Annotated in this window: 52 protein-coding genes and 1 pseudogene; 31 read left to right on the forward strand and 22 right to left on the reverse strand. The window is 67.7% G+C overall.

All coding sequences use genetic code 11. From position 1 onward, the window contains the following. Window positions 1-1735 precede the first annotated feature (1735 nt). The 13 genes from HCC78_RS34905 to HCC78_RS19715 all read left to right on the forward strand — a co-directional run bounded on the left by HCC78_RS34905 (window position 1736) and on the right by HCC78_RS19715 (window position 11850). A complete protein-coding gene (locus HCC78_RS34905; RefSeq protein ID WP_172330496.1) occupies window positions 1736-2050 on the forward strand; it encodes an integrase core domain-containing protein in 315 nt (104 codons plus the stop codon). Further along, window positions 2047-2742 carry a hypothetical protein gene (locus HCC78_RS19660; RefSeq protein WP_172330497.1) on the forward strand — a complete coding sequence of 232 codons (696 nt, stop codon included), beginning with the start codon at window positions 2047-2049 and terminating at the stop codon, window positions 2740-2742. Before HCC78_RS34905 ends, HCC78_RS19660 begins: the two co-directional genes overlap by 4 nt. Before the next feature lie 67 nt (window positions 2743-2809). Further along, window positions 2810-3265: a universal stress protein gene (locus tag HCC78_RS19665; RefSeq protein ID WP_172330498.1), complete on the forward strand. Its 456-nt coding sequence runs from the start codon at window positions 2810-2812 to the stop codon at window positions 3263-3265. 136 nt (window positions 3266-3401) lie between these two features. Next, complete coding sequence (locus HCC78_RS19670; protein WP_172330499.1) at window positions 3402-3965, forward strand: NifU family protein; 564 nt, start codon at window positions 3402-3404, stop codon at window positions 3963-3965. A gap of 2 nt (window positions 3966-3967) precedes the next feature. After that, window positions 3968-4576, forward strand: coding sequence for a tRNA (adenosine(37)-N6)-threonylcarbamoyltransferase complex dimerization subunit type 1 TsaB (gene tsaB / locus HCC78_RS19675; RefSeq protein WP_172330500.1), 609 nt, complete (start codon window positions 3968-3970; stop codon window positions 4574-4576). Continuing rightward, entirely contained in the window at window positions 4573-5001 is a 429-nt protein-coding gene (gene rimI / locus HCC78_RS19680) for a ribosomal protein S18-alanine N-acetyltransferase (protein WP_172330501.1), read from the forward strand. The genes tsaB and rimI overlap by 4 nt, the downstream gene beginning before the upstream one ends. A 159-nt stretch (window positions 5002-5160) precedes the next feature. Further along, window positions 5161-6156: a BMP family protein gene (locus tag HCC78_RS19685; protein WP_172330502.1), complete on the forward strand. Its 996-nt coding sequence runs from the start codon at window positions 5161-5163 to the stop codon at window positions 6154-6156. Between the two features lie 57 nt (window positions 6157-6213). Continuing rightward, entirely contained in the window at window positions 6214-6561 is a 348-nt protein-coding gene (locus HCC78_RS19690; protein WP_172330503.1) for a hypothetical protein, read from the forward strand. Beyond that, complete coding sequence (locus HCC78_RS19695) at window positions 6558-8090, forward strand: ABC transporter ATP-binding protein (protein ID WP_172330504.1); 1533 nt, start codon at window positions 6558-6560, stop codon at window positions 8088-8090. The genes HCC78_RS19690 and HCC78_RS19695 overlap by 4 nt, the downstream gene beginning before the upstream one ends. After that, window positions 8090-9187 (forward strand): ABC transporter permease, encoded by a 1098-nt coding sequence (locus HCC78_RS19700; protein WP_172330505.1) that lies wholly within the window; start codon window positions 8090-8092, stop codon window positions 9185-9187. The genes HCC78_RS19695 and HCC78_RS19700 overlap by 1 nt, the downstream gene beginning before the upstream one ends. Beyond that, window positions 9187-10152 carry an ABC transporter permease gene (locus tag HCC78_RS19705; protein WP_172330506.1) on the forward strand — a complete coding sequence of 322 codons (966 nt, stop codon included), beginning with the start codon at window positions 9187-9189 and terminating at the stop codon, window positions 10150-10152. Before HCC78_RS19700 ends, HCC78_RS19705 begins: the two co-directional genes overlap by 1 nt. 22 nt (window positions 10153-10174) lie before the next feature. Beyond that, entirely contained in the window at window positions 10175-11095 is a 921-nt protein-coding gene (locus HCC78_RS19710) for a sulfite exporter TauE/SafE family protein (protein ID WP_172330507.1), read from the forward strand. Further along, window positions 11092-11850 (forward strand): TIGR02186 family protein, encoded by a 759-nt coding sequence (locus tag HCC78_RS19715; protein WP_172330508.1) that lies wholly within the window; start codon window positions 11092-11094, stop codon window positions 11848-11850. The genes HCC78_RS19710 and HCC78_RS19715 overlap by 4 nt, the downstream gene beginning before the upstream one ends. Window positions 11851-12365: 515 nt before the next feature. Here HCC78_RS19715 and HCC78_RS19720 read toward each other — a convergent pair. Beyond that, window positions 12366-12827 carry a cupin domain-containing protein gene (locus HCC78_RS19720; protein ID WP_172330509.1) on the reverse strand — a complete coding sequence of 154 codons (462 nt, stop codon included), beginning with the start codon at window positions 12825-12827 and terminating at the stop codon, window positions 12366-12368. A 106-nt stretch (window positions 12828-12933) separates the two neighbouring features. Between HCC78_RS19720 and HCC78_RS19725 the strand changes: the two genes are divergently transcribed. Then, a complete protein-coding gene (locus HCC78_RS19725; RefSeq protein ID WP_172330510.1) occupies window positions 12934-13848 on the forward strand; it encodes a LysR family transcriptional regulator in 915 nt (304 codons plus the stop codon). 2 nt (window positions 13849-13850) lie between these two features. Here HCC78_RS19725 and HCC78_RS19730 read toward each other — a convergent pair whose 3' ends face one another. The 4 genes from HCC78_RS19730 to ccrA all read right to left on the reverse strand — a co-directional run bounded on the left by HCC78_RS19730 (window position 13851) and on the right by ccrA (window position 18622). Beyond that, window positions 13851-15404: an AAA family ATPase gene (locus tag HCC78_RS19730; protein ID WP_172330511.1), complete on the reverse strand. Its 1554-nt coding sequence runs from the start codon at window positions 15402-15404 to the stop codon at window positions 13851-13853. A gap of 41 nt (window positions 15405-15445) precedes the next feature. Continuing rightward, window positions 15446-16087 carry an acyl-homoserine-lactone synthase gene (locus HCC78_RS19735; RefSeq protein WP_172330512.1) on the reverse strand — a complete coding sequence of 214 codons (642 nt, stop codon included), beginning with the start codon at window positions 16085-16087 and terminating at the stop codon, window positions 15446-15448. Window positions 16088-16180: 93 nt separating this feature from the next. After that, a complete protein-coding gene (locus HCC78_RS19740; RefSeq protein WP_172330513.1) occupies window positions 16181-16894 on the reverse strand; it encodes a LuxR family transcriptional regulator in 714 nt (237 codons plus the stop codon). A 435-nt stretch (window positions 16895-17329) separates the two neighbouring features. Beyond that, the gene (gene ccrA / locus HCC78_RS19745; RefSeq protein WP_172330514.1) at window positions 17330-18622 is read right to left on the reverse strand and encodes a crotonyl-CoA carboxylase/reductase; all 1293 of its coding nucleotides are present in this window, start codon (window positions 18620-18622) and stop codon (window positions 17330-17332) included. A 426-nt stretch (window positions 18623-19048) separates the two neighbouring features. Between ccrA and HCC78_RS19750 the strand changes: the two genes are divergently transcribed. After that, entirely contained in the window at window positions 19049-21016 is a 1968-nt protein-coding gene (locus HCC78_RS19750; RefSeq protein WP_172330515.1) for a protein meaA, read from the forward strand. A 48-nt stretch (window positions 21017-21064) separates the two neighbouring features. Here HCC78_RS19750 and HCC78_RS19755 read toward each other — a convergent pair whose 3' ends face one another. Beyond that, window positions 21065-21574: a hypothetical protein gene (locus tag HCC78_RS19755; RefSeq protein ID WP_172330516.1), complete on the reverse strand. Its 510-nt coding sequence runs from the start codon at window positions 21572-21574 to the stop codon at window positions 21065-21067. 259 nt (window positions 21575-21833) lie between these two features. On the opposite strand from HCC78_RS19755, the gene deoD reads away from it, so the two are divergent. Together deoD and HCC78_RS19765 are read left to right on the forward strand one after the other, a co-directional pair. After that, window positions 21834-22538 (forward strand): purine-nucleoside phosphorylase, encoded by a 705-nt coding sequence (gene deoD / locus HCC78_RS19760; RefSeq protein WP_172330517.1) that lies wholly within the window; start codon window positions 21834-21836, stop codon window positions 22536-22538. 13 nt (window positions 22539-22551) lie between these two features. Continuing rightward, window positions 22552-23535: an aldo/keto reductase gene (locus HCC78_RS19765; protein WP_172330518.1), complete on the forward strand. Its 984-nt coding sequence runs from the start codon at window positions 22552-22554 to the stop codon at window positions 23533-23535. 57 nt (window positions 23536-23592) lie between these two features. Here HCC78_RS19765 and HCC78_RS19770 read toward each other — a convergent pair whose 3' ends face one another. From HCC78_RS19770 to HCC78_RS19785, 4 genes are all read right to left on the reverse strand, one after another. Then, the gene (locus HCC78_RS19770) at window positions 23593-24423 is read right to left on the reverse strand and encodes a DUF1989 domain-containing protein (protein ID WP_172330519.1); all 831 of its coding nucleotides are present in this window, start codon (window positions 24421-24423) and stop codon (window positions 23593-23595) included. Between the two features lie 84 nt (window positions 24424-24507). Next, window positions 24508-24657: a hypothetical protein gene (locus HCC78_RS19775; protein ID WP_172330520.1), complete on the reverse strand. Its 150-nt coding sequence runs from the start codon at window positions 24655-24657 to the stop codon at window positions 24508-24510. A gap of 155 nt (window positions 24658-24812) precedes the next feature. Further along, window positions 24813-25715: a 3'-5' exonuclease gene (locus HCC78_RS19780; RefSeq protein WP_253949268.1), complete on the reverse strand. Its 903-nt coding sequence runs from the start codon at window positions 25713-25715 to the stop codon at window positions 24813-24815. A 70-nt stretch (window positions 25716-25785) separates the two neighbouring features. Further along, window positions 25786-26001, reverse strand: coding sequence for a hypothetical protein (locus tag HCC78_RS19785; protein WP_172330521.1), 216 nt, complete (start codon window positions 25999-26001; stop codon window positions 25786-25788). A gap of 78 nt (window positions 26002-26079) precedes the next feature. Between HCC78_RS19785 and HCC78_RS19790 the strand changes: the two genes are divergently transcribed. Then, on the forward strand, window positions 26080-26790 hold the full coding sequence (locus HCC78_RS19790) for a hypothetical protein (RefSeq protein WP_172330522.1): 711 nt from the start codon (window positions 26080-26082) through the stop codon (window positions 26788-26790). A gap of 58 nt (window positions 26791-26848) precedes the next feature. Here HCC78_RS19790 and HCC78_RS19795 read toward each other — a convergent pair whose 3' ends face one another. The 10 genes from HCC78_RS19795 to HCC78_RS19840 form a co-directional block, all read right to left on the reverse strand. Beyond that, window positions 26849-27628, reverse strand: a complete 780-nt coding sequence (locus tag HCC78_RS19795) for a succinate dehydrogenase iron-sulfur subunit (RefSeq protein WP_172330523.1) — start codon at window positions 27626-27628, stop codon at window positions 26849-26851. A gap of 121 nt (window positions 27629-27749) precedes the next feature. Next, window positions 27750-29048: a glycosyltransferase 61 family protein gene (locus HCC78_RS19800; protein WP_216671233.1), complete on the reverse strand. Its 1299-nt coding sequence runs from the start codon at window positions 29046-29048 to the stop codon at window positions 27750-27752. Further along, window positions 29045-29371 (reverse strand): hypothetical protein, encoded by a 327-nt coding sequence (locus HCC78_RS19805; RefSeq protein ID WP_172330525.1) that lies wholly within the window; start codon window positions 29369-29371, stop codon window positions 29045-29047. Before HCC78_RS19805 ends, HCC78_RS19800 begins: the two co-directional genes overlap by 4 nt. Further along, complete coding sequence (sdhA, locus tag HCC78_RS19810) at window positions 29371-31173, reverse strand: succinate dehydrogenase flavoprotein subunit (RefSeq protein ID WP_172330526.1); 1803 nt, start codon at window positions 31171-31173, stop codon at window positions 29371-29373. Before sdhA ends, HCC78_RS19805 begins: the two co-directional genes overlap by 1 nt. Before the next feature lie 23 nt (window positions 31174-31196). Further along, complete coding sequence (sdhD, locus tag HCC78_RS19815) at window positions 31197-31568, reverse strand: succinate dehydrogenase, hydrophobic membrane anchor protein (RefSeq protein WP_172330527.1); 372 nt, start codon at window positions 31566-31568, stop codon at window positions 31197-31199. 13 nt (window positions 31569-31581) lie between these two features. Further along, window positions 31582-31971 (reverse strand): succinate dehydrogenase, cytochrome b556 subunit, encoded by a 390-nt coding sequence (gene sdhC, locus HCC78_RS19820; protein ID WP_172330528.1) that lies wholly within the window; start codon window positions 31969-31971, stop codon window positions 31582-31584. A 622-nt stretch (window positions 31972-32593) separates the two neighbouring features. After that, window positions 32594-33631 (reverse strand): MaoC family dehydratase, encoded by a 1038-nt coding sequence (locus HCC78_RS19825; protein ID WP_172330529.1) that lies wholly within the window; start codon window positions 33629-33631, stop codon window positions 32594-32596. A 22-nt stretch (window positions 33632-33653) separates the two neighbouring features. Continuing rightward, on the reverse strand, window positions 33654-33857 hold the full coding sequence (locus HCC78_RS19830) for a DUF1737 domain-containing protein (protein WP_172330530.1): 204 nt from the start codon (window positions 33855-33857) through the stop codon (window positions 33654-33656). Window positions 33858-33865: 8 nt separating this feature from the next. After that, entirely contained in the window at window positions 33866-34414 is a 549-nt protein-coding gene (locus tag HCC78_RS19835) for an NnrU family protein (RefSeq protein WP_172330531.1), read from the reverse strand. After that, entirely contained in the window at window positions 34414-35295 is an 882-nt protein-coding gene (locus tag HCC78_RS19840) for a CoA ester lyase (RefSeq protein ID WP_172330532.1), read from the reverse strand. The genes HCC78_RS19835 and HCC78_RS19840 overlap by 1 nt, the downstream gene beginning before the upstream one ends. 317 nt (window positions 35296-35612) lie before the next feature. Here HCC78_RS19840 and HCC78_RS19845 point away from each other — a divergent pair, with 317 nt between their 5' ends. The 3 genes from HCC78_RS19845 (at window position 35613) to HCC78_RS19855 (ending at window position 38297) form a co-directional block, all read left to right on the forward strand. Further along, complete coding sequence (locus HCC78_RS19845) at window positions 35613-35924, forward strand: hypothetical protein (protein WP_172330533.1); 312 nt, start codon at window positions 35613-35615, stop codon at window positions 35922-35924. A gap of 470 nt (window positions 35925-36394) precedes the next feature. Then, the gene (gene mdh / locus HCC78_RS19850) at window positions 36395-37357 is read left to right on the forward strand and encodes a malate dehydrogenase (RefSeq protein ID WP_172330534.1); all 963 of its coding nucleotides are present in this window, start codon (window positions 36395-36397) and stop codon (window positions 37355-37357) included. Between the two features lie 79 nt (window positions 37358-37436). Beyond that, complete coding sequence (locus tag HCC78_RS19855; protein WP_172330535.1) at window positions 37437-38297, forward strand: putative nucleotide-diphospho-sugar transferase; 861 nt, start codon at window positions 37437-37439, stop codon at window positions 38295-38297. A gap of 3 nt (window positions 38298-38300) precedes the next feature. Here HCC78_RS19855 and HCC78_RS19860 read toward each other — a convergent pair whose 3' ends face one another. Next, entirely contained in the window at window positions 38301-39389 is a 1089-nt protein-coding gene (locus tag HCC78_RS19860; RefSeq protein WP_172330536.1) for a hypothetical protein, read from the reverse strand. Window positions 39390-39669: 280 nt separating this feature from the next. Here HCC78_RS19860 and sucC point away from each other — a divergent pair, with 280 nt between their 5' ends. From sucC to lpdA, 9 genes are all read left to right on the forward strand, one after another. After that, window positions 39670-40863: an ADP-forming succinate--CoA ligase subunit beta gene (sucC, locus tag HCC78_RS19865; protein WP_172330537.1), complete on the forward strand. Its 1194-nt coding sequence runs from the start codon at window positions 39670-39672 to the stop codon at window positions 40861-40863. A gap of 35 nt (window positions 40864-40898) precedes the next feature. Next, window positions 40899-41783, forward strand: a complete 885-nt coding sequence (gene sucD / locus HCC78_RS19870) for a succinate--CoA ligase subunit alpha (protein WP_172330538.1) — start codon at window positions 40899-40901, stop codon at window positions 41781-41783. Between the two features lie 302 nt (window positions 41784-42085). Further along, window positions 42086-45049: a 2-oxoglutarate dehydrogenase E1 component gene (locus tag HCC78_RS19875; RefSeq protein ID WP_172330539.1), complete on the forward strand. Its 2964-nt coding sequence runs from the start codon at window positions 42086-42088 to the stop codon at window positions 45047-45049. Window positions 45050-45053: 4 nt separating this feature from the next. Then, window positions 45054-46544 (forward strand): 2-oxoglutarate dehydrogenase complex dihydrolipoyllysine-residue succinyltransferase, encoded by a 1491-nt coding sequence (odhB, locus tag HCC78_RS19880; protein ID WP_172330540.1) that lies wholly within the window; start codon window positions 45054-45056, stop codon window positions 46542-46544. 152 nt (window positions 46545-46696) lie between these two features. Then, window positions 46697-47047 carry an STAS/SEC14 domain-containing protein gene (locus tag HCC78_RS19885; RefSeq protein WP_172330541.1) on the forward strand — a complete coding sequence of 117 codons (351 nt, stop codon included), beginning with the start codon at window positions 46697-46699 and terminating at the stop codon, window positions 47045-47047. 439 nt (window positions 47048-47486) lie between these two features. After that, window positions 47487-48080 carry an outer membrane protein gene (locus HCC78_RS19890; RefSeq protein WP_172330542.1) on the forward strand — a complete coding sequence of 198 codons (594 nt, stop codon included), beginning with the start codon at window positions 47487-47489 and terminating at the stop codon, window positions 48078-48080. Between the two features lie 210 nt (window positions 48081-48290). Continuing rightward, window positions 48291-48563: a hypothetical protein gene (locus tag HCC78_RS19895; RefSeq protein ID WP_172330543.1), complete on the forward strand. Its 273-nt coding sequence runs from the start codon at window positions 48291-48293 to the stop codon at window positions 48561-48563. A 79-nt stretch (window positions 48564-48642) separates the two neighbouring features. Beyond that, window positions 48643-49041, forward strand: coding sequence for an MAPEG family protein (locus HCC78_RS19900; protein ID WP_172330544.1), 399 nt, complete (start codon window positions 48643-48645; stop codon window positions 49039-49041). Window positions 49042-49125: 84 nt separating this feature from the next. Then, window positions 49126-50514 carry a dihydrolipoyl dehydrogenase gene (lpdA, locus tag HCC78_RS19905; protein ID WP_172330545.1) on the forward strand — a complete coding sequence of 463 codons (1389 nt, stop codon included), beginning with the start codon at window positions 49126-49128 and terminating at the stop codon, window positions 50512-50514. 122 nt (window positions 50515-50636) lie between these two features. On the opposite strand, the gene HCC78_RS19910 is transcribed toward lpdA, so the two are convergent. Then, window positions 50637-51839 carry an MFS transporter gene (locus tag HCC78_RS19910; RefSeq protein ID WP_172330546.1) on the reverse strand — a complete coding sequence of 401 codons (1203 nt, stop codon included), beginning with the start codon at window positions 51837-51839 and terminating at the stop codon, window positions 50637-50639. A 396-nt stretch (window positions 51840-52235) separates the two neighbouring features. Between HCC78_RS19910 and HCC78_RS19915 the strand changes: the two are divergent. After that, window positions 52236-52455 (forward strand): annotated as a pseudogene (locus HCC78_RS19915) (IS110 family transposase); the annotation flags it as partial. Window positions 52456-52540 lie beyond the last annotated feature (85 nt).

Here is a 52540-nt window from a genome sequence, read left to right on the forward strand (position 1 = left end):
GCTTCTCACGCTTTCCGGCCATTCCGCAGTCTTCCTGTCCACCGAAATCCAACCGGACTTCACGCATCGTGGGTGGACCACTTCAAAGGGGCTGGCTCAGATGCAGGCCGGCCTGCGACCGGCCACGGACCCGGCGGCGCCCGGAGCTGCCCATCGCGGCGCCACCGGCGCGTTCCTCGGACCTGCGACGGAACACGCCTCATGTCCATCAGCGCCTGCCCGAGGAAGCCCGGCATCGCGCCGGTGCCGGGCGGCTTCCGGCAGAGCCGCGCCTGCGGACCGGGGGCCGAGGCATGCGTCGCGTTGGGACGCTTCCCGCCCCTGAAACCGGTTTCGGCATTGCGGCTGTGGCTGGCGGGGCGGGGCATCGGGCGGGGTTCCGGACCGGTCCAGCGGGGCGGCGCCGCGTGCCGGAGGATCGCCGCCCTCCTTCGGCCGCATGCTCTTCATCGTCGCCCGGGCCTCCGCCAGCGTTCCGCCGGCCGGGAAATGGCCGTCCGGCAGCAGCGGGGCTGCGCCCGTCCAGGGCCGGAATCCGTCCGCCGGACAGATTGCCGGGCGCCCTCCGCCCCGGACGGGATCGCCGATGCCCAGGCCGGCAGACCAGCGGAACGGCAGGTCGCCGTCCAGCTGCGCCACCGGCTGCCGTCCGGAGCGGACGGAACGGAGGATCTGCAGCAGGCTCGCACGGATCGGGCGCAGCGGGTGCCAGGTCGGGACGCGTCTCGAGACCGGCAGAGCCGGACAACGATCCGCCCGTCCCGTCCGTCCCGCGCATGGCTGTCTCCGCCGAGGATCCGCCGAGACGAAACTCGTTCCGCAAACAGCGTCGGAGACTGACGATTTCAGAACGCTGCCGGGGCAGCTGCGGCAGCCCCGCGGTTCCGGTGACGCGGCGCCAGCGTTCCCCGCCCTCCTGCGCCAGCCCCCAGACGATCTCCCTGGCGCCGCCGCCGGGTCTTCCGCTGCAAGCCACGGATAGCCGATCCGGGCCAGCCCTTCCGCCTCCCGGGCCGGCACCGTGCCGCAGCTGCCGCTTCCGGCGAAGACGGCGAAGACGGCGAAGACGGCGAAGACGGCGAAGACGGCGAAGACGGCGAAGACGCAGAGTTCCGGCCCGCCGCCGCCGGTCAAGCTGCCTTCGATCCGCTGTTCAAGCCGCCGCGAGGGCCGCAGGACAGACTCCGGATTGCCGTGCCTTCCGCCATGCCTCCCTTCCGCTTGGTCAGCGCCCGGACAGGCTGGCAGCGAACGCGAAGCGCGGCAAGCCATCAGTCCGCCATCGGTCCGAGGAGCCGCCAGCGGATGCGCCACCGGTCAGAGCGCCGCCGGCGACGGCGAGCGGCCGCGGGACCGGGGAGGATCGGGAAGCGATCCGCGGATCATTTCCGCGACGGAGCCCAAGGTCCCCTTGGGACAACCTAGGAAAGGCCATCTCCGGCTGAAGGTCAAGGACCGTGGCGTCGGCGGCGCCCCGGGATGGCTGCTGTGTCCGTCTCGGGCCGGAGCGGCCGCACCACGTCCGGTCCTGCGATTCCGTGGAGAGCCGGACCGCCGCCATCGGCTTCCGGACCGATTGCGCGACGATGGCAACCGGCAGGACATTCCGCATGCTTGACCTGCCCGGCGCATTCGCCGGGATGTGCCTGGCGATCCGCGTCAGCTGGCGGTTGAACCCGGCCGATGTCACCGACGTGCCGGCCGGCCAATCCAGATCTCCGCGGTGTCCCGGGACATGTCCGGTCCGAGTGGTCCATCGCCGCGCCGTCGTCGGAGCCCGGGCCGCCATATCGAGCCGGGCAGCCCTTGGGAGAACGGGCATTGCGAGAGCTTAATCGCCCGGCCCCGCGGCGAACGCCTAGATGGCGAGGTCTTCTGCAGCCTCGCGGAGGCGGAGGTCGCCATCGAGTGGTGGCGGCGACACTATGAGCAACACCAAGCGCCCGAATTCCTCTTTGGGCTGCCGGCCGCCTGCGCCCAAGGTCGCGCAATGGCCGGCTCCGCCGGCCGTCCAGGCCGTGGCACCGAAGCCGTCATGCACCGAGATTGAACCCGGACCACCCGATCGCGGCAGGCCATGCCAATCTTGGCTGTCATGCGTTTTCACTATTGGTTCTGACCGGGCTGGGTCGCTTCGGCATGAGCGAAATGTGCCCTGCATTTGGAACACTGCCAATCTTCGCAGCCCTACCGCCGCTGTCGAACGGTCTGCTCGACGCCCTGTCCTATTCGGTGACGCCCAGCCTGCTTACCTGGGGCTTCGGCCGCGGGATCCACGCCGCGTGGCTGGGCAGCATCGATCTATTCACCGCCATTGCCCTGTTCCCTGCGCTCGGCCATGCCATCACCGCGCTGCTGGGTCTGATGGCCTGGGACTGGCGGGCCGGTCTTCGATCTCGGCGCCACGCTGACCCGGCTGCACAACTATCCCGGATCCGAGGCCTTGCTGATTATCGCCATGGCCTGCTCCACCCTGCTGCCCACCGGGCTGCATGCGCTGATCGGGCTGGTCAACTTGCAAGCTTGGGCGCCGGAGGGCTGGCAGCAGCCATAGGACAGACCGCAAGCCGCCCCGGCCCCGCACTCGGCCTCGTCGCCCTCTGGACCGTTCCGGTTCTGCTGGCCGCGCTTTCCTGCTGCGGACTATACGAAGCGGCGACCCTCGTCTTCGATACCGAGATGCTGACCGCCTACCCAGGCCTGCTCTACAGCTTCGGCCTGCAGGTCGGTGCCATCCCCTGACGGCCGGCCTTGCCAAATCCGCCCCCGCTGCCCAAGGTGCCGCGGAGCCCGGACCGGAGGGAGCCCGATGCGCAAGTTTCTCGTCGTCCTCGACGACAGCCGCGAATGCCTCAACGCCATGCGTTTCGCCGCGATGCGCGCCGCCCATTCCGGCGGCGCGGTGGTGATCCTCTCTGTGATCCCGCCCGAGGAATTCAACCACTGGATCGGCGTCGGCGACATCATGCGCGCCGAGGCCCGCGAACGCATCACCGCGCATTTCGAGGTCTTCGCCAAATGGATGCGCGACCGCCAGGGAGTCGATCCCGAACTCGTGATCCGCGAGGGCGAACCCTATCACGAGGTGCTGGAGCAGATCGCCGAGGACACCGAGATCGGCGTCGTCGTGCTCGGCGCCTCCACCGAATCGAACGGCCCCGGCCCGCTGGTGACCCAGCTGATCAAGTCGATGCCCGCCCTGCGCGTCCCGGTCACCGTGGTGCCGGGCAACCTGTCGAAGGAGCAGCTCGAGGACATCACCTGAGCGCCGCGCCCTCCCTCTCCCCGCCGGGGAGAGGGCCGGGGTGAGGGGGACGCGCCGCCGCCGGAGCAGTTTAGAACGGTTCCAAACCTTGACTCCGCGCCCCGCCCCGCGCATATCGGTCGAAACGGAGGCGCGCATGTTTATCCAGACCGAGTCCACGCCGAACCCGGCGACCATGAAATTCCTGCCCGGCCAGTCCGTGCTGCAGGCGGGCACGGCCGATTTCCCCTCTGCCGAATCTGCCTCGAAATCGCCGCTGGCATCCCGCATCTTCGAGGTCGACGGCGTCAACGCCGTCTTCTTCGGCCATGACTTCGTCACCGTCACCAAGGACGAGGCAACCGAGTGGGACCACATCAAGCCCGCCATCCTCGGCGCGGTGATGGAACATTTCCAGTCCGGCGCCCCGGTGATGGAAGGCGAGACCTCCGCAGCTGCGGGCCATGCCGACCATGACGGGCCGGATGCCGAGATCGTCACCCAGATCAAGGACCTGCTCGACACCCGCGTGCGTCCCGCAGTGGCCCAGGACGGCGGCGACATCACCTTCCACGGCTTCGAGAAGGGCGTCGTCTACCTGCACATGCAGGGCGCCTGCGCAGGCTGCCCCTCCTCCACGCTGACGCTGAAGATGGGCATCGAGAACCTGCTGCGCCACTACATCCCCGAAGTCATCGAAGTGCGCCCGGTCGCCGTCTGACCTTGCCCGCGCTTCTCGCCTTCGACACATCCGGCGCGCATTGCGCCGCGGCCGTCCTCCGGGACGGCCTTGTCGTTGCGGCCCGCTGCGAAGCCATGGCCAAGGGCCAGGCGGAGCGGCTGATGCCGCTGGTCTCGGAAACCCTGGCCGAGGCCGGGCTCAAGTTCTCCGATCTCGGGGCCATTGCCGTCGGCATCGGCCCCGGCAATTTCACCGGCATCCGGCTCTCGGTCGCCGCCGCGCGCGGCCTGTCGCTGTCGCTGGGCATCCCGGCAATCGGCGTCTCGACGCTGGAGGCCCTGGCCGAGGGCGGACCGCGGCCGATGCTGGCGCTTGCGGATGCGCGCCGCGGCGCAGCCTATGCCCAGGTGTTCCGGACGGGCGGCGCGGAGGATCCGGCACTGGTGGAGGATGCCGCGGACCTGCCCGCGGACCTGCCGCGGATCGGCGACGGTCCGGGCGCCTTGCCCGCCGCCCTGCCGCTGGCAGAGGCGATCGCGCGGGTTGCCGCCGCGCGCCCCGGACCGGACCACCCGCGCCCGGCGCCGCTCTACATCCGCCCGGCCGATGCCGCCCCGCCGCGCGATCCGGCGCCCGCGATCCTCGGATGACCCCCGCCGAAATGGCCGCGCTGCACGCGGCCTGCTTCGTCACTCCCCGCCCCTGGAGCGAGGCGGAAATTGCCGGTCTCCTCGACGGTCCCGGCTGCTTTGCAGTGGCCGGTCCGGGCGGCTTCGCGATGGGCCGCGCCATCGCCGGGGAAGCCGAGCTGCTGACCATCGCCGTCGATCCCGCCTGCCGCCGCACCGGGCTGGGCCGCCGCCTGCTGGACGCCTTCGAGGCCGCGGCGCGGAAGCGCGGCGCAGACACCGCATTCCTCGAGGTCTCGGCCGCGAACGCCGCCGCCCGCGCGCTCTATGTCGCTGGCGGCTATGCGGAAACCGGGCGGCGCAAGGGCTACTACCGCGCCCCGGACGGCAGCCGCATCGACGCGCTGGTGATGTCCCGCAAATTTTCCCCGCCGGAGCTGCCTTGAAACAGGGCATCTGCCCGAAACGGCATCCCGGCAGCCTGCCGCACCTTCCCGAAAACGGTTGACCGTGCCGGCGGGCTGCGGCTCTATCGGCTCAAACCGGGTGCGACTGCCCGCGACGCGCGGGACGGCTGCGGCCCGCGACCAACAAGGGGAAGACCAATGAACATGATGAAGACTCTCCTCGGCGCGAGTGCCGCGCTGGCCATGGCGGCAACCGCGGCGCTGGCCGAGCCGGGCCTGATCATCGACCTCGGCGGCAAGTTCGACAAGTCCTTCAACGAAAGCGCCTATACCGGCGCGCAGCGCTACATCACCGAGAAGGGCGGCTCCTACAAGGAGACCGAACTGCAGTCCGAAGCGCAGCGCGAGCAGTCGATGCGCCGCATGGCGGAAAGCGGGGCGAACCCGGTCATCACCATCGGCTTCATGAACATCTCGGTCCTCGACAAGATCGCGCCCGACTATCCGGAGGTGAACTTCGCGATCATCGACGGCGTGGTCGACCAGCCGAACGTCAAGTCCGTGGTCTTCGAAGAGCACCAGGGCAGCTTCCTCGTCGGCGTCCTCGCCGCAATGGCGACCAAGACCGGCACGGTCAGCTTCGTCGGCGGCATGGATGTTCCGCTGATCTCGAAATTCGCCTGCGGCTATGCCCAGGGCGTCAAGGCGGTGAAGCCGGACGCCAAGGTGATCGTCAACATGACCGGCACCACCCCGGCGGCCTGGAACGATCCGGTGAAGGGTGCCGAGCTGACCCGCGCGCAGATCGCCCAGGGGTCGGACGTGGTCTATGCGGCTGCGGGCGGCACCGGCGTCGGCGTGCTGCAGGCGGCGGCTGACGAGGGCATCTACTCGATCGGCGTCGACAGCAACCAGAACTACATGCATCCCGGCTCGGTCCTGACCTCGATGCTCAAGCGGGTCGACAACGCGGTCTACCAGATCTTCGACGAGGGCGCGACCGACAGCTTCGTCCCCGGCATCCAGGTCATGGGCCTGAAGAACCAGGGCGTCGACTGGGCGCTGGACGAGTACAATGCCGACCTCATCACCCCCGAGATGAAGGCGACCGTCGAGGCCACCAAGGAAAAGATCATCGACGGCGAGATCGAGGTCCACGACTTCACCACCGACGGCGCCTGCCCGGCATTCTGATCCCTGCCCGGCGCGTCCCCCGGGCGCGCCGGCCACACGTCCCGAGTGAGGCCCGCCATGGCTGACACCCACCCGCTCCTGCGCCTTCTCGAAGCCTGGGGCGCCCCCTCCTCCGCCGAGCGCTACCGCATCGTCGCCGAAGTGACCTCGGAGGATTTCTACTATGCCGATCCGCATAGCGGCCCGCTGACCGACCGCGCGGCCTTCATCGGCTTCCTCAACACCTTCAAGACCCGCCTGCCCGACGGCCGCATCGAGCCCGCGGGCCCCGTCGACCAGCACGAGACCCACGCCCGCGTGCCCTTCACGCTGGCGCGCGACGCCGGCCCGGTGCGCCAGGGGCTCTACGTCGCCGATCTCGACGCGCAGAACAACGTCACCCGCCTGGTGGGATTCCTCGAATGACCGACGCCCCCGCCATCGAGCTGCGCCGCATTTCCAAGGCCTTCGGGCCGGTGCAGGCCAACAAGGACATCTCTCTGAAGGTCATGCCGGGCACGATCCACGGCATCATCGGCGAGAACGGCGCCGGGAAATCGACGCTGATGTCGATCCTCTACGGCTTCTACAAGGCCGATAGCGGCGAGATCCTGGTGAACGGCCGCGAGACGCCGATCCCCGACAGCCAGGCCGCGATCAAGGCCGGGATCGGCATGGTGTTCCAGCATTTCAAGCTGGTGGAGAATTTCTCGGTCCTGGAAAACGTCGTGCTCGGTGCCGAGGAAGGCGCCTTCCTGCGCCCGACGCTGGCCAAGGCGCGCAGGCACCTGACCGAGCTGGCGCGCGAATACGAGATGAATGTCGATCCCGATGCCAAGATCGAGGATCTGAGCGTCGGCCACCAGCAGCGCGTGGAGATCCTCAAGGCGCTCTACCGCGAGGCCAACATCCTGATCCTCGACGAGCCGACCGGCGTGCTGACGCCGGCAGAGGCCGACCACCTGTTCCGCATCCTGCGCGGGCTGAAGGCCGAGGGGAAGACGATCATCCTGATCACCCACAAGCTGCGCGAGATCATGGAGATCACCGACACGGTCAGCGTGATGCGCCGCGGCGAGATGACCGACACGGTCAGGACCGCGGACACCAGCCCGCAGGACCTCGCCGAGCGCATGGTCGGCCGCAAGGTCCTGCTGCGCGTCGACAAGACGCCCGCCCAGCCCGGCAAGACCGTGCTGGAGGTCAAGGGCCTGCGGGTCACCGACAGCCAGGGCGTCGAGCGGCTGAAGGGCATCGACCTGACCGTCCGCGCGGGCGAGATCGTCGGCATCGCGGGCGTGGCCGGGAACGGCCAGTCCGAGCTGCTGGACGTGCTGGGCGGCATCCGCGCCGCCACCGGCGAGATCACGCTGAACGGCCAGCCGCTGAGCCTGTCGGGCCCCGGATCGGATGCCCGCGCGCGGCGCCGCGCCGGGATCACCCATGTGCCGGAGGACCGCCACCGGCTAGGGCTGATCCTCGATTTCAAGGCCTGGGAAAACACCGGCTTCGGCTACCAGGACCTGCCGAAATACTGCGCGGGGCTGATGATGGACAACCGCGCGCTGCGCGAGGACACGGATGCCAAGATGGGCCGCTTCGACGTGCGCCCGCATGATCCGAACCTGGCCGCGAAAAGCTTCTCGGGCGGCAACCAGCAGAAGATCGTGCTGGCCCGCGAGATCGAGGCCGACCCGGACCTCCTGCTGATCGGCCAGCCGACGCGCGGGGTGGATATCGGCGCGATCGAGTTCATCCACCAGCGCATCGTCGAGCTGCGCGACGCGGGCAAGGCGATCCTGCTGGTCTCGGTCGAGCTCGACGAGATCATGTCGCTGTCGGACCGCATCGCGGTGATGTTCGACGGGCGCATCATGGGCGAGCGCCTGCCCGCCGAAACCGACGAGACCGAACTGGGCCTGCTGATGGCCGGGATGGAAGGACGTGCCGCCTGATGCAGAAGCTGCCGACCTGGGCCGATGTGGTCCTGATCCCCGTCATCAACCTGGCGCTCGCCTTCCTCGTGTCGGGCCTGGTGATCCTCTATATCGGCGAGAACCCGGTCCACGCGCTGGAGGTGATGGTCAACGGCGCGATGGGATCGACCCGCGGCTGGGGCTACACGCTGTTCTTCGCCACCAACTTCATCTTCACCGGCCTCGCGGTCGCGGTCGCCTACCACGCCTCGCTGTTCAATATCGGCGGCGAGGGACAGGCGGCGCTCGGGGGGCTGGGCGTCGCGCTCGTGTGCCTCGCCGTCGACTGGCCGTTCTGGTGGCTCGCCCTGCCCTTCGCGGTGATCGGCGGCGCGCTCTTCGGCGCCGCCTGGGCGGCGATCCCGGCCTGGCTGAACGCCAAGCGCGGCAGCCACATCGTGATCACCACGATCATGTTCAACTTCATCGCCTCGGCGCTGATGGTCTACCTTCTGGTGAACATCCTCAAGGCACCGGGCATGGCGCCCGAGAGCCGCGGCTTCCCGGACGGCACGAACCTGCCCACGGCCTTCGACGTGCTCGGCCTCTTCGGCATCCCATTCAACAAGTTCGCGCCGCTCAACGTCGCCTTCCTGGTGGCGCTGGCGGCCTGCTGGGGCGTCTGGGTGCTGATCTGGCGGACCCGGCTGGGCTATGAAATCCGCGCCTACGGCAAGTCGGAGCCGGCCGCCGTCTATGCCGGGATCAGCCCGGTGCGGATCATCATGGTCACCATGCTGATCTCGGGCGGCCTGGCGGGGCTGATGGGCGTCAACGCGGTGATGGGCGAGGCCGAGCGGCTGACCCTCGACTCCGTCCAGGGCGCGGGCTTCGTCGGCATCGCCGTGGCGCTGATGGGGCGCAACCATCCGGTAGGCGTGTTCCTCGCCGCGGTGCTGTTCGGCGCGCTCTACCAGGGCGGGATCGAGCTGGAATTCGAGATCCCGGCGATCAGCCGCGAGATGATCCTGGTCATCCAGGCGCTGGTGATCCTGTTCACCGGGGCGCTCGACGGCATGGTGCGCACGCCGCTGGAGCGGCTCTTTGTCAGCCTGCGCAGGAAGGGAGCCGCGTGATGGATCTCAATACCGTCCTCCTGATCCTCGACTCCACGCTGCGCCTGGCCACGCCGCTGCTCTTCGCCTGCCTCGCCGGGCTGTTCTCGGAGCGTGCTGGCGTGTTCGACATCGGGCTCGAGGGCAAGATGCTGATCGCGGCCTTCTTCTCGGCCGCCGCAGCGGCGCTGACCGGCAATGTCTGGCTCGGCCTGCTGGCGGGCTGCGCCGCCTCGATGGCGCTGGCGGCGATCCACGGGCTGGCCTCGATCACCTTCCGCGGCAACCAGCTGATTTCCGGCGTGGCGATCAACTTCCTCGCCACCGGCCTGACCGTGCTGATCGCCCAGGACTGGTTCCAGCAGGGCGGCCGCACGCCCCAGCTGGAGGGCGGCGCGCGGTTCCAGCCGATCACCCTGCCCTTCGCCGAGACCCTGCGCGACGTGCCCGTCTTCGGCCAGATCTACTACGACCTGATCTCGGGCCACACGATCCTGGTCTATGCCGGCTTCCTGGCGGTTCCGGCCACCTGGTACGTGCTGTTCCGCACCCGCTTCGGCCTGCGGCTGCGCGCGGTGGGCGAGAACCCGGGCGCGGTCGACACGGCGGGCGTCTCGGTGACCGGGCTGCGCTACGGCGCGGTGATGATCTGCGGGCTGCTCTGCGGCTTCGCCGGCGCCTACCTGTCCACCGGGCTCTCGGCGGGCTTCGTCAAGGACATGAGCGCGGGCCGCGGCTTCATTGCGCTGGCGGCGCTGATCTTCGCCAAGTGGCGCCCGTGGTCGGCGCTCGGCGCCTGCCTGCTCTTCGGCCTGCTCGACGCGCTCGGCAACCGCTTCCAGTCGATCGAGATCGCGGGGATTGCGCTTCCCGTGCAGTTCATGCAGGCCCTGCCCTACATCCTGACCGTGGTGATCCTCGCGGGCTTCGTCGGCAAGGCCATTCCGCCGCGCGCCGGCGGCGAGGCCTATGTGAAGGAACGGTGAGACCGCAAGACGAGGAGCCCGAATGACGATCTACCTTCCCATCGCGGAAGTCTCGGTCAATGCCTTCCTGCTTCTGGGGCTGGGCGGCATCGTGGGCATCCTTTCGGGCATGTTCGGCGTCGGCGGGGGCTTCCTGCTGACGCCGCTGCTCTTCTTCATCGGCATTCCCCCGGCCGTCGCCGTGGGCACCCAGGCCAACCAGATCGTCGCCTCCTCCTTCTCCGGCGTGCTGGCGCATTTCAAGCGCAGGACGGTCGACCTGAAGATGGGATGGGTGCTGCTGGCGGGCGGGCTCGCCGGCGCGGCGATCGGCGTGAAGATCTTCGAGATGCTGACCGAGATCGGCCAGGTCGACCTGATGGTGCAGCTCTGCTACGTGCTGTTCCTCGGCGTGATCGGGCTGCTGATGTTCATCGAGAGCTGGAACGCGATCCGCCGCTCGAAGGACAAGGCCTACAAGCCCAGGAAGCGCCCCGAGAAGGGCTGGGTCCACACCTGGCCCCTGAAGATGAAGTTCCGCACCTCGGGGCTCTACATCTCGGCGATCCCGGTAGTGATGGTCGGCGCGCTGGTCGGCGTGCTCTCGGCGGTGATGGGCGTGGGCGGCGGCTTCATCATGGTGCCGGCGATGATCTACCTGCTGCACATGCCCACCAAGGTCGTGGTCGGCACCTCGCTGTTCCAGATCATCTTCGTCGCCGCCTTCACCACGATCATGCATGCCACGACCAACTACACGGTCGATGCGGTACTGGCGGTGCTGCTGCTGATCGGCGGCGTGATCGGCGCGCAGATCGGATCGATCATCGCGGTCCGGCTGAAGGCCGAGCAGCTGCGCATCCTGCTCGCCGGCATGGTGCTTCTGGTCTGCTTCAAGATCGCGCTCGACCTGCTGCTGACGCCGGCCGAGCTCTTTTCCATCGCCCAGGAGGCCGGAAAGTGAGGCGTCTTCTCCTGCTGCTCCTGCTTCTGCTGCCCGTCTCCGCAGCGGCCGAGGAAGTCGTGCTGGGCCTCAGCCAGGACGAGGTGGCGATCACCGCGACCTTCGACGGCTCCAGCATCCTGATCTTCGGCGCGGTGAAGCGCGATGCGCCGCCGCCCTCGGAACTGCCGCTCGACGTGGTGATCGCGGTGCAGGGGCCGATGGAGACGGTGACGGTGCGCAAGAAGGCGCGGCGCTTCGGCATCTGGGTGAATACCAGCGCGGTGGAGATCGACGTTGCGCCCAGCTTCTACGCCGTGGCCACCACGCGGCCGCTTTCCGTGGCGCTGAGCCAGACCGAGGACCTGCGCCACCGCATCTCGCTCGACCGCGCGGTGCAGGCGATCGGCGCGGCCGAGGAGGCCGCCGATGCCCCCTCCTACCTCGCCGCGCTCAAGCGGCTGAGGATCGCCGACGGCAGCTACCTGATCCGCGAGGGCGCCGTTGCGCTCGACCAGGAGACGCTGTTCCGCACCTCGATCCGCATGCCCGCGAACCTGACGGTGGGCAACTACAAGACGCGCATCTTCCTGACCCGCGGCGGCCAGGTCGTCGACGAGTACGAAACGGTGATCTACGTGCACAAGGTCGGGCTGGAGCGCTTCCTCTTCAGCCTCGCACAGGAACAGCCGCTGATCTATGGCGGGCTGTCCCTGGTCATCGCCATCGCCGCCGGCTGGGCCGCCTCCGCCGCCTTCGCGATACTGCGCCGCTGATCCGCCGCTTTCCCGATTGACCGGCCAAGGGCGCAGGCGCATCGTGGCCTGCATTAGCCTTGTTCGGTCCGGAGATTTCGATGATGCGATTGCCCCTGCCCGCGGCAGCCCTTGCAGCCCCCGTCTCTGCCGCCGCCGGCCGGATCGACGCCCGCTCTTTCCGTCAGCAGGCCTGCGGCCCGCGCCGGATCGGAGCCGGCGATGCAGACCGCGGCGCCGTGCCGGCGCTGCCGGAGGCCGCCGCCTTCTCCGGCATCCGGATCGGCCCGTTCCGCCGCGATTCCGCGGTTCTCCAGCCGGAACTCGCGGCATCGCGGAGCGCACCGGCGACCGGGGGATCGTCCGGCCCGGCCCGGCAACCGAACTGACTTCGCCCCATGCGTGGTTGGACGCCGCGTTGTCCGAGGTCCCGCTTCCCGTCCCGCCCGGCCCCGCGCTCGGCGGGATCGCCGTCCTGGCCGCCTTCGCCCGCACCGCCCCGGGGGACCGGGGACGGCGCGGAGGGTCCGGCGGCGTCAGGCCACCTGCGCAGCCAGCGCCGGGACGAAGCGCAGCTTGAACCGCGCCGCAAGCGCGTCGATCTCGGCCGGACCCGCGGGTGCCTCGGATTCCACTGCGGCGAAGAAGCCTTCGAAACCGCCGGGCGTGACCATGCACAGCAGCCGCCCGGTCGAGGTCCCCACATTCTGGAACCGGTGGACCGCGCCGCGCGGCACCACCAGCACGCCGCCGACCTCCAGCTCGACATGGTCGCTGCCGCACCAGAAGGCGAAGCGGCCTTCGGCCACCTGCAGGATTTCGTCCTCCTTCTCGTGGACATGCGGCGGCGGGCCCTCGCCCGGCGGCACCTCGGCCTCGAACACGCCCAGCCGGCCGCCGGTTTCGGCCGCCGTGATCCGGATCAGATGCGGTCCGAACCCCATCGCCCTGCGCCCGGCACCCGCTGCGGACCAGGCCGCCCTGTCAAAACTCTCCATCTCGCTTCCCCTGAATTGACTGTTCCGAAGTGAGTGCAAGCTAGCTTTCCCGCGGGCGGGCGATAAGTCGGCCGGATCCCGCAACTCTGTCCGGGATATCCGCCGAATGAAGACCGTCGATCCGCTGCACGGCATCTCCGCCTTCCTTGCCGTTGCCGACCATTCCAGCTTCACCCGCGCCGCCGAAGCGCTCGGCCTGACCCGCGCCACGGTCAGCGCCCAGGTCGCCGAGCTGGAGGAGCGGCTGGGCGCGCGCCTGTTCCACCGCACCACCCGCGCAGTCCGCCTGACCCCGTCCGGCGAGGCCTACCGCGAGGGGCTTGCCGACATGCGCGCCCGCGTTGCCGCCGCCGAACGGGCCGCCCGGGCGCAGCATTCCGAGCCCGAGGGACGGCTGCGCGTCACCGCGCCGCCCGACCTGGGCCAGCGCTTCCTGATCCCCTGGGTGCACGAGTTCCTGGAAACCCATCCCGGCATCCGGATGGAGCTGGAACTGTCCAACAGCGCCCGCCACCTGATCGAGGAGCAGTTCGACCTCGCGCTGCGCGGCACGCTGGCGATCGAGGAGAACCTGGTCACCCGCCAGATCGGCCAGTCGCGGCTGCATACCTGCGCGAGCCCAGACTACCTCGCCGCGCACGGCATGCCCGCGGCGCCCGAAGGGCTGGCCGGACACCGCATCCTGCATTTCAGCCCGATCCGCCGCGGCCGCCGCTGGCGCTTCGAGCGCGGCGGCGAGCAGCGCGAAGTCCCGGTCGAGCCGCGGCTGGAACTGAGCGATGGCTGGGCGCTGAGGCTTGCCGCGCTGGAAGGCGCCGGCATCTGCCAGCTGCCGGGCTTCTCGGTCGGCGGCGACCTGCGCAGCGGGCGGCTGGTGGAGATCCTGCCGGACTGGCGCGCCGGGCAGATCCCGCTCCACGCCGTCTATCCCGACAACCGGCGTATCGCGCAGCGGGTCCGCGCCTTCACCAGCTTCCTCGCGCGCAAGGCGAAGGCCGAACCCGACCTGCAGGAAGGCTGAGTTCAGCCCGGCAGGGCCGCCTGCCCGTCCGGCTCCTCCACCGCCGGCAGCAGCGGCGGCGGCGGGACCTTCAGATCGGCGGTGGACAGGCCGTCCTTCGGCTTGGCCAGCCGGTAGCGGGTCACCCAGTGCAGCCGCTCTTCGGCGCGGGTGATGGCGACATAGGCCAGCCGCTTCCACAGCGGCAGCCCGGCCTCGTTCCGTCCGGCCCGCGCGGCGGCATAGATGTCGGGCGAGAAGACCTGCACCTCGGACCACTGCGAGCCCTGCGCCTTGTGGATCGTCACCGCCGCGCCATGCAGGAAGCTCGCCCCCATCCGCGCCGCGGAGGCGATCAGCGGCTCGTCCTCCTCGGGCTGCTCGATCTTGATGATCGAGGCCGCCGAGACCTGAGGATCGGGCGCGCCCAGCACGTGCAGCCGGGCGAAACCGGGCTTCTGGCCCGGGCCGAGATAGATCACCTGGGCGCCCTTGATCAGCCCCCGCGCCTCCAGGTCGAGCCGCTTCTTGCGGTGCTTCAGCGGCAGCTCGATGCCGTCGCAGATCAGCGGCTCGCCGGACATCAGCCCGTCCGCTGGCACCTGGTGCGCGGCGCGGAATGCGGTGATCAGGCGGACGCGGGTGTTGTTGCGCCAGCACAGGACCGGCGAGCGGGCCATCAGGTCGCAATTCACCCGCTCGGCCACGACCACGCGGTCGTCGCGCCGGGCCGCCTGCTCGACCATCCGCTCGAACTGCTCGAATCCCAGATCCGGGTCGCCGAGCGCATGCGCGAGGTCGAGAATCGGGTTGCCGCCCTCCTGGCGGTGGATGCGGCTGAGCGTGACGCGGTCGGGGGCGGGCAGCCGGTCGAAGACCATCTCGCCCGACAGCCCCACCGGCGCCAGCTGCGCCGGATCACCGAACAGCACGAGGGTCGGGAAGATTTCCTTCAGATCCTCGAACTGGCGCTCGTCGAGCATCGAGCTCTCGTCGACGAAGCCGATGTCGAGCGGCTCCTCCCGCCGCTTCCAGCCCGAGATGAAATCGGAGCCGCGCATGCCGATGGCGGCCATCGCGCCGGGGATCGACTGGTAGAGCTCGTAGAAGGCCTTGGCGCGGTCCAGCGCCTCGGGCGCGACGCCCTCGACCTCGGGCCTGGTCGCGTTCTGGCCTGCCAGCCATTCGGCGATCTGCTCGTATTCGGGATTGTAGACCGGGGTGTAGAGGATCCGGTGGATCGTGGTCGCCGGCACGCCGCGCAGGCGCAGCACGGAGGCCGCCTTGTTGGTCGGCGCCAGGATCGCCAGGCTGCGGCGTTCCTTGGTGCGCTTGGGCTCGTAGTCGCCGCTGACGATGTCGATGCCCATGTCGCGCAGCTTGGCGCAGAGCTGCGCCAGCAGCAGCGTCTTGCCGGAGCCGGCCTTGCCGAGCACGGCGATCGCGGTGTTCTCGTCGGTGGGAAGACCTGCGGTTTCCGCATCCAGGTCGACACCGGCACGGGCCAGCGCTGCCGCCACATGGGCGAAGGCGGTTTCCTGATCGGGCGAGAGCGTCGGGGACGGGGTCGGCTGCATGGCCGGACCCTATCGCCGCAGGCGCGGATATTCCAGCGGGATCAGGCCACCACGAGCCGCGGACGGCCCAGCCGGGCGGCGCGGTCCATGGCCAGGTGGTACCAGCTGCGGCTGCGCGCGCGCGCGATGCCCGCCTTCGCAGCCAGCCGGTCGGCGACCTCCTCGGAATAGTGCCACAGCCCGGCCGAGATCGCGTCGCGGCCTTCGCCGGTGCTGCCTAGGATCGCCGGGCTCCAGCCCAGCCGGCCGTAGATGCGGACCATGCGCGCATCGAAGACGCCGACCGAAAAATCCAGCCCGCGGCCGAGGCCCAGCTCCGCGCCGCCCAGCATCAGCGCGGCCGAGACGTTCGGCGCGGCGCCGCGGGACAGGCAGAAGCGCGTGCATTCCCAGATGCGGTCGTTGTGCAGCGGGCGGCCGTCGAGGAGGCCGAGGAAATGCTCGTTGATCATGGTGCGTCCTGAGGTCGGCAGGAAGCGCATGGACCCGCCGTGGCGGCCCCCGGTCTCCCAGATGACGTAGAGCGGGTTGAGATCGTCATACTGGTCCCGCTCCTCGCCATGTTCGGTGACGGAGACCTCCCAGCCCAGCCGCGTGCGGAACTGGTCGGCGCGGTCGCGGAACATGGAGTCGCGCAGCTCGGGTTGGGTGTGAAGCTGGTCGGCGTGAAGGAAGTGAAGCATTTTCTTGTCCCCCCAGACATTTGCTGTGGGACGAGCATTGCGGCTGCCGCCTTGCCCAAAGGTATCGGCAGCGGCCTCTCCGTTAACCTTCCGTTAAAGAATTATCAGCCCGTGGCTGAGCGCGAGCGCAACGGCATGGGTCGTGTTCTGCGCCCCGAGCTTCAGCCGCGCCGCCTCGATATAGACCCGCAGCGTATGCTCGGAGATGCCGAGCGTTTCCGAGGCCTGGCCGCGCGACTGGCCGTTGGCGAGCAGGCTCAGCGCGTCGACTTCCCTGGGCGAAAGCTGTCGGCCGAGCGTGCGGTCATCGGGGCCGCCGAATTCCAGCGCCTTCTGGTTCATGAAGTGGGAAACCAGCAGGAGGTCGCTCAGATGGTCGCTGGTGAAGCGCTGCCAGCTGTCATCCCCTGCCTTGGCACTGACGGTGAACATGGCGAACTGGCCGTTGGGCCCGCGGATCGGGACCGAGAGCCCCTGGTTGCCGACGCCGGCGGAGATCGCCTCGCCGAGGAAACTTCGGGCGGACTTTCCGCTCCAGTCCAGCTGCTTCCAATTGACCGGGTGGAACCTCTGGTAGCAGCCCTGCACAACCGGATCGATGCGGGCATAGTCCTTCTCGATGTAGCGGCCGACCCAGTCCTCGCCATAGGTGAGCGCCGCATAGGGTTCCTCTGACTGGTTGACGGAGTGATAGACGACGTGATCGACGTCGTAGTGGTCGCGCAGCAGGAAAACCGCGTCCTGCAGGTCAGCTCGGCTGCTTGCCTCCTGCAACCTGGCAATCAGTGTCTCGAGCTTCCCGTTCATGGTCCATCCCGGGTTCGCGACCTCGATGCGCCGCGAGGTCGGCAGCGGCGACAATCAGAGTGTCGTCGAGCTGTTCGGACAAGGCGAACATGCCGTTCTGCTGAGCAAAGCTCCTGAGATCCGAGAGGACGTCCAACACCCATTCTTGTTGCATTAGAGGATTCCCAGTCAGTGGTTAACAGAAGATTAATACAACTCTAGCACGAACGCGATTGACCCGAAAACTCACGGGATTTCCCTCCCCAGAAATAGCGGGGCCCGTTTTTTCAACTTCCTGACAATCAACGGCATGGATCTCCGGCCCTCCGTTCGGACGGGCGGCGCGGCGGTTCCGCGGCCATTCCCGCTCCCGTCTGTCGCACGGCGAAGTTAAGATCGCGCAAAAAAAGGGCCGCCCCGGCGGGCAGCCCCCAAATTTGCGCGCAGATGCGGCGCTCAGGTGGTCGGGCGCGCCTCCAGCGCGTCCTCGAAGGTCCGCAGGCCGGTCTTCGGCGCCTGGACAAGCACCGACATGTTGCCCGGCTTGTGCTGGTTGCGCAGCATCTTCATGTGCGCGTCCGGGATCTCCGCCCAGGGGAAGACCTCGGACATCACCGGATCGAGGCGGCGCTCGATCATCAGCTTGTTGGCCGCCGAAGCCTGCTTGAGATGGGCGAAGTGGCTGCCCTGCAGGCGCTTCTGGTGCATCCACATGTAGCGCACGTCGAAGGTGCAGTTGAAGCCGGTCGTGCCCGCGCAGATCACCACCATGCCGCCCTTCTTGCAGACGAAGGTCGAGACCGGGAAGGTCGACTCGCCGGGATGCTCGAACACGATGTCGACGTTGTTGCCCTTGCCGGTGATGTCCCAGATCGCCTTGCCGAACTTGCGGACCTCGTTGAACCAGGTCTTGTATTCCGGCGTGTTGACCGTCGGCAGCTGGCCCCAGCAGTTGAAATCCTTGCGGTTCAACACGCCCTTGGCGCCCAGCCCCATCACGAAGTCGCGCTTGTCCTCGTCCGAGATCACCGCGATCGCATTGGCGCCGGCCGTGTTGATCAGCTGGATCGCGTAGGAGCCGAGGCCGCCCGAGGCGCCCCAGACCAGCACGTTGTGCCCGGGCTTCAGCTCGTGCGGCTCATGGCCGAACAGCATCCGGTAGGCGGTGGCGAGTGTCAGCGTGTAGCAGGCGGACTCCTCCCAGGTCAGGTGCCTGGGCCGCGGCATGAGCTGCTGCGCCTGCACGCGGGTGAACTGCGCGAAGGAGCCGTCCGGCGTCTCGTAGCCCCAGATCCGCTGGGTCGGCGAGAACATCGGGTCGCCGCCGTTGCATTCCTCGTCGTCGCCGTCGTCCTGGTTGCAGTGGATCACCACCTCGTCGCCGACTTTCCAGCGCTTCACCCGGTCGCCCACCGCCCAGACGATGCCCGAGGCGTCGGACCCGGCGATGTGATAGGGTTCGCCATGGCCGTCGAAGGGCGAGATCGGCACGCCGAGACCGGCCCAGATGCCATTGTAGTTCACGCCCGCGGCCATCACCAGGACCAGCACCTCGTGGCTGTCCAGCTTCGGCACGTCGACCACCTCGACCTGGAAGGACTTGTCCGGCTCTCCGTGCCGCTCGCGGCGGATCGCCCAAGCGTACATGGATTTCGGAACATAGCCCATCGGGGGCATTTCGCCGATCTCGTAGAGGTCCTTCTCGGGCGCTTCATACGCCGCGATCGCCGGGTTGGTGTCGAGAGCCATCAGAGCCTCCTTGATAGAACAGTCGTGCCGCACTGCGGAAAGATGCGTCTCCCCGCTCTCTAGAGGGTCCCGCGCAACTTCGCAATCAGGAAATCGAACTTTTTGAAATTTTATGTCTTCGATCATCGGCAACATTGCCAGATCAGCCGCGACCCTGCGCATTCGCGCCGGACCGCGGGCAAAAACATCCCGCAACAGCAAGATCACGTTCCCAGGGACCGCACATCCTGTACCATAGTGCAGAATCGCCCTGTTTGCGCGGAACATCTCCGTCAAGGCGCGGAAAGCGTCCGGAAAGCGCTGCAGGCCGCCCCTGCGGCAACTTCCCCGCCCCGCCGCAACGCGGCGAATTGACAGGGACACTTTATTCCGACTATCAGGCTTGTGACGCATGATTATTGCTCAGAAATGAATCGCGAGGCCCCCATGACCGACGCACAGAAAGACAAGCCCTGGCTCTTCCGCACCTATGCCGGCCATTCCACGGCCAAGGCATCGAACGCGCTCTACCGGACCAACCTGGCCAAGGGACAGACCGGGCTTTCGGTCGCCTTCGACCTGCCGACCCAGACCGGCTATGACAGCGACCACGAGCTGGCCAGGGGCGAGGTCGGCAAGGTCGGCGTGCCGGTCAGCCATCTGGGCGACATGCGCGCGCTGTTCGAGGACATCCCGCTAGAGCAGATGAACACCTCGATGACGATCAACGCGACGGCGCCCTGGCTGCTCGCGCTCTATGTCGCCACCGCCGAGGAGCAGGGCGCGGACATTTCCAAGCTGCAGGGCACGGTGCAGAACGACCTGATCAAGGAATACCTGTCGCGCGGCACCTATGTCTGCCCGCCCAAGCCCTCGATCAACATGATCACCGACGTGGCGGCCTACTGCTACCAGCACATCCCGAAATGGAACCCGATGAACGTGTGTTCCTACCACCTGCAGGAGGCCGGCGCGACGCCGGAGCAGGAGCTGGCCTTCGCGCTGGCCACCGCCTGCGCGGTGCTCGACGACGTCAAGGACAAGGTCCCGGCCGAGGATTTCCCGGTCGTGGTCGGCCGCATCAGCTTCTTCGTGAATGCGGGCATCCGCTTCGTGACCGAGATGTGCAAGATGCGCGCCTTCGTCGATCTCTGGGACGAGATCTGCGCGCACCGCTACCACGTGGCCGACATAAAGTACCGCCGCTTCCGCTATGGCGTGCAGGTGAACTCGCTCGGCCTGACCGAGCAGCAGCCCGAGAACAACGTCTACCGGATCCTGATCGAGATGCTGGCGGTGACACTGTCGAAGAAGGCGCGCGCCCGCGCCGTGCAGCTGCCCGCCTGGAACGAGGCGCTCGGCCTGCCGCGGCCCTGGGACCAGCAATGGTCCCTGAGGATGCAGCAGATCATGGCCTACGAAACCGACCTGCTGGAATACAACGACATCTTCGACCACAACCCGGCGATCGAGGACAAGGTCCACGAGCTCAAGGAAGGCGCCCGCGCCGAGTTGGCCAATATCGACGCGATGGGCGGGGCGATCGCCGCGATCGAATACATGAAGAGCCGGCTGGTGGAATCGAATGCCGACCGGATCAACCAGATCGAGAAGGGCGAAACCGTGGTGGTCGGGGTGAACCGCTGGACCGAGGGGGCGCCCTCGCCGCTGATGGGCGCCGACGGCGGCATCATGACTGTCGATCCGGCGGTCGAAGCCGAGCAGATCGGGCGGCTGGAGGCCTGGCGCGCCGACCGCGACGCGGCCGCAGTGCAGGCCGCGCTCGAAGGGCTGCGCAAGGCGGCCGAAACCGGCGAGAACATCATGCCGCCCTCGATCGCGGCGGCCAAGGCGGGCGTGACCACCGGCGAATGGGCGGGCGTCATGCGCCAGGTGCATGGCCAGTACCGCGGCCCGACCGGGGTCTCGGCGGCCATGTCGAACAAGACCGAGGGGCTTGATGACATCCGCGCCGCGGTCGATGCCGCCTCGGACAAGCTGGGGCGCCGCCTGCGCTTCCTGATGGGCAAGCCCGGCCTCGACGGGCACTCCAACGGCGCCGAGCAGATCGTGTTCCGCGCCCGCGACTGCGGGATGGAAATCGACTATGCCGGCATCCGTCTGACCCCGGACGAGATCATCGCCGCCGCGAAGGAGAAGGAGCCGCATGTCATCGGCCTGTCGATCCTCTCGGGCAGCCATATCCCGCTGGTCAAGGACCTGATGGCCAAGCTGCCCGGCGCGGGGCTGGGCCATATCCCGGTCATGGTCGGCGGCATCATCCCCGACGACGATGCCGAGGCGCTGAAGGCGATGGGCGTGGCGCGGGTCTACACGCCGAAGGATTTCGAGCTGAACCGCATCATGTCCGACATCGTGGCTCTGGCCCGGCCGAAAAGCGTCGCCGCCGAGTGACGGCCCCTCCGGCCTCCCGGTGCCCGCATGCGCCCCGGAGGCCGGAGTTCACTCCGCCAGCTGCACCCGCAGCGCCGCCTTGCAGTCCGGGCAGACGCAATGCTCCGAGGGCATGAAGACACGGCCCGGATCGGCAACCGGATCGATCCAGGCGCCCTCCACGAGGAAGCGGCAGCAGACCGAGCAGCGCGGGGCGCTGACCGCCCCTTCGCCGGACACATCCTCGCCGATGTCGCGGATCACCGCGCTCCAGACCAGGCAGTGGATCAGCAGCAGGCCCTTGCCGCACGGCTCCGTCCGCATCCGGAAGCGCCGCGCCCGGTAGGGGCTGTCGCAGCGGTAGCTGCTCTCGAAGCCCTCGCCGGTGCGGCGCACATGGAAGAATATGGCGCCGAGATAGGAACTCATGCCGATACCCTCGACGAAATCCCAGATCGGGCGGCCCTGGACCGCCTTCGACAGCGACCGCGTGCTGCCGTTGTCCAGGGCGAACCGGTCCCAGTCGCCACCGCATTCGGCGATCCGCTCGCGTTCATCGAGGCGATAGAAGCTCTGCATGCATGCGTCTCCGATCGGACCGGCACCAAACTCGCCGGGACCATCGCTTCCCATGGCAGTCCATGCGGCGGACAAGGATGAACAGTGCCACGGATCAATTGGCACACAAACATGGATTTCCGATGCATATATCGGGAGCACCGCCGGGCGGGCCCGCTGCCGCAGAGCTGCCTGCGAGGTTGCAAGCGCCTTGCGCCGGCGGCACTCTGCGCTGGAGAAGGGCCGCCCGGCGGCCGGCCTGACCGAGCAAGGAGTTCCCATGTCCATCCATATCGGCGCCAAGCCCGGCGAGATTGCCGAGACCGTCCTGATGCCCGGCGATCCGCTCCGGGCGAAATGGGCGGCCGAGACCTTCCTGCAGGATGCCGTCTGCATCAACGAGGTGCGCGGCATGCTGGGCTTCACCGGCACCTGGAAGGGCAACCGCGTGACGATCCAGGGATCGGGCATGGGGATGCCGTCGCTGTCGATCTATGCCAACGAGCTGATCCGCGACTACGGCGCGAAGACGCTGGTCCGCATCGGCTCCTGCGGCGCGATGCAGGACAGCGTCGCCTTGCGCGACATCGTCATCGGCATGGCCTGCACCGCGATGTCGACGCCGTCGCTGGGCTTCTTCAGGGAGCTGAGCTTTGCGCCCTGCGCCGATTACGGGCTCCTGCGCGCTGCCGCGGATGCCGCAGCGGCACGCGGCACGCCCACGCATGTGGGCAACATCTATTCGGCCGACGTCTTCTATGACGAGCGTCCCGACCTGAACGAGCAGATGACCCGCCACGGCGTGCTGGCCGTCGAGATGGAGGCGGCCGAGCTCTATACCGTTGCCGCGCGCTTCGGCTGCCGCGCCCTTGCCATCCTCACCGTCAGCGATCACCTTCTGCGCGGGGAGGCCCTCCCCTCGGCAGACCGCCAGACCAGCTTCGGCGACATGGTCGAGATCGCGCTCGAGGCAGCATTTTCGTAAGAGGTAGGACCACATGCAGAAACGCAAGCTGGGGGCAGCAGGCCCCGAAGTCGGGGCGATCGGCCTCGGCTGCATGAGCTTTGCCGGATTCTTCGGAACGGCGGATGACGAGGTCTCTCTGGCCTGTCTCGACGCCGCCGTGGAGGCGGGCATCGATTTCTGGGACACGTCGAACATCTACGGCATGGGCCGCTCGGAACGGGTGATCGGCCGCTACCTGGCGGAGAGGAAGCCCGATGTGGTGCTGGCCTCGAAGGTCGGCATCGTTCCCGGCCCGCCGCGCAGCTTCGACAATTCCGAGGACCATATCCGCAGCGAACTGGAAGCCTCGCTGGAACGGCTGGGCCGCTCGAAGCTGGAACTCTACTACATCCACCGCCGCGAAGCGGAGCGCCCGGTGGAAGAGGTCGCCGAGACCATGGGCAAACTGATCCAGGAAGGCCTGATCGACGCCTGGGGCCTTTCCGAGATCGCGCCCTCGACGCTGCGCCGCGCGCATGCTGTCGTGCCGGTGGCGGCAGTGCAGAACGAATATTCGCTCTGGACCCGCCAGCCCGAGCTGGGCCTGATCCGCACCTGCGAAGAGCTGGGCGTGGCCTTCATCCCGTTCTCGCCGCTCGCCCGCGGCATGTTCGGCCAGGCCCCGGTCGCGCCGGAGACCTTCGCCGACACCGATTTCCGCAAGACCAACCCGCGCTTCACCCAGCCGAATTTCGGCCATAACGAGGCGCAGATCGCGGAATTCCGAAGCTATTGCGCGGCGAAGGGCTGGACGGTCTCGGCGGCAGCGCTGGCCTGGGTGCTGGAAAAGGGCGGGCACCTGATCCCGATCCCCGGCACCCGCACGGCGGAGCATCTGCGCGAATGGCTGGGCGCGCTGGAGATCGCCTTCACCGGGGAAGAGCGTGCCGACATCGACCGCATCCTGCCCGCGGGCTTTGCCCATGGCGACCGCTACGGCGACCACCAGATCGTCGGCGTCGAGCGCTATTGCTGAACCTGGCAGTGGAGAACCCAGGGTTCTCCACGCCTCTCCTGCGCCCCTGCCCCGGGCTCACAGCCCGTGGCTGCGGTCGTAGCCGCTGGCCCGGCTTTCCGGCCAGTCCGCCGCGGGTCCGTAGATTTCGATCTTGAGCGGATGGCACTGGGCGGCATCGGAGGAATGCTCCGCCCCGCAATCGCCGCCCGGACAGGCGCTGAGCGCGCCCAGCAGGTCCATCTCGGCGAAGAATTCAAGATAGTCGCCCGGCCGGACCGGCGAGGCCTTCATGAAGTATTGGCCGGTGTCGCGGGTGAAGCCGGTGCACATGAAGACGTTCAGCACGTCATGGACGAAGGGTTCGGCCTCCGCGAGGCTCATGCCGGTTTCGGCGGCCAGCGCGCGGGTCAGGTTCGAATGGCAGCAATGGTGGTACTGCCCGCCCGAGAGAAGGCTGTGGGTGTAGGGATCGCAGCGCGTGCCGATCACGTCGTGGACCGAGCCGCCATCGGCATCGATCCCGTACCAGCCCAGCGTGTCGGCGGTGATCGCCGCCATCGGGCGCAGCGCGGGAAAGCTCGACCACATCCGGTCGCCGACGGTCAGGTGCGTGCCGTGCAGCGCGCGGGTCTTGCCGGAATAGAACCGCTCGGACAGGTCATGGGCATTCCAGAGGTTGAAATCGCCGACCTGCGGTCCTTCGACCGAGACAATGCGGAAAACCTGGCCCTTCGCGACGCGGAAGCAGGCGGCGTCGCGCGCGGGCACGGTCACCTCGTCCAGCAGCTGCATCTTCTCCCGCGCCGCGGACATTGCGGCAAGGTCGGGACGGGGCAGAGTGTCGTCGGGATAGCAGATCACCGCGGGGCGCGCGCGGCGCAGGGCGGCATCGTCTGGCTCGGTCATTCGGGATCCCCTGAATCATAAACGCGCCCGTGAATACGGACGCGGACATAGGGGCAGTCAAGCCCGGTTTTCCGCGCCGCCGGATCAGGCGGCTTCGGAATACTCGACCAGGGTCTCGTCGGTGGCAACCGCGGATTCGAGGACGGCTTCCGGCATGTAGTAGGAAATGGAGTCTTCGTAGATGGCGATGGCTTCGTCGGCGTCGAACTGGCGGGTCTGTGCAGCTTCGGTCATGGAACCTCTCACGGGGCTAATGATGGTCAACCTCCCGTGCCGAACCATGTAGTCCAAAGCGATTGCGATGACCTCCCCCAATATTGCAATATCGCCATGCATATGCTGCACCGCAGCAGAAATTTTGTTTCACGGACGAAACGGGGCGGAAATCCTCAGCGGCGCAGCGATGCGAGCAGCGCGAGGAAAGCGCTTTCGTCCATCACCGCCACCTGCGCTCCGGCGGCCTGCATTTCCAGCACCTTGCGGTGCCTGCCGCTGATCACCGGCCCGCCCGGCGCGGCCATGTCGCGGTCGGCCACCACCAGATGGGTGAGCCCCGGCCCGATGGACGCCGCGGTTTCCAGCCCCGCCGCAGCCGCCATCACCGCGGCCTCGGTGCGGTCGAGCGCCAGCCGCCCGGTGAAGGCGACCCTGCCGCCGGCAAGCGGCCCGGCGGGATCCGGCACCGCGGCGGGCCGCCGCTTCCCCGCCCCGCCCCCTGCGGCAATCGCGCGGAAATCGCAGCCCAGCCGCGCCTCGGCCATCAGCACGACCTGCGCGGTGGCGCGCGCATCCTCGCCGGCATCGTGGTGCTCGAACTCGAGGTCGAGCCTCTGCTTCAGATGCGCCAGCCCATGGCCGCCATTGCCGCGGAACTCGGGCCAGGCGCGGCGCGCCATCAGCACGCTGTCATGCCAGGTCCAGCCCGGATGCGGCAGCCCCGCCAGGTCGCAGGCGGCATGGATCGCGCGTCGGTCGAAGCTGCTGTGCTGGATGACCGGCTGGCGGTCCAGCAGGCCGCGGAGCTCCGGCAGCAGCACGGCAAAGCGGGGCGCGCCGCGCACGGTTTCCGGCCCGATGCCGGTCAGCTGGATGTTGAAGGCGGAAAATCGGCAGGCCGGATCGACATAGGCCGCCCAGGTCTCGATCGCGCCGCCGTCGCGCACGCAGGCCAGGCCGACCTGGCAGATGCTGGACGGATCGCTGCTGGCGGTCTCGACATCGAGGACCACGAAGCGGAAGCTGCCCTGCGGCAGGCGCATGCCCCCGGTTCCCGTGCCATCCCTGCCGGTCATCTGCGTCTCTCCTGCCTCTGCGCTCCGGCCGGGCATAGCCTTGCGCGGCGCCCCCGGCAAGGCGGCGGCATCAGGACGCGTCCTGCGGCTTCCGGCAGATCTTGGGGGGCTTGCCGTCCCCGGTCCGGGTTTCGGCACCGCAATTCATGCAGATGAAATAGCGCCCGGCCTCGCTGTCCTTGGAGCGGTTCTCGCGCCAGCGGCAATCCTTCACCGCCTGGCGCGACCGGAAGGTGACGGCCATCCAGACGACGACGGCGATCAGGAGGAAGATGAAGACGAACATGGAAAGGTACTGCTTCCTGTACTTGAACCGGCTGGCCGGGAATGTCCGGATTGGAACCGGAGATTGCAAGGAAAGCGCATGGCACATCCCGAAACTTTGACTGTGCTCCGCCGCCGACGGATGGCGCTGGCCCGTATGTCCCGGATCAGCCCGGCGGCCGCGCCGGTCCTGGTGCATGACCCGGTTGCCCAGCTTCCGGTCCATGGCGGCGGCACGGTGCGGCGCTTCCGCGGCAGCGCCTTCGTGTGGGAACGCGGCTTCGACGGCGTCGACCCGAAGGACGCCTGCAGCGTCTGGGTGGCGTCGGACGACCGCGGCTATGCCGACATCTACCGGGCCTTCCTTGCCGAGATCTACGGGCTCGCGGATTTCAGCTGCCTCACGCGCAGCGCCCCCGCCGCCGAGCGCCACGAAATCGACCATGTCTCCGGGCGGGTCCTGCTGGCGGACAACTATGCCGACGCCAGGTCGGGCAGCCCGATCTCCGCGGACAGCCAGCGCTACCACCTGATCGAGGCCGTCCCGGCCCGCGCCAACAGCAGCAGCGGCGGAGGCGAGAAGAAGATGTCTCGGTCGCATGTCGTCTCGGCCTTCCAGCGCAGGCAGCGCCTGCTGAACTGGACGCAGCTCGTCAAGCTCTACGGCCTGATGACGCCGCGCAGCCGGGCCGACGCGCAGCGCTATGCCGAGGCCCTGCGCGTGATGTCGGCGGACGGCTGGAGCGAAGACGAGATCCGGACCGGGCTCGACGGGCTCTTCGACCTGGCGGGACACCGCCGTCCGGAATGAGAACGGGCCGCGGCTGGGAAAGCCGCGGCCCGCGCATTCCTGTCCCGCAGGGACGGGATCAGTACTGGCGTTCCACCATCATCTTCTTGATCGACGCGATCGCCTTGGCCGGGTTCAGGCCTTTCGGGCAGGTCTGCGTGCAGTTCATGATGGTGTGGCAGCGGTAGAGCTTGAACGGGTCCTCCAGCGCGTCGAGACGCTCGCCGGTGGCCTCGTCGCGGCTGTCGATCAGCCAGCGGTAGGCATGCAGCAGCGCCGCCGGGCCGAGATAGCGGTCGCCGTTCCACCAGTAGCTCGGGCAGGAGGTCGAGCAGCTGGCGCACATCACGCATTCATAGAGGCCGTCGAGCTTCTTGCGGTCCTCGATGGACTGCCTCCACTCCTTGGCGGGGCGGTTGGTCTTGGTTTCCAGCCAGGGCATGATCGAGGCATGCTGGGCGTAGAAATGGGTCAGGTCGGGGATCAGGTCCTTGACCACCGGCATGTGCGGCAGCGGGTAGATGCGCACGTCGCCCTTGATCTCGTCGAGGCCGTAGATGCAGGCCAGCGTGTTGATCCCGTCGATGTTCATCGCGCAGGACCCGCAGATGCCCTCGCGGCAGGACCGGCGGAAGGTCAGGGTCGGGTCGACCTCGTTCTTGATCTTGATCAGCGCGTCCAGGACCATCGGACCGCATTTGTCCATGTCCAGGAAATAGGTGTCGACCCGCGGGTTCTGGCCGTCATCCGGGTTCCAGCGGTAGATCTGGAACTTGCGGACATTGGTCGCGCCTTCCGGCTTCGGCCACGTCTTGCCCGTGGTGATCTTGGAGTTCTTCGGCAGCGTGAACTGAACCATGAATCTACCCTTTCTTCGCGGCGCTTTCCGCCCTGGCTTCGATGGGCGGCCTCCGGCCGCCCGCGTTGCATGTCCTGCGCGCGGCTGCGCGCGATCCTGTGTTGCGGCGGGACGCGCCCGCTCATTCGGCCGCGGTCCGGCGGCGGGCGGCGCGGACTTCCGCGCCGCGCTCGGCCGCCCGCCTCAGAAGCGGCACGTATTCGGTCAGCCCCGATCCCATCAGGCTGCCTTCCATCAGGCGCAGCCGTTCGGCATAGGTCGAGGGATGGGCCTGGGCCGAAATCGCGTCGCCCCAGGCTTCCAGATCGGCCAGCTGCAGCCGCTCGTAGGCTTCGGCGTCCCAGCCCGGCCGCAGGTCGGTCCCGGCGGCAGCCAGACCGTCGAGCAGGAGGTCCTGATCGAAGAAGGCGAAGGCGCGCCAGCGCTCGGACACGCCCGAGGGCGAGATCGAGAACAGAACGTTGGCCCGCACCGGGTCGATGTAGCTCAGCCGGTCGCAGCGCGGCTCCAGCCCGTCGCGCACCAGCTGCATGCCCTTGCGGCGCGAGATCACCGTGATCTCCTGCGGCAGATGCCCCAGAAGCTGGCGCACATGCATCGCCGAGCCTTCGGCGAAGATCAGCCGCCGCGCCCGCGCGAAGGCGGCCAGCTGCGCCCCGATGCTCATGGTCTCGGGCCAGATCACCTCCACCCCGGCGGCCTGCATCCGCTCGACCAGATAGCTCTCTCCCGGCAGCGGGATCGAATAGGGGTCGAGCCGCGAGCGCGAGACATAGACCGTGTCCGCGGTGCCGGTCTCCAGCCCGCGCTCTTCCTGCAGGAGCGCGAGCGCCTCGAGATATTCCGGCAGCGGCCCGCACCAGCGGTAGCTGGCGAGGCTGGCGGGCTGTCCCGAAGGCTGGAACTGCTCGCCCTGGCGGAACACGCAGAGATCGCGTGCCGCCAGCGGGCGGTGGCGGATGAAGCGCACCTTGTCCCGCGGCAGGCCGAACCAGTCGCAGATGCCCCAGAAATAGCCCGGCACCTGATCTTCGCCCATGCCCTTCGGCAGGGTGAAGACGCAGGTCGCCTCCGGCATCGCCAGCCGCGTGAACAGCACGCGCTGGAACTGCTCTGCCAGGGTGTGGCCGAAATGGCTCATCACTCCGCCGCACCAGGCCAGCGGCCCGTCCGACGTCTGCTCGGGGCGCTCCGACCGCGCCGGGGCCTTGCGCCCGGGGCTGCCGTTGACCCAGTGCAGGGCCAGGTCGTCCGCCTCCATCCGCGTCCGGTCCGGCCCGGCGGGCCAGCCGCGCTTGCTGTCGGCAGGCTCGATGCGGATGTCGCGGAAACGGCGCATGAACTCGGGACGCCGGAGCGCCGCGGCCAGGGCGGCACGCCGTGCCTCCCGGCCTTCGGCGATGGGCGCGGCCCCGCTCATCTCAGCGGCGGCAGATCGTTGCCGCGCAGGCAGGCTTCTGCCGCGGGACGGTTGGCGATGGCGATGGCCAGGGTGCGGCGGCTCTTCTCGTTCACCGTCTTCGCCTTGCCGGCGAGGATCATCAGCTCCTCGCCGGTGGCATTCTCGGCGACGCAATCGGCCACCTCCGCCGCGGCGGAGGCCGGATAGTCAGGGAAGCTCGCGGCGATGGATCCCGCCGCGAACGGTTCGGCTGCCTGGCGGTCCTCCGCCGTCGGCGTGCCCGGCTCCTCAGCGGCGCAGGCCGCGAGAAGCAGGACCAGGGAAACCGCCAGCGCCCGCATCAGAAGGTCCGCGCCTTCGGCGCGATGGTCTTCAGGCTGATTCCGCCTTCGGCCTCGGTGGTCAGCGGATCCTTGATCACCGGACGGTAGGTCAGGTCCACCGCGTTCCCGTCCACCCGCATGACGGAATGGACGCGCCACTTCTCGTCGTCCCGCTCCGGATAGTCCTCGTGGGCATGCGCCCCGCGGCTCTCGTGGCGGGCTTCGGCGCCGACGATGGTCGCCAGCGCGTTCGGCATCAGGTTGGTCAGCTCGAGCGTCTCCATCAGGTCCGAGTTCCAGACCAGCGAGGTGTCGGTGACCTTCAGGTCGCCGAGCTTGCCTGCGATGGCGGTCATCTTCTCGACGCCTTCCTTCAGCGAGTCCGAGGCACGGAACACGGCCGCATCCGCCTGCATGGTGCGCTGCATTTCCAGGCGCAGATCCGCCGTCGGCGTGCCGCCCTGGGCATGGCGAAGGCCGTCGAAGCGGTCGAAGGCCTTGTCGATTTCCGACGCCGGCGCCTTCGGGATCGCCGAATTGCGGTCGATCACCTCGCCCGCGCGGATCGCGGCGGCACGGCCGAAGACCACGAGGTCGATCAGCGAGTTGGAGCCGAGGCGGTTCGCGCCGTGCACCGAGGCGCAGCCGGCCTCGCCCACGGCCATCAGGCCCGGAACGACGGCGGTCGGGTTCTCGGCGGTCGGGTTCAGCACTTCGCCCCAGTAGTTGGTCGGAATGCCGCCCATGTTGTAGTGGACCGTCGGCAGGACCGGGATCGGCTCCTTGTTCAGGTCCACGCCGGCGAAGATCTTGGCGCTTTCCGAAATGCCCGGCAGGCGCTCGGCCAGCGTTTCCGGCGGCAGGTGGTTGAGGTGAAGGAAGATGTGGTCCTTGTGCTCGCCCACGCCGCGGCCTTCGCGGATCTCCATGGTCATCGAGCGGCTGACATAGTCGCGCGGCGCCAGGTCCTTGTAGGTCGGCGCGTAGCGTTCCATGAACCGCTCGCCTTCCGAGTTGGTCAGGTAGCCGCCCTCGCCGCGGGCACCCTCGGTGATCAGGCAGCCCGAGCCGTAGATGCCGGTCGGGTGGAACTGCACGAATTCCATGTCCTGCAGCGCCAGGCCAGCGCGCGCCACCATGCCGCCGCCGTCGCCGGTGCAGGTATGCGCGGAGGTCGCCGAGAAATACGCCCGGCCGTAGCCGCCGGTGGCCAGGACGACCATCTTGGCGTTGAAGACATGCATGGTGCCGTCATCGAGCTTCCAGCACAGCACGCCCTTGCAGACGCCGTCCTCCATCAGCAGGTCGATGGCGAAGTATTCGATGTAGAATTCCGCGTTGTTCTTCAGCGACTGGCCATAGAGCGTGTGCAGGATGGCGTGGCCGGTGCGGTCGGCCGCGGCGCAGGTGCGCTGCACGGGCGGGCCTTCGCCGAATTCGGTGGTGTGGCCGCCGAAGGGACGCTGGTAGATCTTGCCTTCCTCGGTGCGCGAGAACGGCACGCCGTAGTGCTCCAGCTCGTAGACCGCGGCGGGCGCGGAGCGGGCCAGGTATTCCATCGCATCGGTGTCGCCGAGCCAGTCGGAGCCCTTGACGGTGTCGTACATGTGCCACTGCCAGCTGTCCGGGCCCATGTTCGACAGCGAGGCGGCGATGCCGCCCTGGGCTGCGACGGTGTGCGAGCGGGTCGGGAAGACCTTGGTCACGCAGGCGGTCTTCAGACCCTGCTCTGCCATGCCCAGGGTCGCGCGGAGACCTGCCCCGCCAGCACCGACCACCACGACGTCGTAATCGTGGGATTCGTATTCGTAGGAAGCCATTGTCTTCGTATGCTCCGTCTTCTTCAGAGGGCCAGGCGCGCGAGCGCGAACAGCCCGCAGCCGATCGCGAAGTAGGACACGCAGGTGACGGCGATGACCAGCCACTCGCGGACCATGCCGTGCGTGTAGTCTTCCAGAACCATGCGCATGCCGCGGATGAAGTGCAGGAAGCCGACGGTGATCATCAGCCCGGCAATCACCGAGGGGAAGGGCTTCGCGAAATAGGCGATGACCTCTTCGTAGGGCTTGCCCAGCTGCGGCCCGAAGGTGAAGAGGAACAGCGGCGTCAGGATGAGCAGCCCGTAGGAGCTCATGGTCATGCGCCAGAAATTGTCGGTCCCGGTCTTGGCGGACCCCATGCCAACGGCGCGCTTGCGGTCGGTGTAGAATGCCATGATGCGCGTCTCCTTACACGATGATCGCGGTCAGCAGGGTCAGCACGACCGAACCGCCGATGACGATCTTGCCCAGCATCTGCGCCTTTTCCAGTTCCAGGCACTTGCCCGCGTCCCAGATCAGGTGGCGCACGCCGGCCAGCGCGTGGTACCACAGCGCCCAGACCGAGAGGAACATGACGAGGTCGCCGAGGTAGCTGGTGACGATCCAGTCGACCATGCCGAAATATTCGGGTCCGGACGCGGCGGCCAGCAGCCACCAGACGCAGAGCAGAGCGCCCACGATGAGTCCGACGCCCGCGGCGCGGTTCAGGATGGACGTCACGGAGCCGATCTGCGGCCGGTAGTACTGTCCAAGCATGAAGGGGGAAAGCGGCCGGTTGCCCCGGTTCACATCAGCCATGGGTTGCCCTCTCGGAGTTACGCCTTTGGTCGTTGACTTCGGTCTTAGCACCTTTTGCGGTGTTGTCATCCGCCCCACAATCGCAAAAGCGCGATCTTTTGGCGCAATCAGCGCTAACGGGACCAGTTTGTGATCACACGATCCAAGAGTGTGATCACAAATAGGAATATGAGCAAAACTCTAAGGATTGCCCGGCGCCGCTGCGGCGCGGAATGAGTCGCGGAAGCGGGCCGGCCGCCTGCCGGAATCAGTCCGGACGGCAGTCCCGGCCGTGCTCCGGCAGGACCGTGATCGCAGGAGAAAGGGTGCAGGCGCCGCCTGCGGGCCGTCAACCGGCTCCGGCCGCGATGCCGACCGAGCGGCGGCTTCCGGCCCCGGTGCCGCCTTCCTGCGCAGCAGCCTTGCCGACCTGCCGAAATCCGCGCCGGTCGCGGCAGCCGGACGGCGGGAGCCGCCAAGGCACCATCCGACGCAACGGGACGGATCGCAGCCCCGGCATGGACCATCCATGCGAAAAGCGGGATTGATCGGAGGAAACGGGAGAAGCCGGCATCCCCGGAACGTGCGTTCATTGCCGCGCCGCAGGAAGGTGCACCGCCCCTTTCCGGGCGGTGCCGCAGTGTCAGAGCGGCATCAGCGCCCAGTAGTCGAGATCGAGCAGCACTTCTGGCAGGTACTTGCCGTCCTCGCCCTTCAGCTTGCCGGCCTCGGCGCCGGCCTTGACCGCCACCAGCCGCAGCCGGATTGCGCCGACGCCGGGGGCGGAGGTCTCCACCTTGTCGAGCACCTCGGACCAGGCCTTGACCGTCAGCCCGGAGAAGGCCGGGTTGGCATGTGCCCCGCCGTTCAGCCCGACGATCATCTGCGCGTTCGCCAGACCGTTGAAGCTGAGCGCGCGCGCCAGGCTGATGATGTGCCCGCCATAGATCAGCCGCTGGCCGTCCGGGCGGAAGGTGGCGTCGAAATGGACCTTGGCCGTGTTCTGCCACAGCCGCGTGGCCATCATGTGCTCGGCCTCTTCCAGCGTGACGCCGTCGACATGGTCGACGATCTCGCCGATCTCGTAATCCGCCATCCGGTGCGGCTCGCCCGCCAGGGCGAAATCATAGCGGGTGAAATGCAGGCCTTCGGGAATGGCGAGGGAGCCGGGATCGACGACCTTGGCCAGCTCCGGCACGACCGGCTCCGGCGCAGGCGCGTCGAGGTTGTTCTTGCGGACCATCACCCAGCGCACGTAGTCGAGCACGACCTCTTCGCGCTGGTTCAGCCCCTTGGAGCGGACATAGACCACGCCGGACTTGCCGTTCGAGTTCTCCCGGAGCCCGATCACCTCGGAGGTCGAACGCAGCGTGTCGCCCGGCATCACCGGCTTGAGGAACCGTCCCTCGGCATAGCCCAGGTTGGCGACAGCGTTCAGCGAGATGTCCGGCACGGTCTTGCCGAAGACCACGTGGAAGGCGATCAGGTCGTCCATCGGCGAGGCCGCGAGACCGCTGGCCCGCGCGAACTCGTCCGAGGAATAGAGCGCATGCCGCTCCGGGTAGAGCGCATGGTACATCGCCCGCTCGCCGCCCGACACGGTGCGCGGCACGGCGTGCTCGATCACCTGGCCGATGGAATAGTCCTCGAAGAACCGTCCCGGATTGGTCTTTGCTGCCATCACTGCTCCCCCGATGGTGTCTCTATTGCTGTCCCAGCTTCATGTCCGGCGAATAGGGCGTGTCAATGTCCTTGGTCACCGCCTGGCCGCAGCGCATCACGCCGTTCGAGGCGTCGAAGGCGTATTGCGGGTCGCCATGCAGCTCCCAGCCCTTCGACAGCGCCTCGCTCACCTTGTGGCAGAAGGCCGAGGTGTCGTCCTCGGTCAGGAAACGGTAGATCTTCATGTCGTCTTTCATCCCATCGGATAGTGGCCGGTCCAGATATGGAGCGCGACCGCGGCGGCATAGAAGACGGCGCCGTAGATCACCGCCTTTAGGTCGCCGCGCTTGTCCTCGACCGGCTTTTCCCAGACCGGTTCGGAGCGGTTGATGACGATCACCTCGGCCACCGCCCAGCCCAGCATGCCGCCGAAGAGCAGGATCGAGGCGAGATCGCCGTTGACCAGCAGGTGCGCGACCGCCCAGGTCTTCACCGCCGCCAGCATCGGGTGGCGGATCCGCCGCGCGAGGCCGCCCTTGGCCGGGCCGAGCATCAAGAGGAAGGCCGCCAGGAGCATCAGCGTGTTGTTGATGTGCGTCATCATTGCGGGCGGGGTCCAGACCGCGACATAGGGCGTCGCGCGGAAGCCGAAGATCATCAGCAGCAGCGATGCCGCCAGCGCGGCGGCCACGGCGCCCTGCCCGGCCTTGCCCATGGCGGCCCGCTTCTCCGGGCAGACGCGCTTGAAGAGATGCGCCGCGCTCCAGAGCGCGATCCCGGCGAGCAGGACAATCCAGGACATCAGGCGACGCCTTCTTCCAGCTTGGCGATGGCCGCGGCCTTCGCGAGGGTCTGCTTGGCGGTCACGATATGCAGGTTCTCCACGATCTTGCCGTCTACGATGGCGATGCCCAGCCCCTTGGCCTCGGCCTCTTCATAGGCCGCGATCTGGCGCTGCGCGAGATCGATGTCGGCCGAGGACGGCGCAAAGGCCTCGTTTGCGGCCTCGACCTGCGCCGGGTGGATCAGGGTCTTGCCGTCGAAGCCCATGTCGCGCCCCTGCGCGCATTCGACCTTGAAGCCCTCCTCGTCCTTGAAGGCATTGTAGACTCCGTCGACGATGGTGATTCCCGCCGCGCGGGCGGCAAGCAGGCAGAGCTGCAGCGAAGTCAGAAGCGGTTCGCGGTCTGCCCGGAATCTGGTCATCAGCTCCTTGGCCAGGTCATTCGTGCCCATCACGAATCCGCCCATCCTGGGCGCCTCGGCGATCTCGGCGGCCTTCAGGATGCCGCGCGGCGTCTCCATCATCGCCCAGATTTCCGTCGACTCGCAGCCCGGCATGGCGTCGAGCACCGCGGCGGCCTTCTCGATCGTGGCAACGCTTTCCACCTTGGGGATCAGGATGGCATCGGGCGCGACTGCGGCCATCGCCGTCAGGTCGTCCCCGCCCCATTCCGTGTCGAAACCGTTGATGCGGCAGATCTTTACCCTTGCACCGAAGCCGCCGGCCTTGAGCGTCTCGGCCAGCAGGCCGCGGGCGTTCACCTTTTCGTCGATTGCAACCGCATCCTCGAGATCGAAGATGATCGCGTCGACGGCCAGCGTCTTGGCTTTCTCCAGCGCCCGCTCCTTGGAGCCGGGGATATAGAGAACGGAACGATAGGGGCGTGCGCGTTGATCCATGATTCTTTCCTCCACGGGGCTGCTTTTGTACTTATATTGCGCGGAGGGAAACGCGCTCGCGGCCACTTGCCGCATCGCGGAAAGTCGGGGTGCAACATGACACTTCCATGTAGGACGCTGGACCGCGCGTGCGGCGGGTTTACCCGATCTTCGATCCCCCGCGCCCAAGCTTCCGTCCGGTGCGGTCCGGCACTGGCCGGCCGCGGCGGCGGAACGCCCGGAACACGCCCGAATACGACTTGCAACCGGGGGCCCCTCCCCCTGCCGCAACGGTCCGACCCGCAGGCAGGCAAGGCTCCTCCCGAGAGGACGTAGCGATGAAGACGACCCTGACAAGCCTCTGCCTGGCGCTTTTCGCCACCGCGGCCTTCGCGGTCGAGGAACAGCCGAGAAACTGCGCCGACCGCGACGCCGTGCTGAAGCGGCTGTCCGGAAATTACGGCGAAACCCGCCAGAGCGTCGGCATCGGCGCGAACAACTCTCTGGTGGAGGTCTTCGCCTCCGACAAGACCGGCACCTGGACGATCACGGTGACCATGCCCGACGGCATGACCTGCCTGATCGCGTCCGGTCAGGCCTATGAAAAGCTGATCCACGACAAGCTGCTGCAGCCCGGCGACGACGCCTGACGCCCGGACGGTCCGGCACCTGCCGGACCTGGCAAACTGCCATCCGTCCGCCGGCCCGGCGCCCGAGCGGGGCACGCCCGGCCATCGCGGGCATGGCCCGCCTGCATGGACCGACGCAGGCGACCCTCCCTCCCCTCCGATTCCGCCCCAGCGTGCCGCGTCGCACGGCCGCCGAAACAAGCGGCAGCTCCACCGGATTCCGCCGCCGGATCCCGCATCCCGGCGGCCCCCGCCACCGCCGCGGCAGCCGCGCCGGATGCCGCCGCCGGCACCGGATTTCCCTCCGCGCGGGGCGGCGGGGCTGCCGCGGATAAAAAAAATGCCTCGGAATTCAGTGATTTCCGCCTGCGGACCCTTCCCCGGCAGGGCTCCGGGCTTTGCTTCGACTTGCCGCGCAAACCCGTCTTGCAAGGAAATGACTTACCGACTAGGCAAACTGCAACAATCGTCAAGGACTGGAGAGGATCAACATGGCCAGACCCAAGATCGCCCTGATCGGCGCCGGACAAATCGGCGGCACGCTCGCCCATCTCGCCGCGCTGAAGGAGCTGGGCGATGTCGTTCTGTTCGACATCACCGACGGCATCCCGCAGGGCAAGGCGCTCGACATCGCCGAGTCCGGTCCGTCCGAAGGCTTCGACGCCACCCTGACCGGCACGACCGACTATGCCGACATCGCAGGCGCCGATGTCTGCATCGTCACCGCCGGCGTGCCGCGCAAGCCGGGCATGTCCCGCGACGACCTGCTGGGCATCAACCTGAAGGTCATGAAGTCCGTCGGCGAGGGCATCGCAGCCCATGCGCCCGACGCGTTCGTCATCTGCATCACCAACCCGCTCGACGCGATGGTCTGGGCGCTGCAGAAATTCTCGGGCCTGCCCGCGAACAAGGTCTGCGGCATGGCCGGCGTGCTCGACTCCGCGCGCTTCCGCCACTTCCTGTCGCTGGAATTCAACGTCTCCATGAAGGACGTCACCGCCTTCGTTCTGGGCGGCCACGGCGACACCATGGTTCCGCTGGCGCGCTACTCCACCGTCGCAGGCATCCCGCTGCCCGACCTGGTCGAGATGGGCTGGACCACCCAGGACAAGCTCGACGCGATCATCCAGCGCACCCGCGACGGCGGCGCAGAGATCGTCGGCCTGCTGAAGACCGGCTCCGCCTACTACGCGCCGGCAACCTCGGCGATCGAGATGGCCGAAGCCTACCTGAAGGACCAGAAGCGCCTGCTGCCCTGCGCGGCCTTCTGCTCGGGCGAGTTCGGCCTCGACTCGATGTATGTCGGCGTGCCGACCATCATCGGCGCCGGCGGCATCGAGAAGATCGTCGACATCAAGCTCGACAAGGACGAGCAGGTGATGTTCGACAACTCCGTCAACGCCGTGAAGGGCCTGATGGAAGCCTGCAAGGGCATCGACGGAACGCTGGCCTGATCAGGGCTTGCGCTCCCCCCGGGGAGTTGCTTTCACGGAAGGGGCCGCATCTGCGGCCCCTTTTGCGTGAGGAGAGACCATGCCCTGGGCCACCCCCGACAGCCTCGCCCCCGCCTCCTGCGGCTTCGTGCTGGCCGCGTCGGGGCGCAAATACGCCACCGCCGCCGAGGCCGCGGCGCGCAGCCTGCGGCAGTCGAACCCGGATTTCGAGGTCGACATCTTCACCGACCAGGAGGTGGACGCCGGGCTCTTCGGACAGGTCCACAAGCTCGACAAGAGCTGGTTCCGCCCGAAATTCGAGGCGCTGATCCGCTCGCGCTTCGACCGGACGATCTATCTGGATGTCGATCTCGTCGTACTGGGCGACATGTCGGACGTGTTCTTCATCCTCGGCAAATACGACATCGCCGCGGTGCAGGCGACGAACCGCAACCAGGGCTTCGCCTGGAAGCCGTGGCGCCTGCCCCTGCCCAACGCCTTTCCGCAGATCAACGGCGGCATGATCGCGATCCGGCGGAGCGAGGCAATGCAGCAGTTCCTGGCCGGCTGCCAGCAGGCGATGGTCGATCACGGGCTGAAGCGCGACCAGCCCGTCTTCCGCGAGATGCTGTGGACCAGCGACCTGCGGCTGCACATCCTGCCGCCCGAATACAACGTCCGAAACCGCACGCTCTGGCAATATGGCGGCTCGAAATTCGCCGCGCCGCGGGTGCTGCACCATACCGGCTTCGTCGCGCGGATGAAGGACGACCGCACGCCTGTCCGCCCGGAACAGATCTACGGGCGCGGCTTCGTCAAGCACGTGAAGCGCCTGATCGCCGCCGACCGGCAGCTGACGCCCGGCGCCAAGGGCAGCGTCCCGGCCCCGCAATACGACAACATCCTCTTCCGCGGCCGCGACTGGCTGGAGGCGAAGTTCGGCGGGAAGAAGAAGGGTTGAGCCTCACCCCTCCGGCGGCCAGAGGCCGGCCAGTTCGGGATCGGCCCGACGCCGCGTCTCCGGCGCGCCGCAGAGCGGGCGCTTCCACCCGGTGGTCGCGGCCCGGCAGTGCAGCAGCTCGAAGCCCGGATGCGGCCGCAGCCGCTTCGTCAGCGGCGCGGCGAGCTTGTGCACTTCCCAGCCCGCGCGGCTGAGCAGGCCCCGCGGCGTGGCGCACCATTTCAGGTGGCATGGCTCGCGCGGCACGGCACGGAATACATGCGCCCGCTGCGGCTGCGGCCAGGGCAGGCCTTCCTCCGGATAGACCCAGGTGCCTCCGAGCTTCGCATGGCCCAGCGGACTGGCCGCCGCTGCGTCGAAGACCGACTGGCCGGAGACCGGGCGCAGCAGTTCGTCCACGTCAAGATTGAGCACCGCCCGCGCCCGCGCCAGCACGGTCAGCCGCGCAAGGTTCAGGCAGGCGCCCTGCAGGAAATGCGAGACCTGCCCGCGGCGGCGCGGCAACTGCGGACCGTAGGGGAAATCCGCCTCGATCACCGCGACCGGACCGATGCCGGGGATGTCCGCCAGGCGCGGCGCGATCCCGGCCGCCGGGTACCGGACGGAGCCGTTGTCGAAGATCGCGACCGCATCCGCGCCGTGCAGCCGGGCATGGAACCGCACCCAGTCGAGGACCCAGTCCGGCGGATTGTCCCGGCTCATGGTCAACAGCACGTTGCGACCGGCGAAGATGCCGCTGAGATCGGGACCAACCGGCAGCTCCGCGGGCCCGCCCGGAAGCTGCATGCCGAGCCGGCCGTGGCTGCCCGGCAGGAAGACCGCCTCGGAACTGGCGAAGCGGCGGCGGCGCGCGCCCGGCGGCAGCGCCGCCCGCAGCACCGGCCAGAGGTTGAACAGGCGCGGGCAGCAAAGCACGGCGCCCCGCCCGCCCGGCAGGCGCGCGGCGGCATAGGCCAGCGTGCGGCCGTCATAGGCGTCGGCATAGCCCGGCGGCTGGAGGTCCGGCGGCCAGACCGGATCGCGCCGCACTGCCGCTTCGGCGGGCAGCGCCAGTCCCTGCAGCCGCCAATGCACCGCCTGCCCCAAGGTCACAGCTTGCCACCCCGGCGTCCCCGCCCCCGGCGGAGCGTCTCCGCGACGCGGGTGATTCGGCGCTCCGGCCTGTTAGCGCCCGCGGCCGTCGGCACATTTTTGCCAGTCCCGCATGTCATTCCTGCAACCCGCGCCGATTTGTGATCACACATTTCGGGGGTGTGATCACAAATCCGATTTTTTTCCCTGAACGCCTCAATTGGCGGAAATTTTCTGTTCAAAGGATGCGCCGCCCGGTGTTTAGACGGAACTACAACTTGCACAAGACGGGACAGCTTTCATGAACATTCATGAATACCAGGCGAAAGCCCTTCTCCGCGACTACGGCGCTCCGGTGTCGGACGGTCGCATCGTACTGAAAGCGGAGGAAGCGAAGACCGCCGCAGGCGAACTCGAGGGCCCGCTCTGGGTCGTCAAGGCGCAGATCCATGCCGGCGGCCGCGGCAAGGGTCACTTCAAGGAGGAATCCGCAGGCGAGAAGGGCGGCGTCCGCCTCGCGAAATCGGTGGAGGAAGCCGCAGAGGAAGCCCAGAAGATGCTGGGCCGCACCCTCGTCACCCACCAGACCGGCCCGGCCGGCAAGCAGGTCAACCGCGTCTACATCGAGGCAGGCTCCGGCATCGAGACCGAGCTGTACCTGGCGCTGCTCGTCGACCGCCAGACCTCGCGCATCTCGTTCGTCTGCTCGACCGAGGGCGGCATGGACATCGAGGAAGTCGCAGCCTCGACCCCCGAGAAGATCCTGTCCTTCTCCGTCGACCCGGCCACCGGCTACCAGCCGTATCACGGCCGCCGCATCGCCTTCTCGCTGGGCCTGAAGGGCCCGCAGGTGAAGCAGTGCGTCGCGCTGATGGGCAAGCTCTACCAGGCCTTCGTCGAGAAGGACATGGAGATGCTGGAAATCAACCCGCTGATCGTGGCCGAAGGCGGCGACCTGAAGGTTCTGGACGCGAAGCTGGGCTTCGACGGCAACGCCCTCTACCGCCACCAGGACATCATGTCCCTGCGCGACGAGACCGAGGAAGACGCCAAGGAACTGGCCGCTTCCAAGTACGACCTGAACTACATCGCGCTCGACGGCGAGATCGGCTGCATGGTGAACGGCGCGGGCCTGGCCATGGCGACGATGGACATCATCAAGCTCTACGGCGCGGAGCCTGCCAACTTCCTCGACGTGGGCGGCGGCGCGACCAAGGAGAAGGTGACCGAAGCCTTCAAGATCATCACCTCGGACCCGAACGTGAAGGGCATCCTGGTGAACATCTTCGGCGGCATCATGCGCTGCGACGTGATCGCGGAAGGCGTGATTGCGGCGGTGAAGGAAGTCGGGCTGAAGGTTCCGCTGGTCGTCCGTCTCGAAGGCACCAACGTCGAGAAGGGCAAGGAGATCATCAACACCTCCGGCCTCGACGTGATCGCGGCGGACAACCTGTCCGACGGCGCCGAGAAGATCGTGAAGGCCGTCAAAGGCTGAGCCCCCTAGCAGTATTCCAGTAAGGAGAACGCCACATGGCTGTCCTCGTTGACGAAAACACCAAGGTCATCTGCCAGGGCATCACCGGCTCGCAGGGTACCTTCCACTCCGAGCAGGCCATCGCCTACGGCACCAAGATGGTCGGCGGCGTGACGCCCGGCAAAGGCGGCACGACCCATCTCGACCTGCCGGTCTTCAACTCCGTGCACGAAGCCAAGCACGTGACCGAAGCCAACGCGTCGGTCATCTACGTGCCGCCGCCCTTCGCCGCGGACTCGATCCTCGAGGCGATCGACGCCGAGATGGAGCTGATCATCTGCATCACCGAGGGCATCCCGGTCCTCGACATGATGAAGGTGAAGCGCGCCCTGATCGACAGCAAGTCGCGCCTGATCGGCCCGAACTGCCCGGGCGTCATCACCCCCGACGCGTGCAAGATCGGCATCATGCCGGGCCACATCCACAAGCGCGGCCGCGTCGGCGTCGTGTCCCGTTCGGGCACGCTGACCTACGAAGCCGTGAAGCAGACCTCGGATCTGGGCCTCGGCCAGTCCTCGGCTGTCGGCATCGGCGGCGACCCGATCAAGGGCACCGAGCATATCGACGTCCTGGAAATGTTCCTCGCCGATGACGAGACCGACGCGATCATCATGATCGGCGAAATCGGCGGCTCGGCCGAAGAGGACGCGGCGCAGTTCCTCGCCGACGAGAAGAAGAAGGGCCGCTGGAAGCCGACCGCGGGCTTCATCGCCGGCCGCACGGCTCCTCCGGGCCGCCGCATGGGCCACGCAGGCGCCATCGTCGCCGGCGGCAAGGGCGGTGCCGAAGACAAGATCGCCGCGATGGAAGCGGCAGGCATCGTCGTCGCAGACAGCCCCGCCACCCTCGGCGAGGCCGTTCTGAAGGCAATGGGCAAGTAAATTGCGCAGGCGCGCGGGAAACCGCGCGCCTCACTCCGCAGACCCGCTTGCGGTCTGTGTTTCTTTAATACCCCGAGGCTACGTCTCAGACCAATGGGACCAGGAAACGCGATCAGAGCCCGTGACTTGCAGCCGGCAGCCCCCGTGGTGCGCCGGCCGCGCGGTCTCCGCTGGCAGTTCCGCGGATGTCCGGTGCTGACATCCGACACATTGTACCTACCTAGCACCTCAGCGTCCGGACAGTCCCTGCCCGGCTCCGCCGGACCAACTCCATTGGGTTGCAACCCCCGAGAGGCACAGCCATGACCGAAATGAGCAAGAACGACATATTCCATGCCTCCAGCTTTCTGCAGGGCCAGAATGCGGAGTATATCGAGCAGCTCTACGCGATGTATGCGAACGACCCGGCCAGCGTGGATGCGGCATGGGCGGACTTCTTCGCCTCGCTGGGGGATGCGGAAACCGACGTGAAGGCCGAGGCCAAGGGCGCCTCCTGGGGCCGCATGGACTGGCCGCCGACGCCGAATGACGACCTGACCCAGGCGCTGGACGGCCAGTGGGCCGCCCCGGCGGTGGAGATGAAGGCCGCGGGCGACAAGATCAAGGCGAAGGCCGCCGAGAAGGGCGTCTCGGTCTCCGACGACGCGGTGAAGCGCGCCGTGCTCGACTCGGTCCGCGCGCTGATGATCATCCGCGCCTACCGCATCCGCGGCCACCTGGTCGCCGATCTCGACCCGCTCGGCATGCGCAACCCGACGCCGCATCCCGAGCTCGACCCGAAATCCTACGGCTTCACCGATGCCGACATGGACCGGCCGATCTTCATCGACCAGGTGCTGGGCCTGCAGCTGGCGACGATGCGCCAGATCATGGCAATCGTGAAGCGCACCTATTGCGGCACCTTCGCGCTGCAGTACATGCACATCTCCGACCCCGAGCAGGCCGGCTGGCTGAAGGAGCGGATCGAGGGCTTCGACAAGGAGATCACCTTCACCCGCGAAGGCCGCCGGGCGATCCTGAACAAGCTGGTCGAGGCCGAGGGCTTCGAGAAGTTCCTCCATGTGAAATACATGGGCACCAAGCGCTTCGGCCTCGACGGCGGCGAAGCGCTGATCCCCGCGATGGAGCAGATCATCAAGCGCGGCGGCAACCTGGGCGTCAAGGAGATCGTCATCGGCATGCCGCACCGCGGCCGCCTGAACATCCTGGCGAACGTGATGCAGAAGCCGTACAAGGCGATCTTCAACGAATTCCAGGGCGGCAGCTTCAAGCCTGAATCCGTCGACGGCTCGGGCGATGTGAAGTACCACCTCGGCGCCTCCTCGGACCGCGAATTCGACGGCAACTCCGTCCACCTGTCGCTGACCGCGAACCCCTCGCATCTCGAGGCGGTGAACCCGGTCGTGCTGGGCAAGGTCCGCGCCAAGCAGGACCAGTTCAAGGACCCGACCCGCACCGCCGTCATGCCGATCCTGCTGCACGGCGACGCGGCCTTCGCGGGCCAGGGCATCGTGGCGGAATGCTTCGCGCTTTCCGGCCTGCGCGGCCACCGCACCGGCGGCACCATGCATATCGTGGTGAACAACCAGATCGGCTTCACCACCGCGCCGCATTTCTCGCGCTCCTCGCCCTACCCGACCGACAACGCGCTGGTCGTCGAGGCGCCGATCTTCCACGTCAACGGCGACGACCCCGAGGCCGTGGTCCACGCCGCCAAGGTCGCGACGGAATTCCGCCAGAAATTCGGCAAGGACGTCGTTCTCGACATCTTCTGCTACCGCCGCTTCGGTCACAACGAGGGCGATGAACCGATGTTCACGCAGCCCGAGATGTACACCAAGATCAAGCGCCACAAGACCACGCTGCAGCTCTACACCGAGCGGCTGGTCAAGGACGGGCTGATCCCCGAGGGCGAGATCGAGGACATGAAGGCGCAGTTCCAGGCGCTGATGAACGAGGAGTTCGAGGCCGGCAAGGAATTCAAGCCGAACAAGGCCGACTGGCTGGACGGCCGCTGGTCCTCGCTCGACCAGGAAGGGCAGGAATACCAGCGCGGCCAGACCGGCATCAAGGAAGAGACCTTCCATGAAATCGGCCGCGCGCTGACCCAGATTCCGGACTCGGTGCACACCCACAAGACCATCGGCCGCTTCATCGGCGCCCGCGCCGAGATGTTCGAGACCGGCAAGGGCTTCGACTGGGCGACCGCCGAGGCAATGGCCTTCGGCTCGCTGCAGACCGAGGGCTACCCGGTGCGCCTCTCGGGCCAGGACTGCACCCGCGGGACCTTCTCGCAGCGCCATTCCGGCCTGGTCGACCAGAAGACGGAAGAGCGCTACTACCCGCTGAACCACATCCGCGAGGGCCAGGCCAATTACGAGGTGATCGACTCGGCGCTGTCGGAATACGCGGTGCTGGGCTTCGAATACGGCTACTCGCTGGCCGAACCGAACGCGCTGGTCCTCTGGGAAGGCCAGTTCGGCGACTTCGCCAACGGCGCGCAGATCATGTTCGACCAGTTCATCTCCTCGGGCGAACGCAAGTGGCTGCGCATGTCGGGCCTCGTCTGCCTGCTGCCGCACGGCTTCGAGGGCCAGGGTCCGGAGCACAGCTCGGCGCGCCTCGAGCGCTTCCTGCAGCTCTCGGCGGAGGACAACTGGATCGTGGCGAACTGCTCGACCCCGGCGAACTACTTCCACATCCTGCGCCGCCAGCTGCACCGCAACTTCCGCAAGCCGCTGATCCTGATGACGCCGAAATCGCTTCTGCGCCACAAGCTCTGCGTGTCGGAAACCAAGGACTTCACCGAGGGCTCCAGCTTCCACCGGGTGCTGAAGGACCATGCGGATATCGGCGAGCATCCGGCCAAGCTGGCATCCGACGACAAGATCAAGCGCGTCGTGATGTGCTCGGGCAAGGTCTACTACGACCTGCTCGAAGAGCGCGACGCGCGCGGCATCGACGATGTCTACCTGCTGCGGATCGAGCAGTTCTACCCGTTCCCGGCGATGAGCCTGGTGGACGAGCTGCAGCGTTTCCGCGGCGCCGAGATGATCTGGTGCCAGGAAGAGCCGAAGAACCAGGGCGCCTGGACCTTCATCGAGCCGAACATCGAATGGGTGCTCGAGAAGATCGGCGCCTCCCACAAGCGGCCCCGCTATGTCGGACGCGCCGCCTCGGCCTCGCCGGCGACCGGCCTGGCCAGCCAGCACAAAGCACAGCAGAACGCGCTCGTGAACGAAGCGCTTACGACCGAAGGGAACTGAGAGAATGTCGACCGAAGTCCGTGTCCCCACGCTTGGGGAAAGCGTTACCGAGGCTACCGTGGCAACCTGGTTCAAGAAGCCGGGCGACACCGTTGCCGTGGACGAGATGCTGTGCGAGCTGGAAACCGACAAGGTGACGGTGGAGGTTCCCTCCCCCGCCGCCGGGACCCTGGCGGAGATCGTGGCGAATGAAGGCGACACCGTCGGCGTCGACGCCCTGCTGGCGACGATTTCCGAAGGTGCCGGCGCCGAAGCTCCGGCCGCGGCCCCGGCTCCGGCGGCAGAGGCTCCGGCAGCTTCCGGCGGCGAGTCGATCGACGTGATGGTCCCGACCCTCGGCGAGTCCGTCTCCGAGGCCACCGTCTCGACCTGGTTCAAGAAGGTCGGCGACACCGTCGCCCAAGACGAGATGCTGTGCGAGCTGGAGACCGACAAGGTCTCGGTCGAGGTTCCCTCCCCGGCCGCAGGCGTCCTGGCAGAGATCGTGGCCCCGGAAGGCGCGACGGTCGATGCCACCGCCAAGCTGGCCGTCCTGACCTCGGGCGGCGCCGCACCGGCCGCCGCTGCCCCGGCAGCCGCGCCCGCCCCGGCACCTTCTGCGGGCGGCAAGGATGTCGAGAACGCGCCCTCGGCGAACAAGCTGATGGCCGAAAAGGGCATCTCCCCGGCGTCGGTCTCCGGTTCCGGCAAGGATGGCCGCGTGATGAAGGAAGACGTGCTGAAGGCGATGACCGCGCCTGCGGCCGCACCTGCCGCTCCGGCCGCCCCGCGCGCGCCGAGCCCGGCCGAGGATGCCGCCCGCGAGGAGCGGGTGAAGATGACCAAGCTGCGCCAGACCATCGCGCGCCGCCTGAAGGACAGCCAGAACACCGCGGCGATGCTGACCACCTACAACGAGGTGGACATGTCGGCATCGATGGATCTACGCAAGGAGTACAAGGACCTCTTCGAGAAAAAGCACGGCGTCCGCCTCGGCTTCATGTCCTTCTTCACCAAGGCCTGCGTCCACGCGCTGAAGGAAGTCCCGGAGGTCAACGCCGAGATCGACGGCACCGACGTGGTCTACAAGAACTACGTCCACATGGGCATCGCCGCGGGCACCCCGCAGGGCCTGGTCGTTCCGGTCATCCGCGACGCCGACCAGATGTCCTTCGCCGAGATCGAGAAGGCGATCGCCGACAAGGGCAAGCGCGCCCGCGACGGCAAGCTGTCGATGGCTGAAATGCAGGGCGGCACCTTCACGATCTCCAACGGCGGCGTCTACGGCTCGCTGATGTCCTCGCCGATCCTGAACCCGCCGCAATCGGGCATCCTGGGCATGCACAAGATCCAGGACCGCCCGGTCGTGGTGAACGGCCAGATCGTCATCCGCCCGATGATGTACCTGGCGCTGAGCTACGACCACCGGATCGTCGACGGCAAGGGCGCCGTGACCTTCCTGGTGCGCGTCAAGGAAGCCATGGAAGACCCGCGCCGCCTGCTGATGGATCTCTGATCCATTCCGCACGGACGGACCGGACACGGAAGGCGCCCCCCGGGGCGCCTTCCTGCATTTCCGGGTCCTGCATGGAACCGGCGCCCCTGCATCCCCATATGCACGGAAGGCTCCGGCCGCGCCGGGGTTGCCCGGCAGGAGGCGGGCAGGACATGATCACCCAGCTTTCGGACCCCGCCGATCCCGTCCTGGACATCGGCTTCACCGGCACCGTCACGGCCGAAGACTACGCCGCGGTGCTTGCCCCCGCCCTGGAGCGCGGCAGAGAGCGCATCCGCATGCGCGCGACCTTCGGCGAGGGCTTCCGCGGCTACAGCTCCGGCGCCATGATCGCCGATGCCCGGCTCGGCCTCCGGCACTGGCGCGACTTCGCCCGCGTGGCCGTCGTCTCCGACGTGCCGTGGCTCCGCTGGAGCGTCGCGGCCTTCGCCCCGCTCGTGCCGTGCGAGATCAAGCTGTTTCATCTTGCGGAACGCGACAGCGCGCGCGATTGGCTGGGCTGACGGCCGGGCGACTCCGCCAGGGCAGGCTCCTGCGGGAATCGGATCCGGCAGAGAAGTTTTTGCAAAACCCGCATTTCGGTGCGGGACTCCGCAATGAAATCGGCGGATTTCAGCCGGTTCCGAGAGATTTTCCGTCAAGGGCATAGATCAAAGACGGAAATTTCCGTGAATTGAAAACACCTTCCAAAACGACGGAATCGGATTGAATATCCATTAATTTCATGAGGTTCCATGAACACGAAAAATTCAGCAGGATCGCGCCGATCCCAAATTTTTCACGAGGATGTGAAAACGTGATGACATCTTCGCAACAGCCCCTTCACTTTGCCTCCGCTCCCGTTTTATTCGCCGCCGACGAGCATATTTATCCATTCGGAACGCAACCGGGCCGACCAAATGAAGAATGGCTCGTCTCAACGAAGGACAAAGGAGTTCTCAAATGCGTGCAGTTTATGCCCTCGCCGCCGCGTCCGCCCTCGGCTTTGCCGCGTCGCCGATCTTTGCCGGCGCCCTGGAAGAGCCGGTGATCGCCCCCGAGCCGACCCCGGTCGCAGCAGCGCCGATGGTCAGCCCCTGGGCAGGCTTCTACGCAGGTGGCCAGGTCGGCGCCGCATGGCTCGATGCCGACGGCGACGCAGCGAATGACGATTCCGACGACTGGCTCGGCGGCGCACATGTCGGCTGGCAGAACGTTGCCCAGAGCGGCCTGGTCTACGGTGTCGAAGCAGACGCCAACGCCACCAACCTGGAACTCGGCGGCCATGACGTGAACAGCCTGAGCCACCTGAAGGCCAAGCTGGGCTACGACCTCGGCCGTTCGATGATCTACGCCACCGCAGGCGGCGCCTACTCGAACATCGACGACCTGGGCAGCTCCTGGGGCTACACCGGCGGCGTCGGCTATGACTACATGCTGACCAACGACCTGTCGGTCGGCGCGGAGATCCAGTACCAGTCGTTCGACGATTTCGACGGCGGCGACACCGATGTCGACGGCACCAGCGCCGTGGTCAAGGTCTCCTACCACTTCTGATCCGTCACTCCCTGTCGGACAGGAAGGGGCATCGCGCAAGCGGTGCCCCTTTTCCGTTCCGCCCGGATTCCGGGCAGGCATGCCGCCTATTTCCGCAAGGTCATGCTGCACTGCCGCAAAGTTTCCCCGAATTCAACGGTCCGCACCGCGCCGGCACCCGGCGGTGATACCTTGCATGGCAGGGAGGATGGCCTGCACAGGAGCCATGCCATGCGTATCTGCATGATCCTTTCCCTTCCCCTGGCGCTTGCTGCCGGAACCGCCGCCGCCACTTGCAGCGAGGGGCGCGCGGGCCAGGCCTACCAGCTGGGCGAAAGCCTGGCGCGCCAGGGCGTCCCGACAAGCGCACGGAGCGAGGTCGAGCCTTCCTACGCCACCTGCTTTGCCATCGGCTACCGCGAGGGGACGCTGCAGCGCCTGCTGCGCACCAGCCAGCCGAGCCCGCCCGCCAGCGCCTTGCCGCAGCGGCCGCGCAGCAGCTGAGGCATCCGGCCGCCCCGCCTTGCCGGAATCGGTCCCGGGCATTACCTGCTGCCCCGACCGCCGCCGCAGGAGCCGCGCCATGAGCCCCGAACTGACCGCCCTCGTGCTTGCAGCCCTGCTGCAATGCCTGCAGTTCCTCCTCGTCGCCATCCCCGCCAACCTGGAACTCGGCCCGCGGGTCACTCTCGCGCCGCGAGATGACGGCCCGCTGTCGGAAAAGGTCAGCCCGCGCATCGGCCGCCTGGCCCGCGCGCTGCAGAACCATTTCGAGGGGCTGATCCTCTTCGCCATCGCCGTGACCGCCGTGATCCTGAGCGGCAGCGCGGGCCCGCTGACCGCCGCCTGCGGCTGGATCTATCTCGCGGCGCGCATTCTCTACGTTCCGGCCTACTATTTCGGCCTCGTACCGTGGCGTTCCTGCATCTGGTCAGCAGGATGGGCAGCCACGGTTGTCATGCTGCTGGCCGTGCTCTTATGACATCTGTAAACCCGGTGGCGTCCGCCCGTTGTGGACATTAGTATACCGAAACGCCACGCCCCAATGTTTCGCCAGGAGGAAAGAATGGCAGACTATGATGTGATCGTGATCGGCGCCGGACCCGGCGGCTATGTTTGTGCGATCCGCTGCGCCCAGCTGGGCCTGAAGACCGCCTGCGTCGAAGGCCGCGAGACCCTCGGCGGCACCTGCCTGAACATCGGCTGCATCCCCTCCAAGGCCCTGCTCCATGCGTCGCACGAAGTGCACGAGATGCACGAGAACTTCGCCAAGATGGGGATCAAGGCCGGCGAGCCCGAGATCGACTGGCCGCAGATGAAGGCCTACAAGGACGACGTGATCAAGTCGAACACCAGCGGCATCGAATTCCTGTTCAAGAAGAACAAGATCGACTGGCTGAAGGGCTGGGGCTCGATTCCGAAGGCCGGCGAAGTTCAGGTCGGCGACAAGACCTACACCGCCAAGAACATCATCATCGCCTCCGGCTCGGTGCCTGCCTCGCTGCCGGGCGTCGAGGTCGACGAGAAGACCGTCGTGACCTCCACCGGCGCGCTGGAGCTTGCCGGGCTGCCGAAGAAGATGGTCGTCATCGGCGCCGGCGTGATCGGCCTGGAGATGGGATCGGTCTATGCGCGCCTCGGCGCGGAGGTCACCGTGATCGAGTATCTCGACGCCATCACCCCCGGCGCGGATGCCGAAGTCGCCCGCCAGTTCCAGAAGCTGCTGTCGAAGCAGGGGTTTGAGTTCGTCCTCGGCGCGGCCGTGCAGTCCGCGGTGCCGAAGGATGGCGGCGCCACCGTCACCTACAAGCTGAAGAAGGATGACAGCGAGCACACGGTCGAGGCCGATGTCGTGCTGGTCGCCACCGGCCGCAAGCCCTTCACCGACGGCCTGGGCCTGGCCGATATCGGCGTCGAGATGACCCAGCGCGGCCAGATCGCCACCGACGCGCACTGGCAGACCTCGGTTCCCGGCATCTACGCCATCGGCGATGCCATTGTCGGTCCGATGCTGGCGCACAAGGCCGAGGACGAGGGCATGGCCGTCGCCGAGGTGATCGCGGGCAAGCATGGCCACGTGAACTACGACGTCATCCCGGGCGTGATCTACACTTGGCCGGAAGTCGCCTCGGTCGGCAAGACCGAGGAAGCGCTGAAGGCCGAGGGCAAGGCCTACAAGGTCGGCAAGTTCTCCTTCATGGGCAACGGCCGCGCCAAGGCCGTCTTCGCCTCCGACGGCTTCGTCAAGATGCTGGTCGACAAGGAGACGGACCGGATCCTCGGCTGCCACATCATCGGCCCGTCCGCCGGCGAGCTGATCCACGAGATCTGCGTCGGCATGGAATTCGGCGCCGCGGCCCAGGACATCGCCCTGACCTGCCACGCCCACCCGACCTTCTCCGAGGCAGTGCGCGAGGCGGCGCTGGCCTGCGGCGACGGCCCGATCCACTCCTGATCCTTCCGGCATCCGGAAACGCGAACGCCCGCCATCCGGCGGGCGTTTTCGCATGCCGTGCCTTGCGACGTGCCCCCTCACCCCGGCCCTCTCCCCGGCGGGGAGAGGGAGGGCGCAAGCGGTCAGGCCGGGACGGCGATCCCGCCGCCGGGCAGGTTGCCGCTGCCGCGCCGCGAATCGAGCCAGGCCACTGCCAGAACCCCGATCCCGCCGAGCGCCAGCACCGCGCCGACCCAGCCGGTCGCGGCCCAGCCATAGCCCGCCGCCAGCGCCATGCCGGCCAGCAGCGGCCCCAGCGCGTTGGCGAAGTTGAAGGCTGCGTGGTTCAGCGCCGCCGCCAGGTTCTGCCCGTCCGCGGCCACGTCCATCAGGCGCATCTGCAGCGGGATCACCAGCCCTGCGGTGCAGCCCAGCACCAGCAGCGAGGCGGTCATCAGCACCCAGTCGCCCATCACCATCGCATAGGCCACCGGCGCCGCCGCCATGCCGAGCAGCAGCACCAGCGCGCCGCCGAAGCGCGACCAGCTGGCCAGCCGCCCGGCCAGCTCGTTGCCGAAAGTCGCCCCCAGCCCGAAGCCCGACAGCGCCAGCGGGATCGCCCAGGACGGTGCGTCCGCCACGTCGATCATCGCCGCGGAGAAGAAGGAATAGACTGCGAAGACGCCGCCGAATCCGACCGAGCCGACCATCAGCGTCAGCCACATGGCGCGGTTCCGCAGAACGCCGAGCTCGCGCAGCGGGCTCGCCCCGGGATCGGCCGCCTCCACCGGCGCCACCCGCCGGATCAGCAGCGCCGAGGCAAGGGCGATGCCGGTGACGATGACGAAGCACCAGCGCCAGCCGAAGCTCTGCCCGATCGCCCCGGCCAGCGGCACGCCGACGATGTTCGCGACGGTCAGCCCCATCAGCACCTTGGCCACGCCCTGCGCGCGCCGCCCCTTGGGCAGGATGTCGGCGGCGAACAGCATCGCGATCCCCAGATAGGCGCCGTGCGGAAGCCCGGAGAGGACACGCGCCCCGATCAGGAGATTCGCCGAGGGCGCCAGCGCCGTGAGCGCATTGGCGAGGGCGAAGACCGCGATCAGCGCCATGAGGAAGGTCTTGCGGGCGATCCGCGCGCCCAGAACGGCGAGGACCGGCGCGCCGATCACCACCCCGACCGCATAGGCTGATACGGCATGGCCGGCGACCGGCTCGGACACGCCGAGGTCGCGGGCGTAGTAGGGCAGCAGCCCCATGCTGGCGAATTCGGACACGCCGATGGCAAAGGCACCGAGCGCGAGCGCGAGAATGGTCCGGCGGACCTGGGCGTCCGGATAGGTCATGGGAAAACCCCAACTGAAGTCACTGGTCATTTCGGGAACGCATCGCAACGGAGGCCCCGGACACGCCGGAGGCTCCGCTGCAGTGCGGCATATCCAAGGCACCATGAATGGGCTGTTAGCGCAACCGACGTTTTTGCAAGGGTCCCTTTCCGCAAATGCATGGGCCGGAAATCCGGCATCTGCTTTGGCCGATGCCGCTTCGTCTGGTTGCGGCGCGTTTTGCGGGAGTTTTGAGTCCGGATGTTTCCGGGATCAGATCAGCCTGGATGCTGCAACCGGCCCCCGACGGCATCGAGGTGCCAAGGTGGGATCGCGGCAATCCAGTTTGGCAGGCGGTCATGCCGGAGATCATCACGGCCGGGCTTTTTCCGCCGACCGGCAGGCGAATGCGCGGCAATCGCCGGGAGGCCGGCGGAGAAAGCGTTCCAGGCCCATTGCGCCGATGGCAGGGGCGCTGCAGTCCTCCGCAGGTAGCTCCGGAAAGCGTAAGTGCTGGAGTTCTTCGCCAGGCTGCCGCCCTGCCTGGTGGCGATGGAGGCCTGCGGCGGCGCGCATTTCCGGGGCCGGGAACTGGCCCGGCCATGACATCAGGCTCGTCCCGCCCGCCCATGTGAAGATCCCATGAGGAGGAGACCAGCGCCCTTCGGTCTGGAAGAGTCGGGGCGCCACCCACCCCACGGAGATCATTGCCATGCCGACGA

It is taken from the genome of Mangrovicoccus sp. HB161399 (assembly GCF_013184745.1).
Classification (GTDB): Bacteria; Pseudomonadota; Alphaproteobacteria; order Rhodobacterales; family Rhodobacteraceae; genus Mangrovicoccus.

Excerpts from the sequence above, each read along its gene's own strand:
- HCC78_RS34905 (WP_172330496.1), top strand. The coding sequence starts at position 1,736 with ATGTCCGGTCCGAGTGGTCCATCGCCGCGCCGTCGTCGGAGCCCGGGC.
- HCC78_RS19665 (WP_172330498.1), top strand. The coding sequence starts at position 2,810 with ATGCGCAAGTTTCTCGTCGTCCTCGACGACAGCCGCGAATGCCTCAAC.
- HCC78_RS19670 (WP_172330499.1), top strand. The coding sequence starts at position 3,402 with ATGTTTATCCAGACCGAGTCCACGCCGAACCCGGCGACCATGAAATTC.
- rimI (WP_172330501.1), top strand. The coding sequence starts at position 4,573 with ATGACCCCCGCCGAAATGGCCGCGCTGCACGCGGCCTGCTTCGTCACT.
- HCC78_RS19685 (WP_172330502.1), top strand. The coding sequence starts at position 5,161 with ATGAACATGATGAAGACTCTCCTCGGCGCGAGTGCCGCGCTGGCCATG.
- HCC78_RS19690 (WP_172330503.1), top strand. The coding sequence starts at position 6,214 with ATGGCTGACACCCACCCGCTCCTGCGCCTTCTCGAAGCCTGGGGCGCC.
- HCC78_RS19695 (WP_172330504.1), top strand. The coding sequence starts at position 6,558 with ATGACCGACGCCCCCGCCATCGAGCTGCGCCGCATTTCCAAGGCCTTC.
- HCC78_RS19700 (WP_172330505.1), top strand. The coding sequence starts at position 8,090 with ATGCAGAAGCTGCCGACCTGGGCCGATGTGGTCCTGATCCCCGTCATC.
- HCC78_RS19705 (WP_172330506.1), top strand. The coding sequence starts at position 9,187 with ATGGATCTCAATACCGTCCTCCTGATCCTCGACTCCACGCTGCGCCTG.
- HCC78_RS19710 (WP_172330507.1), top strand. The coding sequence starts at position 10,175 with ATGACGATCTACCTTCCCATCGCGGAAGTCTCGGTCAATGCCTTCCTG.
- HCC78_RS19720 (WP_172330509.1), bottom strand. The coding sequence starts at position 12,827 with ATGGAGAGTTTTGACAGGGCGGCCTGGTCCGCAGCGGGTGCCGGGCGC.
- HCC78_RS19725 (WP_172330510.1), top strand. The coding sequence starts at position 12,934 with ATGAAGACCGTCGATCCGCTGCACGGCATCTCCGCCTTCCTTGCCGTT.
- HCC78_RS19730 (WP_172330511.1), bottom strand. The coding sequence starts at position 15,404 with ATGCAGCCGACCCCGTCCCCGACGCTCTCGCCCGATCAGGAAACCGCC.
- HCC78_RS19735 (WP_172330512.1), bottom strand. The coding sequence starts at position 16,087 with ATGCTTCACTTCCTTCACGCCGACCAGCTTCACACCCAACCCGAGCTG.
- HCC78_RS19740 (WP_172330513.1), bottom strand. The coding sequence starts at position 16,894 with ATGAACGGGAAGCTCGAGACACTGATTGCCAGGTTGCAGGAGGCAAGC.
- ccrA (WP_172330514.1), bottom strand. The coding sequence starts at position 18,622 with ATGGCTCTCGACACCAACCCGGCGATCGCGGCGTATGAAGCGCCCGAG.
- HCC78_RS19750 (WP_172330515.1), top strand. The coding sequence starts at position 19,049 with ATGACCGACGCACAGAAAGACAAGCCCTGGCTCTTCCGCACCTATGCC.
- HCC78_RS19755 (WP_172330516.1), bottom strand. The coding sequence starts at position 21,574 with ATGCAGAGCTTCTATCGCCTCGATGAACGCGAGCGGATCGCCGAATGC.
- deoD (WP_172330517.1), top strand. The coding sequence starts at position 21,834 with ATGTCCATCCATATCGGCGCCAAGCCCGGCGAGATTGCCGAGACCGTC.
- HCC78_RS19765 (WP_172330518.1), top strand. The coding sequence starts at position 22,552 with ATGCAGAAACGCAAGCTGGGGGCAGCAGGCCCCGAAGTCGGGGCGATC.
- HCC78_RS19770 (WP_172330519.1), bottom strand. The coding sequence starts at position 24,423 with ATGACCGAGCCAGACGATGCCGCCCTGCGCCGCGCGCGCCCCGCGGTG.
- HCC78_RS19775 (WP_172330520.1), bottom strand. The coding sequence starts at position 24,657 with ATGACCGAAGCTGCACAGACCCGCCAGTTCGACGCCGACGAAGCCATC.
- HCC78_RS19780 (WP_253949268.1), bottom strand. The coding sequence starts at position 25,715 with ATGACCGGCAGGGATGGCACGGGAACCGGGGGCATGCGCCTGCCGCAG.
- HCC78_RS19785 (WP_172330521.1), bottom strand. The coding sequence starts at position 26,001 with ATGTTCGTCTTCATCTTCCTCCTGATCGCCGTCGTCGTCTGGATGGCC.
- HCC78_RS19790 (WP_172330522.1), top strand. The coding sequence starts at position 26,080 with ATGGCACATCCCGAAACTTTGACTGTGCTCCGCCGCCGACGGATGGCG.
- HCC78_RS19795 (WP_172330523.1), bottom strand. The coding sequence starts at position 27,628 with ATGGTTCAGTTCACGCTGCCGAAGAACTCCAAGATCACCACGGGCAAG.
- HCC78_RS19800 (WP_216671233.1), bottom strand. The coding sequence starts at position 29,048 with ATGAGCGGGGCCGCGCCCATCGCCGAAGGCCGGGAGGCACGGCGTGCC.
- HCC78_RS19805 (WP_172330525.1), bottom strand. The coding sequence starts at position 29,371 with ATGCGGGCGCTGGCGGTTTCCCTGGTCCTGCTTCTCGCGGCCTGCGCC.
- sdhA (WP_172330526.1), bottom strand. The coding sequence starts at position 31,173 with ATGGCTTCCTACGAATACGAATCCCACGATTACGACGTCGTGGTGGTC.
- sdhD (WP_172330527.1), bottom strand. The coding sequence starts at position 31,568 with ATGGCATTCTACACCGACCGCAAGCGCGCCGTTGGCATGGGGTCCGCC.
- sdhC (WP_172330528.1), bottom strand. The coding sequence starts at position 31,971 with ATGGCTGATGTGAACCGGGGCAACCGGCCGCTTTCCCCCTTCATGCTT.
- HCC78_RS19825 (WP_172330529.1), bottom strand. The coding sequence starts at position 33,631 with ATGGCAGCAAAGACCAATCCGGGACGGTTCTTCGAGGACTATTCCATC.
- HCC78_RS19830 (WP_172330530.1), bottom strand. The coding sequence starts at position 33,857 with ATGAAGATCTACCGTTTCCTGACCGAGGACGACACCTCGGCCTTCTGC.
- HCC78_RS19835 (WP_172330531.1), bottom strand. The coding sequence starts at position 34,414 with ATGTCCTGGATTGTCCTGCTCGCCGGGATCGCGCTCTGGAGCGCGGCG.
- HCC78_RS19840 (WP_172330532.1), bottom strand. The coding sequence starts at position 35,295 with ATGGATCAACGCGCACGCCCCTATCGTTCCGTTCTCTATATCCCCGGC.
- HCC78_RS19845 (WP_172330533.1), top strand. The coding sequence starts at position 35,613 with ATGAAGACGACCCTGACAAGCCTCTGCCTGGCGCTTTTCGCCACCGCG.
- mdh (WP_172330534.1), top strand. The coding sequence starts at position 36,395 with ATGGCCAGACCCAAGATCGCCCTGATCGGCGCCGGACAAATCGGCGGC.
- HCC78_RS19855 (WP_172330535.1), top strand. The coding sequence starts at position 37,437 with ATGCCCTGGGCCACCCCCGACAGCCTCGCCCCCGCCTCCTGCGGCTTC.
- sucC (WP_172330537.1), top strand. The coding sequence starts at position 39,670 with ATGAACATTCATGAATACCAGGCGAAAGCCCTTCTCCGCGACTACGGC.
- sucD (WP_172330538.1), top strand. The coding sequence starts at position 40,899 with ATGGCTGTCCTCGTTGACGAAAACACCAAGGTCATCTGCCAGGGCATC.
- HCC78_RS19875 (WP_172330539.1), top strand. The coding sequence starts at position 42,086 with ATGACCGAAATGAGCAAGAACGACATATTCCATGCCTCCAGCTTTCTG.
- odhB (WP_172330540.1), top strand. The coding sequence starts at position 45,054 with ATGTCGACCGAAGTCCGTGTCCCCACGCTTGGGGAAAGCGTTACCGAG.
- HCC78_RS19885 (WP_172330541.1), top strand. The coding sequence starts at position 46,697 with ATGATCACCCAGCTTTCGGACCCCGCCGATCCCGTCCTGGACATCGGC.
- HCC78_RS19890 (WP_172330542.1), top strand. The coding sequence starts at position 47,487 with ATGCGTGCAGTTTATGCCCTCGCCGCCGCGTCCGCCCTCGGCTTTGCC.
- HCC78_RS19895 (WP_172330543.1), top strand. The coding sequence starts at position 48,291 with ATGCGTATCTGCATGATCCTTTCCCTTCCCCTGGCGCTTGCTGCCGGA.
- HCC78_RS19900 (WP_172330544.1), top strand. The coding sequence starts at position 48,643 with ATGAGCCCCGAACTGACCGCCCTCGTGCTTGCAGCCCTGCTGCAATGC.
- lpdA (WP_172330545.1), top strand. The coding sequence starts at position 49,126 with ATGGCAGACTATGATGTGATCGTGATCGGCGCCGGACCCGGCGGCTAT.
- HCC78_RS19910 (WP_172330546.1), bottom strand. The coding sequence starts at position 51,839 with ATGACCTATCCGGACGCCCAGGTCCGCCGGACCATTCTCGCGCTCGCG.